Source organism: Aporhodopirellula aestuarii (assembly GCF_023701485.1).
GTDB classification, from domain to species: domain Bacteria; phylum Planctomycetota; class Planctomycetia; order Pirellulales; family Pirellulaceae; genus Rhodopirellula; species Rhodopirellula aestuarii.
In genome coordinates this window covers 1-46296 of sequence record NZ_JAMQBK010000054.1, presented here as the reverse complement: position 1 = coordinate 46296, position 46296 = coordinate 1, and the positions used below count along the sequence as shown (strand labels likewise).

The following is a 46296-nucleotide window of genomic DNA, read 5'->3' as shown; positions in this document are numbered from 1 at the left end:
GAGATTCTCGGTAACGGACGTTTCCGGATGACGGCAACGGCCACGAACGGTCAGGTCACTTTCAACGTGCCTGCGGCAGCGGTCACCGACGATGCTGGTAACGCGAGTTTGGAAGCCACACAATTGGCTTTGAACGTCGATACCGTTGGCATGACACCGACGCTGTCCTCGACCGTGGCGACACTGTCCAATGTGGCGAGTTTCGTCGTGGCGATTGATTTTGCCGAAGCCGTCACTGGATTCACGCTGGCCGATTTGACGGTGCTCAACGGCGTGGCCTCGGACTTGGTGACCGTGAATGCCTCAACGGGCAAGTACAACGCGACGATTACGCCGACGGCTGACGGCAACGTGACGGTCCTGTTACCGGCTAACGCGGTGACCGATGCGGCGGGCAACGGGAACTCCGCGGCCGTTTCGCTGGTACGGACGATTGACCGCACGGCACCGGCGGCGACATTGACCACGAATCAACCGTCGCCGACGAATTTAACAACGTTCGAGATCATCGCGGAGTTTGGCGAGACGGTCACGACGCTGGCGAAGTCTGGGCTGACGATCACCGGTGGCACGGCCAGCGATCCGGTGCTACTCAGCCCCGGTCGTTACGCCTTCACGATCACCGCCACTGGCAGCGATGTGCAGATGCAGTTGCAATCGGCAGCGGTGAAGGACATGGCGGGCAACGATAGCTTGGCCTCGAACACCCTGAATATCGCGGTCGATACCACGGCCCTGGTACCGGTGTTGTCATCAACCAGCGCCCCGACGCTGAACACGAACACGATCCCTGTGAGCGTGAATTTCGGTAAGGCACTGACCCAATTCGGCTTGAATGAGGTGACCGTGCTCGGTGGAACGGCATCGAACTTGACCACGATCGATGCCGCTTCGGGCAGGTACGCGTTTACGGTCACGGGATCCAGTGACGGTCAGGTCTCGGTCCTAATCGCCGGTGGTGTGGTGCAAGACGCCGCGGGTAACCGCAACGCGGCCTCGGGCACACTCGTGCGTACGATCGACCGCGTGGCACCGCGTCCAACGATCACGGCGAACACGTCAGCACTCTCGAATAAGAACGTCTTCGACGTCTCGGTGAACTTCGGTGAAACGGTCAGCGGGTTTACCCTCAGTGACGTCGTTGCCGTGGGCGCGACACTCACGAATCTGCAACCACTCGGCGATGGCTTGTACCGGATGACCGCCACGGCGGGAGAAGGCAATGTGTCGCTGAACATTCCTGCGAGTGCCGCCACCGATGATGCCAATAACGCGAGCCTCGCCGCGACCCCACTGACATTGACGGTGGATTCGGTCGGGGTGACTCCGACACTCTCGTCCACTGTGGCAGGCTTGTCCAATTCAGCGAGCTTCGTCGTGGCGATCGATTTCGCCGAAGCAGTCACGGGCTTCGCTCTGGCCGATCTGACGGTGCTTAACGGCACGGCATCGAACTTGATCACGAACGATGCTGCAACGGGCAAGTACACCGTTACGATTGCTCCCATCGTTGATGGCAGTGTGACTGTGTTGTTACCCGCCAACGCGGTCACGGATGCCGCAGGGAACGGCAACTTGGCAGCAACACCGTTGGTGCGATCGATCGACCGCACCGTTCCGACGGTGGTTTTGACGACCGATCAACCGTCGACGACGAACAAGACGAGTTTCGATGTGATCGCGGAGTTCGGTGAGCCTATTACGGGGCTGGCGAAGTCTGACTTAACGATTACGGGGGCAGTCGCAAGCGATCCGATACTAGTCAGCCCGGGACGCTACAGGTTCACGATCACTGCAGTCCCAGGTGACTTCAGCCTCAGTATCGCGGCTGGCGAGGTGACGGATTTAGCTGGCAACGCAAACACGGCATCCAACACACTGTCGCTGATCGTCGACACCACGGCGATCGTGCCCGTGGTCGTGACCACGGCACCATCGGTCGTGACGAGCGACTCGTTCGATATCAGCATCAGGTTTGGTACTACGGTCACGAGTTTCGATGCGGCCGATATCATCGTGGCTGGCGGCATTGTGGAGGAACTGAAAGAAGTTGTTGCCGAAACGGGTGAATACACCGCAACCATCACGCCGATTGTCGACGGAGCTGTGACGCTATCCATTCCGAGCGGTGCAGCGGTCGATCTTGCTGGTAACGTGAGTGCAACATCCAATGTGATCACTCGTCGGTTTGATCGCAGTGCGCCCTCGGCAATGCTCTCTTTCTTAACGCTCGTTCCGGGGCAAAAATCCCGCGAAGTCGAAATTGTTTTTAGTGAACCGGTAGTAGATTTTAACCCCAGCGATTTGGTCGTTAGTGGCGGCAACGTCGATTCGCTCGTGCGAAACCTCAACGATACGGTCTATAGGGTCTCGGTCACTCCCGCCAGCGATGGTGAACTCTCCGTCGAATTACCCGCTGGTCGGGTCCAAGATGCTGCTGGTTTGGGAAACACGGCGGCAGTTCCGATCACAACTTTGGTCGATATTTCGCAGCCAGTGCCGACGATAACAGGTGCACCGTCGACCACCCCTGGTCAATTCAATATTACCATTGAGTTTTCGGAAGCGATCACGGGATTGACGGCGAACGACTTGCAAATTGGCAATGCGATCTTGTCAGGCCTCACCGGCAACGCCAATCGATACACCGCAACCTTGACCGCGATCAACGAAGGTGACATCACTGTTTCGTTACCCGAAGAGCGAGTCATCGATGCTGCGGGAAATCGGAACGTCGATAGCAACGTACTCACGCTAGTCCATCGCGTTGTCGACTCGATCGTGCTGGAAAGCAATGGTGAGACGATTGACATGACGACGTACGATGAAACCGTGCTGGCGACAGTCACGACAATTGATATTCGTGGTAATGGAATCAACTCGCTCGTAGTCGACGCAAATAAAATTACGCGACTGACGCCAAATCAAACTCTGATCGTCATCTCTGATCGTGGTGACGAGATCACGTTCGATTCTGGTTGGAAATTTGACTCCGTCCAGATTGTCAATGGATTGTTACAGCGGGTGTTCCGCAACGGCACGGCCAAGGTCCGCGTGGTAGGGCCAACGGATTGGACGAACCCAATCCTCAGTCCCGACGTCAGCGGAGACGGTGATGTTTCCGCAGTCGACGCATTGAGGATCATTAATGCATTGAATCAAAAGTTAGTCTCCAACGATGCGGGTGTTTTGGTGGACGCGACCACCGTCGATCCTGGGCTGTATGCGTTCTATGATGTCAATGGCGACTCAATCCTGAGCGCCCTGGACGCCCTCGTGGTGATCAATGAACTGAATCGTCTCGATTCTGAAGCGGCACGTGAACCCGCCGGAGAATTGACGCCCTCCGTCTCTGATAATCTGGCGACGGCTAAATGGTCTGCGGGCGATCTCGCAGCAAACAAAGGAGACTTGGCCGAGAGAATACCAACCGTCGAATTCATCAGCACAAAACTTGCTCACACAGTCGAAGTTGACGGTGACTCCATCACGACAGAACCGAAACCGCTCTCCGCGGATGCGTCCACAGTTCCTCAGGACCAAGACTCATCCGATACACTGGAGTCAATCGATCATGTATTGGGAACGATTCAAGCGTGGCAGGACATCGATCGCTAGCGCCGCCGGAACGAATTTCTCTGGCGTGAAATCCGATCGTGACAGCAACCCAGATCAAGCTTGCCCTGCGGACGAGCGTCGAAGTTGCACCAAGGGTTGGGCCAAATACGCATTGCAGTTAACCCGCAGCATGACGATCAAGGGTGTTGCCGATCTTCTCGGCGTCACCTGGGACGCGATCAAGGAAATCAAGAAAGATGACTTGCGTCGACGTTTCGCCAATCCCTCTCTGAAAGACTTTCGGAAAATCGCGATCGACGAAATTCGTATTGGTAAAGGTCACCGCTGGTGACGCTGGTGATGAACTTGGACAACGGTGCGATAATCTTCGTTGGCGAAGGCAAATCGGCCGAGTCGCTGGCACCTTTCTGGAAGCGACCGGGGCGTCGGCGGCATCGAATCGAAGCGGTTGCTATGGACATGTCCTCGGCCTACATCTCGGCGGTCAAGAACAATCTTCCTTGCGCCGAAATCGTCGGCGATCGTTTTCATATGGTGGAATTGATGAACAAGAAATCGACCACCCTGCGCCGAAAACTCTAACATGACGCGACCAGCGAATAGAAATCGGTGCTCAAGCGTAGTCGCTGGTTATTGCTGAAAAATCCTGAGAACCTGTGTGAGGATCGCGACGAGAAGGCACACTTAGCCGCCGCGTCAGAACTCCTTGAACCGCTGGCCAAAGGAGACTATCTCAAAGAAGAGTTGCGATCGTTTTGGGGGAACACGTTCCGCTGGCCGACCCAGTTATTCTTGCGTTCCTGGTGCAAGCGAGCAATTGCGACGGGGCTGGCCCCGCTAAAACACAATGGCTAGCACGTTGACACGACTTGAGGAGGGAATACTAAACTATGTTGAACATCAAATTTCATCCGGTCCGATGGAAGGAACCAACAACAAAATCAAAACGGTCCAACGGCAATCCTACCGCGTCCACGATCGCGAGTACTTTGAACTCACGCTCTACTCGCTGCATCAAACAAAGTACGCTTCAGTCAGATAAGCCGGCTTTTCCGACCCTGCGGAGAGTCGCGAGGCAGACGCGGCTACTCGCTGTCACTTGCATCCGGTTCGTCCGCCGTGGTCCGTTGTCTAATTCGAAAAACGTACGAACAGGATCCATCACCCTGGGTCACGTTGGTTCCGGAAGCCAGATAAAGGTGGGTGGGACGACCATCTTGAACAAGCAATTGTGGGCGTTCAAACTTTTGGCCGCGGTAGTTCGTTGCCTTCGCTAGTGTTGGCTTTGGAAAGTACCGTGTCATTCGATCGAATCCCAGAATGGGCTTCTCGAAAAGAATTCCGTCGTCGGATCCCCAAAGAAGACCTGCTCCGGCTTCGTTGTCGGTCGTCAGAAGGTAGATCTTTCCATCCTCTACAAAGGCATATCCATCCTCGATCGTTCGCGTATTGCTCGTCAAATAATCTTTGTAGTGTTCATAGGGCCCTTCCAGTTTGTCGGAAATCGCGACCCCCATCCGCCGCAATCCATTTCCCATGGCCTTGTAGTAGAGAAAGTACCGTCCGTCGGGGTGATGCAACAGAGCGGGGTTGTTGACCCCAACATTGCTTTGGAAGCTCCAGATGCCCGGGTCGTCGGGTGGAGAAAGGATCAAGCCATCGTTGCCCACTTTCTTCCAGGGGCCCTCGATCTTGTCGGCAATGAGCATGCCGATACGCTGCGAGGCGGGAAACTTCTTTCCGGTGTTGGCGATGTAAAGGAGGACGTATTGGTTCCCTACCTTGTGAACGGTTGGATTGTGGGGAGCCTGTTTGTCCCACGTATCAATCCCGGTTCCCTTCAACACCGTCTCGCTGAATTGAAACGGCCCTTCCGGTTTATCGGCGACATAACGTGCGATCTCGCAGGTACTCATCCAACCTGCAAAACCGGAGGATACCGGCCAACGTGCCACAAAGAGGTGAGTCTTGCCGCTGGGTCCAATGACAGGAGACGAGCCCCAGACATGATAGCCTGGCTCATCCACCGCAATCCCGACATACTCAAACCGGTTGGCCCAAGTGCTGTCGGAAGCCGTCTCATTGCCCTGCGCCGCTAGTGGCGCAAGCATCACCAGCACCGCAAAAATAACATGTCTGTACATCTAGTTTCTTTTTCGTAATTCGGGCGACTGATGCGAATCAGCGGGCGGCGGGAATTAACATCGATCTCAGGAAAAACCGCATCACCGCCGGTTAATGCATCACTATCTCATGGTTTTGCGATCATTGTAGCGGGAACCCGGTTTCGATGATGGCGCGACGGAGTTCTTTCAGCGGGAGTTCAGAATTGAGTTTGGCGAGTTGAGCCGACGTGATCGGAACATGCTCGAAAACGCTTTCAACGACGGATAAGTCAACGTTCACTTCGTAGTTCTCTTCCAACCAATCACCAAAGTCCTTTGGCGATAGAATCAGATTCGACAGTAGGTCGTTTGAGCCATCGTCGTAGCCGTCGTTTGGATACTCGACATCATCAGTCGACCATCGGTCATCTGAGGCGAGACGCCAGACGACGAATGTAGTGGAATCGACGTCAAAGGCCGGCTCTTCGAGTGATCCTCGTAACTCCTCGGGCACACTCGAAAAGAGTCCTGGCCATGGCTGCGGCGGTTGAGTTCGGTACGGCGACATTGCCGACTCATGGGCGAAGCCGAGGATGCAGCAGCCGCGCGGAGTGAAATGCACAAAGAGCTCGTCGCCCGATCCGGTCTTCACCGCGGCCATCTGTTCGTGCTGATCCCATCGCGGGTGATACTCGAAACGCGGCGTTCCATACTCGATCGCAAAAACGCTTTCGAGAGCCGCCATTTCTTGCATGCGTCTGTTCAGCGCATCGATCAGTGGCAAATCAGTGAGGTCACGTGTTGATATCATCGCAATAACTGTCAAGCAGAATGGTACGAATCACGTGGCGGCCGCGATCGGCTTGCCACTTCAAGGGGCTCAATTCGGAGGCTCACGCGTTTTGGCTGGGTCGCCGCATCCAGATTGTATCATGGCGGGCGATACGGATTCCCATAATCGCGTGCGGGATTCGGACCTTGGTGCTTAAGCTCGTTGCGGTTTGCTCGATGGCGATGCACCCGCATACTGCCGTGAACTCAACCGACCGCGAGGCCCACCGGGAGTTCGAAACTTGCGAACGTAGGCGACGGCGGAGCGGGGATTAGTGGTGCGGGGCCGAACCAGAAAGGCGTGACAACTTCCGCACCGATGTAGATACGACCTATCCATTCGGGGATGAGTTGGCCGTGAATGCGATTGGCTTCGTCGGACCTGCTCTTGAACCGATGAACAACCCGCCCGATTGCCCACAGCGTGACGCCACCGGTCGACACGGTCCGTGACTCGTTAATTGATTGAGGATCAAACAATGCGTGGTCCGCCCCGAAAACGCGATTTGCCCCGATGGACGTCGTCTCCGGACAAGCGTCCAGAGCGATCGCATCTCGTCGTTATCGCGACTAAGAATCGATACGAAACTTAGGCAGGCTTCCGTTACACGTCTTAACGCGTTTGTTGTTGCCATGGAGGTGGCATCTCGGTCCAGCGGGGCTGTTGCGCAGGAGCCTGTTGGTTTGCCCCTGGCGCCGGATAGCTTGGATTGTAGCCACCCGGTGCTGGTTGCGACCCGTACGGTTGGCCGCCGTATCCGTTTTGGTTGTTGTACTGGTTAGGCGCGGGGTAACCTGCGTAGCCAGCGTCTTGAATCGGTGCGGCTTGCGGCGGCCAATTGCCTTGCTCTGCCGGGTATCCCGATTGCTGTTGTTGCTCGCGGGCGAGTCGCTCTTGCTCGCGTTGGTCGAGCAGGTCGCGGCCCTTGTCGATCGCTTGCCGTGTGTCGTTGCGGATTTCGGTCTTATTGATCTCGATCCGCGTCTTGTCACCGTCGCGTTCGATCGTAAACCAACCGGCCATAAATGCGCCGCCGATTGCCAATCCGATTAAAAGCAGAGTCCGCATGGCCCATCCTTGAGTGCGCGATCAATGAAAATGTTCCGACGTACCCAAAAAAGAGCACGCTCCGATCTGAACCGATCATAGAAAATCCACCAAATAGCGAAAGATCAATTCTCTCGCTTCTATCGGCATAACCGGACCTGGTCAATCAGCCAAATCTGACGCTCATTCTGCAGGCACGGCACACGGCGGAGGGGTAACCCGCGAGGCTCAGAAAGCGCGTGGCGATAGCAATTTTTGGTCCCGGGGGACGTTGATTGTATGACCGAAGGATTTCAAATGTAGCGGAATGGTGCGAGCCGTTCGGTGACTCGGGACCGGACGGCTTGCGCCGTTCCGCTAAAAAAAGGCACTAAAACAATCAACGTCCCGAGAGACCGAGCTACCTCAAAAGAGTCGGTCGGGGGCGTGGCACTTGGATACGATGAGAATCAGTCCTGGAAACAAATCACCGTCGCAAACAGCGTCATTTCAAAACGGACGCTTTGGGTTTCGGCTTGAGCGGAACGCGAAACCTCTTGCTCACACATAGGAAGGAGGCTTTGTGGCCAATTCTAGACCTGTAGGTCGACGCGTCCGGGGGTGACCACTTGGCTCCGATTGGGCGATGAGGTGGGTGTGTTAGATTCCTTGGAGGCCGGTCGGTTTCGCGACGAAGCATTGACATCGGACCATCCGCCGCGTCGCCGGCCACCGGTGAGATCGTTTCCACCAGCGAACTGTTGCCCGGCGTGTCCACCGGGATTGTCGCTGGATTGCCGCCCTTCGGTGTCCTGGTTCATGGCGTCCGCGGTCGTTTCGGTTTCGATATCGATCCGCTGTAGCTTGATTCCTTGATTTTCCAGCGCGGCCCTGAGGTCGGGCAACTGCTCTCGAAGCATCTGCGTCGCGGCATCGGACTGCGTCACCATGCGTCCGCTGAGTTCGCCGTTTTTTACGTTGAGTTGCAACTGCACCGAGCCGAGGTGGTCGGGTGCGAGCTTCATCCGAATCTGTCCACCGCCGTTGCCGAGGTGTTGGAACCCACGGCTGACGCGTTGCACCAATTTGGCGCGTTGAACGGCAGCGTTCGTGTCCACACCTGGGCTGCCCTTAGCAGCTACTGCGGATTTGGAATCACGGCCTTCGCGACCGGCTTGGTCGACACCGAAGGCGGAGTCGACGCCGCCTTCACCGGAAATGGTACTTCCCAGTGCGGCAGGCCCGGTCGCCGCTTTCCCGGTAACGCCGGGGGACGCCGCTTGAGTGGCCGCGCGAGTTGCCGCCATGGCCGCAACACCGGCTTCGGATGTTGCTCCCATGACGGTCGACATCATGCTGGAGACTTTGATTTCACCCGAGCGTCCGGGCAAACCTGAGTGCGTCCCGTCGGCCTGACGATCACGCTGTTGATGTCCGCCGCTTGGATCTTGCTGCGAGTTTGTGGACTCGCCGTTGGATTGTGAATCCTGTTGTGTCGCGGCTTGATCAGAGCGGTCTGAATAGCGACGACGTTCCACCCTCGGCTCCGATGATTCCTCACCATCGGAGGCAGATTGTTGGTCGTCATAGTGGTTGGACTCATCGCCGTCTTGCGTTTGATCGGCCTTTACGACCTTGGGACCAACCTCTTCGACGTCAGCGACTTGGACGTCGGTTTGGGCCGTTTCCGCGTTAGCGTCACCGTCTTGCTTGATGCCGTTCTGCTGCGTCGTAGCGACGCCATACTGCAAATCGATCGCGGAATCGTTTTCGATTGTTTCCGATTCAGCGATGACCACGGGAGCGTCCGTATCGCTGTCGTCGTGCTGATTGTCTTGGCTCAACCGTTCGGTGAGCGATTCCGATTCGCCGTTATCTTCATCGGCAACATCCGAATCAGCGTTTTCGTTTTGAGCGACCGTCGCCACTTCGACTTCTTCGGAGCCGTCATGGGACTCAGCGGTGATGATCGTGTCATTTACAGCAACCGCAGTGTGGTCCGTCTCACCGCGAGCGGTATCGTCGGCTTCGCTGTCATCCGTTTCGCTGCGTGTATCGGACTCCACGTCATCCGATGCAATCGGTTCGACAGGCTCCGAAACGGGCGTCGGTTGGGTTTCCGCGGCAGCGATGGATGCAAAGACTTCGGCGAACGGATCGGAGAGGCCGAGTGCGGTCCCGCCGTCATCGCCGGATGCGGCTGCAATTCGCCGACGCAGATTGACGAGGCCGGTGTCGGTCCGTGAGGCCGCTAACGAGTCGGACGTCCGCGTGGCCGATTGGCTCACGCTCCAATTTTGGTTCGATGTCATCACCGGCCCCCCAGCCGTGATCGGATGTCCTGATCGGTTTGCCTCGGACGACGGTGTTGGAATCGTGAAACTGCGAAACCGAGAGACTATTTCCCCTGGGCTTCGTCGATCACCGTAGTCGTGGGCATCCCATCACCGATGCGGCGCAGGATCTCGTGAAGTTTGTCCTGTTCTTCGACAGATGCGAACTCCGCTAAGATATCTTTTCGTTTATCGATTGGCATAGCTTGAATGATATTAACGACATCATCAATTCTTTTATCGTCAAACATTCTCAACAGTAGCTCTTTTGACTGTTCCGCTTCGAGGGCTTGTAACGTCCGTTGGACTTCGCGGAGCCCTTCTTCTTGAGCACCTTTGCGGATTTCCTCAAGTCGACGGTCAAAAGATTCACGGCGTTCGTCGAATCGTTCGCGTTCGGACCGGAGGCTGGCCAACATCACCGATAATTCGTCTTTGAACTCACGCTGACTCCTCAATCGCATGTCGATATCGAGACTTTGACGCTGGCGGGCTTCGAGAATTTCATCGAAATCAGGCTGCTCGCGGTCTTCGCCTTCACGCATGATTTCGCGAAGTTGTTTGCCGGTGATATCGATTCCGTTGACCAGTGCCAATACTTTGGTCGCCGAGGAAGCGTCGAGGGTGCCCTGGACTACAAAATATCCAAATAGGATCAATTGGGTCAGAACCGTGGCGACGCAGAACATGGCGAACATTCGGATTAAGAATTTCATCGCTTACCGACCTCCTTGTCGTTTGATTGCCTGACGTTTGGCGATTGTCAGTCTCGCCGAGGTCAGATCATCGGCTTCGGCCTGCTCGGCTTGCAACTGCAATTGCCGATGCTCGAGCATTTGAGTTTCACGGAGTCTTTCGAGCTGTTTCACTTCCGCTTCGGCTTCGACGAGGAGTCCGCGGCGACGATTGAGTTCGACTTCGAGTTTCGCGCGTGTGTCGCGGAGCGCCGCTTGGTCGGCCGAAAGCTGCAAGTCATACCGTCCTTCAGAAAGGATCCGGTCGACCATGACTTGGGTGGTTCCGCCACCGTTGGACTTCGCAAATCGTTCGGCGGCTTCGGCGCGAACTGCATCGCGTTGGCCTTGCAACATCTCGATCTGTTCGTCGACACGGCGGATCGCTTCGGTCGCCTTGCCCACCTCGCCTCCGACTTCGTCGCGTCGACGGCGGCGAAGCGATAACAAAGATTCGAATCGGAATTGGAAAGGGGGCATGTGTTATTTATCCCGCCGCCTGGGGTGTGGGTGCCGCTGAGTTCGTTGCCGCGGCGGGGTGTGCTGCAGCAGCGTGTGTTGGTGCGGCCGGAGTCGTTTGCGCCGCGGCGATCGTCTTGAGCATTTGATGCGCGTTTTCCATCGGCGTTTGTTCGTCGCTGTGTTGTTGCAACAGCACGTTGATCGGATCCCGCATTGCAATGGCGGCGTCGATCCGTGGATCGCTGCCTTGACGGTACGCGCCGATCGAAATCAGGTCTTCGCTGCTGTCGTACTTGACCATGTGTTCACGGATTTTGAGAACCGCTTGTGAAATCTCTAGGCTGACCAAGTGATTCTGCAGACGGCTGACGCTTTGTGGGATGTCAATCGGTGGGAAATGTCCGCGGTGGGCGAGTTTTCGATTAAGCACGATGTGTCCGTCGAGTAGACCACGGACAGCGTCGGCAATCGGTTCGTTGTTGTCGTCACCTTCGACGAGCACGGTGTAGAAGGCGGTGATGGAGCCTTTCTCAGTTCGCCCCGCCCGTTCGACCAATTGTGGCAACAGGTTGAAAACGCTCGGCGGATAACCGCGGGTTGTCGGTGGTTCACCAGCGGCGAGTCCGAGTTCCCGTTGAGCCATCGCGAATCGTGTAACGCTGTCGACCAGCAACAGCACGTTGTGTCCTTCGTCGCGGAATTGTTCGGCAATGCTGGTGGCGGTATACGCCGCCGACAATCGCTGCGCGGCTGGTTTGTCGCTGGTCGCGACGACGACGACGCTCTTCTTCAAGCCTTCTTCCCCGAGGGTGCGTTGAATGAACTCGCCGACTTCACGGCCCCGCTCGCCGACCATCGCGATCACGACACGGTCGGCGTTGGTCCCCCGGGTGATCATCCCGAGCAGCGTACTTTTGCCGACGCCGGAACCGGCAAAGATGCCGAGTCGTTGTCCGATCCCACAGGTCAGCATCGCATCAATCGCCCGCACGCCGGTTTGCAGCGGCTGGTCGATTGGCGGCCGGGCGAGCGAATCGGGAGATGAATGAGACACATCGACGCGCACCAGATCATCGCTGAGCGGTCGGCCGTCAATCGGTCGGCCGAAAGCGTCGACAATTCGGCCACACAATGATTGCCCGACTCGCAGGGTCAGCGAATGCGAAATTAGCCTCACGCGATCGCCCGCGGCCAAACGGGTGATCGGTTCCATAGGTGCCAGGATTGGCCGTGTGTCATCGAATCCGATCACGCGGGCGAGCGTCGCCGGTGCGCCGGGCGGCTGCAATTCACAGAGCGAGCCCAGCGGTGCGGTCATGCCCTGCACGGTAACGGCATCGCCGGTCACGGAGGCAACACGGCCGCGGACTTGGAACAGGACCGATTTATCGAGCGATTCGGCGGTGGCGTGGGGATCGGGTAGACGCGGCAGATCGAGGGCGGGGATATCGCTCACAAGAGTTCCTCACGCAAGCGACTGAGTTGTGCGTCGAGGCCTGCGGAGATCTCGCCACCATCCTGACGCACGACCACGTCGCCGACCTTCAAAGTTTCGTCAGGGACAACCACGGATTGTTCGGGAAGATCGGGATGAGCGAGCAGTTCGTCAAGAGCTCGGCCGAGTTGGGCGAGCGTGTCGGGATGCACGGCGAGAGTCAGACGGCTAGCCGACCGGGTGCTGTGCAACGCCTCGCGGGCCCAGCGGACGAGCAGGTGTTCGGCCGGTTCGTCGCTCGCTTGGCCCGAGGCATCGGACACAGCGAGTCCGGATTCGGTCGGAACGTATCCTTCCTCGGAATTCGGCAAATGGAGCTGAGACCGCGTCAGTCGCTCGGCAGCGGCGATCGCAGTGACGGTGAGGACTTCAGCATACTGACGCATCCAATCGTCATACTGTTGCTTCATCTGCAGAACCGCTTTGCGAAGCGATTCGACTTGGTTTTTCGCCTTCGCTTCGGCTTCGCGGTTGATCCGCTGTTCGATATCTGAGATGGCCGCTTTGGTGCCTTCGGTGTGCCCTTGTTCGCGGGCAGTTGCCCGTAACTGCTCGGCCTGCTTGCGGGCTGCTGCGAGCATCTCGTCAACTTGTTGTTGACAACGTTTGATCTGTTCGCGGCCTTCAGCGGCGAGGTCCGAGAGATTGAACTCGGCCAAACCGGTTTTGCCTTTCGCGTTGTTACCAAGAGTTGCATTGGAGATCCTCCCGGATACTCCTCGCTCCGTCTTCGGTGACCCTGCGTCGGCGACCGGGCCGGCTTTGGGTGCGGTCGCCTGGGCAGGAGCGACCGTTTTGATAATGCGTCCTGTTCTTGACGTTGTCACCGGTGTGACACCTGGCTCCGCCGATGGTGGTGATTGCGCGGAGTGCTCAGCGGCGGGCGTCGTTGGAGCCGACGTGGCGCCGGGTTTGACAATGGTAGCCATGGAGCGGTTGATAAGGAAAGGACTGGCAGAGAATGTAGATCACGTTGGGATGTCGGTTCGGTTCACGCCACGGAAACAGGCGACGCAAGCAAATGTCCACGTTGAGTGAATAGGCATGTCAAACGCTTGGCGTTTTACATCGCGACGGCAACGCGTGGTTGGGAATTCACGGGTACAGACGCGGCGGCGCTAGGTGCACTGATTTGCCCACCGACACGCGTGGCCGCGACGATGGCTTCTTTGGCTCGGTCGATGTCGCGAATTTCCAGGGAGCCGACGGACATCAGTCGTTGTCGGACTTGGTTGGCCTGGGCTCGCGGCAAGCAACTGATCGCCGCATCGGCAGTTTTATTTGGCAACCCACATAGGGCGAGGATCGCGGTCCGGGTGTCGACCCGACCGAGTGCTTCGCATAACTTGCGTGGCGGAAGACGCACGAGTTCTTGATGAACGTCATCCGTCGACAGCCCCAAATTCACATTCGATTTTTGCTGGGGTGCGTGCCCCGGCTCCGGTGCAGGTGACTGGCGACTGTCGTCGCGAGTGATCCGTCGCAATCGATCGGCGGCCGACTCTTCGGCGGTCGTCGTTGACGCAGCCGGGCTCACGGTCGTATTCGCTGGGCCGGAATTGTGTGCGGTTTGTGAGGTCGCTGGCATCTCAGCCAGAATCGCTTGCAATCGAGGAGACACGGCAGCGGCCGCCGTCGGCACGTGCTTGGCCGCAGTGGCAGGATCAGCGGGTTGGCCGCCACCATACGCATCAATCAGACTTTGCAGCGGGTTGGGATTGCGGGCGGCCATCAATCGGTCCACGCGGGTGCGGAAACTACTTGCGATGTCCGACAGCATGTCTTCGGGGAGCGTGTGCAGACGACCAATCCGGGTCAACAGATCTTGGCGTTGAGCACCGCCGAGTCGGGGCAACAACGCGGCTGCTCGGGCGGGTGCGATCTGTGCGAGCACGACGGCTTTGGTTTGTGGGTGTTCGTCGTTGAGCAGGCTCAACAAATCGTCATCGCTGACTTGGCCAAGAAATTCGAGCGAGGGGGAAAGCTGCTGGTCAGGTTGCGCCACCGCGCCGGGTGGTTGCAAATTGCTTCTGTTCGGCTGAGTCTTCGAGCGATACTGGCTGGTTGAATGATTTCCCGCCGAAGCAAGGTGGGCTGAATGGGAAAGGGTGATTTCGTCGGTATAGTTTTCAGTCGCTGTCGAAGTGTCTTGTTCGCGAGCGGCCCCTCGGCGGAGCGAACCGGTAAAGGATTCGAGGGCACGTCGTCGCTCCATCGGATCGACATCGACGAGGCTCGCCATTTCGCGTCGAACCCGCGAACGGGCTTCGGGGGCGAGCTCGGCGAGCAGTTTTCTCGCGACCGATTCTGGTAAATCCCGCAGCACGATCGCGATTCTCCTCAACGACGCGGCGCGTCGAGATTCGTTTTCGGCGGTGGATACGTTCGAATTCACGACGGTCGGACCGGCAAAGGAGGCGAGCGGGCGAAGCGGAACGACGTTTTTCCGATTCTTTTCTAACTTCTACTAAAGTCCTGGCCACGGCGCGAAGGCTGAATTAATGGTTCGTTTTTTGGAGCAACGGCGTCGTGTAAGGCTGAATCAGAGTTGCGAGCACGTCGAAGGGATTGCTACATAGGACTTCGTATCTGACCCAAGAGATCGTTTGACAGGAGTTCCGATCCATGACCACCGTGATTTACTCCGCCGACAGCGCATCGCCCGCCCCGCTTTCACTCGCCCAAATTGTCGAGATGACGGGCGGGGAATTGCTCCCATTGACCGGCAGCGGGTCGAATGCCAGCACCGTTTCGCTGAAGGGTGCGGCGCCCCCTGCTGAAGCGAAACAAGGTGAAGCCACGATGGTGGATCAGGTGCAACACGCCAAAGCGATCCGCAATTGTCGCGCCGACGTTTTGATCACGCCGCAACCGTTGACTGCCGAAGCGATCGAAAACGAGGGTCCCGCGTGGCAGATCGTCGTGGACAATCCGCATCAGGCATTCGCTGAGATCATTCTGTATTTCCGCCCGCCGGTCGGCCAGGACGTTCCGGGCACAGGGGTCGACTCGACCGCGATCATTCATCCTTCCGCACAAGTTAGCGCCGCTGCGTCGATCGGTGCCGGAGTGGTGATCGGACCGGGCACCAAAGTTCACGCCGGTGTCAGCATCGCCGCCGGGTGCACGATCGGCGCCGAGTGCGTGCTGTATCCCAACGTGACACTGTATTCGTATTGTCGCATCGGCGATCGTGTCGTGATCCATGCCGGATCGACTCTCGGCGCACACGGTTTCGGTTATCGCAACGTCGCCGGCAAACACGTACCGACCAGCCAACTCGGATACGTACAAATCGATAACGACGTCGAACTTGGCGCCTCAGTCACGATCGATCGTGGCACATACGGTGCAACGCGAATCGGCGAAGGCACTAAGATCGACAACCAAGTCATGATCGGACATAACTGTCGCATCGGAAAACACAATCTGTTGTGCAGCCAGGTAGGCATCGCGGGAAGTTGCACGACGGGCGATTATGTCGTACTCGCCGGACAAGTCGGACTTCGCGATCACATTCATTTGGGCGATCACGTGACGATCGGCGCCCAGGCGGGCGTGATGGACAATCTGACCAAAGGCGTTTACTTCGGTTCGCCAGCGACACCGCAACCGGATCAACTTCGGATGCTCGCCGTTCAGCGTAAACTTCCTGACTTGCGTCGCGAGTTGAAGGAACTGCAAAGCCAAGTCCGCAAGATGATGAAGCAGAACGAAGGCAACGCCAACGAATCTTCATCGAAAGCCGCATAGCTCGACGGCCTCATGGAAAACGCTCCTCACCGCATCGCATCTTCGACGATCGATGACGATGTTTTGAACCAAGACGTCGTCAGTCACGATGTCGACGTGTCGTTGAAACCGGGTGAACCGGTCGGACTGATTGCGGGATGGGGCCGGTTTCCGATCTCGGTTGCCAATCGCATCCGTGAAAACGGAAACCCCGTCGTCTGTGTCGCGATCAGCGGACACGCGGGTCCCGAAATCGAAGCCGTCTGCGATCACGTGCTGTGGTCTGGCGTCGGCCGATTCGGACGCCACTTGCGATTTTTCAAAAAGAAACGGGTTACGAAAGTGACCATGGCGGGCAAGTTGTTTAAGTCTGATTTGCTGTACGGCGGATCCCTGTGGCTGCGTCACTTCCCCGACCTCACCTGTCTGCGGACGTTTGGTCCGCTCTTGATGGGCCGAGGCCGCGACGCTCGCGATGATCGATTGCTATCGGCGGTCATCAACACTTATCATCGCAATTCAATCGAAGTCTGTTCGGCTACACGTCTGGCACCGGAGTTACTCGTGAAGGAAGGCTTGTTAACGCGGAAATCATTGTCGACCGCGGCGATGCGTGACGCTGAGTTCGGATGGTCGATCGCCAAAACGATGGGTGGACTGGATATCGGGCAAGCCGTTGCGATCAAAGACGCGACCGTGATCGCCGTCGAAGCGATCGAAGGCACCGATGCATGCATCCGACGCAGCGGTGAACTCTGCCGACGAGGCGGTTGGACGTTGGTGAAGGTCAGCAAGCCAAATCAAGACATGCGTTTCGACGTACCGACGATCGGCACTCAGACGATTCAAAATGTTGCCAACGCTGGCGGTGTCGCGATCGCCATCGAAGCCGACCGCACGATCCTGCTCGACCAAGAAGAAACGATCGCATTGGCAGATCGATTGGGCGTCGCGATCATCGCGTTCAATGGAGCAAAATCGGCGAGCGTCGCGGCGTAGGCTTACGACCGCTCGACACGTGGCGGCACCGGATGCGATTGAAAAAATAGAGTAAGATTCCTGTCACGCTCGCGTCGACAGGAGCGTTGGGATCGAAACACCCTTTGTTTCATTCAGTCAACACGGATTCGCAGCCATTTCTGTCACCGCCGCTAAGTCCTACCGCACCTCGCCCCCGGCGAAACTCAATCTTTTTCTTGAAATCCTCGGTCGACGCGAAGATGGATTTCATGAGCTCGATACCGTCATGGTTGCGATTGATTGGCGGGACGAGCTGCATCTCCAACCGACGACCACGCCCGGGATCGAACTGGCAGTGGATTGGTTGCCAGACCGCGATACGGTCGCCGAGCAACTTGGTGTCGCTCCCGACGACGCGTTGTTGGACGTTCCAACCGACGAGCGGAACCTCGTCTATCGGGCTCTTCAGTTGATCGGAGAAGCCACGGGTTTTGAGGGCGGATGGAAGGCCGAATTGGGCAAACGCATCCCCAGCGGCGCGGGAATGGGCGGTGCCAGCAGCGACGCGGCGGCGACACTACGACTCGCCAAATCGGCCCTCGCCGATTGCCGCCCCAATCTCGCCGGCGTGTTGACGGATGAGAAAATGGCGGAAATCGCCGCGTGTCTCGGCAGCGACGTGCCGTTCTTTTTGGGAAACACTGACGATTCTTCGACCAGCGACGATGCGTCACGTCACGCGGACAAACGCACAGGTGTCCTCGCCCGAGCCCTCGGCCGCGGCGAAAAACTGACGTATTACGATTTGCCCCGCGATCACCTGTTCCTCGTTGTTTTTCCGGCCACTGCGTTATCCACGGCGGCGGTTTACTCGCGTGCCAAGGTCTCTGACAGCCCCAAAAGTGGCCTCGATGCGATTAACGCATTTATTCGGCCCAGTCCCAACGGAAACGCCGGGATTCTCTATAATGCCCTCGCCGAGCCCGCTAGCGGGCTATCACCCCGCGTCGCAGAGGCGCTAGAATACTTGAGGGAGTCCAAAGCAAACTGGAAACCAGAATCGCCGTTTGAATTGGAATGTCAAATGACCGGCAGCGGTTCGGCGTGCTTCGCGTGGTTGACTTCTGATGGCTCATTGCCGGAGACTGTATCAAGCGCGGCGACGATAGCGGCAACGTTGAGAACAACCGACGTAGCGAAAGCAAGAGAATTGATCGCGAGTATTCGCGAGCAGTTGCCGGGGGGCGCGTTAATCCAACTCGTCGCGACCTGCCCGGCAGCACCCGAGATCCATATCGCATAGGGGATGGTGGTGGAAATTACCGAGATCCGCATCAAATTGATGGAAGGTTCGGAAGACCGTTTGAGAGCTTTCTGCTCGATCACGATTGACCAAAGCTTTGTTGTTCGTGATCTAAAGATTATCGACGGCACCCACGGTCCCTTCGTCGCCATGCCCTCCCGGAAGCTGACCGGTCATTGCAATCGGTGCGGTAGCAAAAACCACCTCAGGGCATCGTTTTGCAACCAATGCGGTGCAAAGCTGGTGGGCAGCGGTACGATCGACTCGCCGCAAAAACTCTACGCCGATGTCGCCCATCCGATTAACAGCGAATGCCGCGAGATGATCCAAAACGCGGTCATCGAAGAATTCAACGCCGAACTGCAACGATCTGCTCAACCAAACTACCGAAGTCGCTACGACGATGACTTCGATGCAGGCGATTATGACGAAGCCGACTACTTAGATACGCAACCTTCCGCCTCAACAAGTAACGCCAACGTGCAACGCACCTCCAAAGACACGACCGTTGTGGCGAGAGCCAACAGAACGTCCGCTGTCCAATCGACGATCCCTCCCCAAGATGAATCCGAACCCTCGATCAATGATTCGTTCGGTGCCGGTTTGTTTGATACCGAACCGGAAGAGGCAACCGACGAGACTGAAGTCTCCGAAACCGATGTTCCTGAGAACGTGGTTGCCGCAGACGAAACTCCCGCCGAAGGAGTGACGTCATCGGACGAACCGATGAGTGCACGCGCTGACGAACCGCAAACTTTACAGACGCCTCACTTTGCGTCCGATTCCAAAGCCGACCGACAAGAATCCGGGCAAGCCTCGAATGAGCGAACCGATAACGCCGAGAGCGACCCGAAAATGATGCGTGCCGAAGTCGGCGTCCGCAACACGATCCCGCGTCCCCATTTTAGTGATCGCCAGGGCGGCCCAAGTCGTCAAACGATTGCCAGCGGTCCATCGAGCGGAGACACCGGATCGGCTGAACCGATCAGCGAACCGGATGGTCCCGACGAACCTCTGAACCCAGGCTTTGGTGCCGGTATCCTCGATGACTGATCGCCCCGTCGGTTCGTCGTCGACTCCATTTCGATCCGAGGCGCCGGGTCGTTCGCCGCGGGGTGACTCGGCGTCTGGCAGTGCACCTCCCCACAACGCGATGCCATCCCATGCCGCGGTCGCTAAATCGTCCGGCGGCGGTTCGACATCTTACCGCCCGACTACTCAACCGATGCAAATCGGTATCGGCGTGATGCTGATTTTGGTGATCGTCTGCGCTGTGATCTCTGCCGGATTAGTTTACGCGGCAAGGATTCCCGAAATTCAGGAAGAGCTGTCCGTGCTGTTTGGCACCCCAGTCACCGCTGATCGCAGCCGCCGTGGGCCACAGATTCTATTCATCTTGTTCACCGTAACGGCCCCATTGCAATTAGCCATGGCGTTGTCATTGACGACGTCATTGTGGAGTAAATTTTCGAACCGGTGAGCGCCAAGAAGAAGCAAAAATCGAAATCCGGTTCCAAACGTCCACCGAAGCGAAGTTCAAGACGTTCGGGGAAGCCAGAGCCGGTCAGCCGCGAGGGGGTTGAGCAATCACTGCATAGTCAGCGGAATGGAGAAATCCGTCTGCCTGATGAGGAACTCACGATTCTCTGTGATGCGATTGTTGCCCGTCACGAAAACGTGCTGCGACTTCGCCGCGACGCGATTGACTCGGTCGGCGAGAGGCTCGGCGACGAAACACCGCCGGATCCGGTTCCGTGGTACCCGCTCGCGATACATCCGCCGGAGAACATCGCGCGACCATCGCGTTCAATCGACTACGCAAGCGGCGAGTATTACTTGCAGGACGCCGGCTCTTTGCTCGCACTTGCCGCCGCGGAAGCCGACACAGATCAACTGCGGGGGAAACTCATTTGCGATCTCTGCGCCGCTCCCGGCGGGAAAGCCAGTGCGTTGCTCGAAGCGATCGACGAACCGTATCGTCCCGGCCCGGACATTCCTCCGCGAGGCTTCCTGCTGGCCAACGAACCGATCCGAAGCCGCGTGGCGCCGCTCGCCTACAATCTTGCCCGCACAGGTTCAGACCAATACGCGGTCACGAGCGAAAATCCTGAAGCCCTCGCGGACAAGTTTCCTGAGCTGTTTGATTTCGTACTCGTCGACGCTCCCTGCAGCGGTCAGGCGATGATGGCACGTGGGAAGCAGTCGCCGTCGGCGGTGCAAGCCAGCCACATTGCGCTGAATGCGGACCGTCAGAATCGAATCCTCACCGCAGCGGAACGATTGCTTCGTCCCGGCGGAACGATCGTTTACAGCACGTGTACCTTCGCGATCGACGAGAACGAGGGGCAAGTCCGATTCATGATCGAACAACTCGGCCTGAACGCGTCTCCGATGCAACGTTTGGAACCCTTTTTGACCGAGTTGTCGGATTGCCCCGCCCCCGACGCCCTCCGGTGCAGCTACCGGCTGTGGCCTCATCGAAATCCGTGTGCGGGCAGTTTCGCCGCGCGGCTTAGCAAGCCCGTTTCTACAAGCAATGATCCGATCGATGGTGATGTTTCCGACCACGATGATCCCGAAAACGACCGCGATCGCATTGACGCGTCATGGCGACGGAGCACGACGTCGCGATCACGTGACGACGCGATGGTGCCACGTGATGCCGTTGAGCAATTGCCGTTTTTGATCCGCGTTGACGATGAACGCTATCGTTTCGTCCTGCGTGATTGGATCATCGAAGGGAATCCGCCCGACGCGCCCGATTGGGTTAGCGAACCATGTGTATTCGGTCCCGAAGTCGCCCACCGTACCGGCACGACATGGAAACCGTCGCACGCGGCGGCGCTGCGGCGAACGTCGGCGATTGCGGACGTCGAATGCATTGAAGTCGATGATGAAACTGCGCTGAAATATCTTGCAGGTGAAACGATCCCAGCGACGGAGCAAACCGGATGGCTGGTCGTCCGTCACCGCGGTCGCCCGTTGGGTTGGATCAAGAGCGATGGGCGGATCGGGAAGAATCATTTGGCTCGTTTTGCCCGCCTCGACTGACTCACGCGAAGGCGCGACATGCTAAACTGTGTCCAATCGTTCACGTACTGATGAGCAACGATGGGGTGACGAGAACGCATGAATACCGACAATCTCGAAACGGTTGCCGACTTGATCGCGCGGCTGGGCACGCCGCCGTCTGATATCGCCGAAGGTTGGCTCGCCGACGCCCGGTCCCAGATCGATTCGTTCTCCGCAACATCGTTCGACGAATCCGACCGCGTCTGGGAACGATTCCACGTCAACGAGCACGGGCGTTTGTTGCTGCTAAGTGATCCGGAAGACATTGAGGCCGAAACGCCGGACGTTGCGTTCGTTCCCGACTTTGATACGTCGAGCGATGCGAAAGCAAACGTTGACGAACAAACCGCCGCGTCGAACTCTGGCAAGCGGTTCGCCATGCGCGCGATCGCGGTCGGAGGGATTTTGGCGATCGGTGTTGCCGCCTACATGATGCGTGGTGATGATTCCACGTTGTCAGATTCGAACACGATCGCGATGCCATCTACGGCGTCGCAGTCACCACGCGACCGATCCTCGGATGCTAATACGGACGATGGATCGCTCATCCTTTCTACCCAAACACTCCAATCCGATGGCTCGGCCGACACACTCGAAACAGTGATGGAGTCGCACGAAATGTCCAGCTCAGACGTGCTATCGGGCGAACGATCAATCGACACATCGCTCCTTGGCGTTTCACTCGATTCATTCTTGCCGTCGACCACACTCGACTCCTCGGTCGAATCGGCGCCATCAATTGAAACGGACCGTCCCAACACATCCGAACCGACCGCTGCGACAGAGGAAGGAGAAAGTCATCCGGTTGCATCGATCGACATCGAAGCCCGAGACGGTGATGACGACGAGATGCTCGAGGACGCCGAGGAACAAGCAACTGAAACGATCCCTTCGAGTGAACCACAAACAATCGCCATCGCGATTCCTCAACCGCCCGCAACGCCTGAATCAGAACTGCCACCACCAACGCTGTTGCTGGCACGAGACTCCGCCCCACAAGACATCGAACTCGAGTTCCCCGATGACGTGCCACTGCGTTTGCGGCGCGTCGAGAACACCGACCGATGGGTTGTCACCGAGGACCAATCGGAAACACCGCTGGCGATGATTACAAGCGGATTGGACGACGAAGCGGGCCTCTCTTTTCGATGGCTCGCCGAAGCGGCGACGTCGCGTCGTTGCGAAGCACTAGCGAACGGACGATTGCGCACCGACGACGGTGCGACCGTTCATCTACGTTCACATCTCGACGCCGATCCGATATTGCTGAACCTTCGCAAACGCGACGAAAAATTGAAATGGAATCTCGGCGGCCCGATCGTCGCCGGCGCAACGAGACTGACTGTTTCGATCCACGTTCCCGATGATGTGTCGATTCAGTGGATCGAACCTTTCGACGAAACGTCTCCTCGCAACACGCGTGGGATCGCGGTGTTGACATTAAAGGACTCGCCTGATGCAAGCGCATTGGCGGTACGAATCGATGTTCGCACGACGGCTTCGCTCACGATACGTGTCCGTTTCGGCGGTCGACTCGGACCGGCGATGCCGTGGCAGTGGACGGATGCCAAAACGATCCGATCCACGCTCGATGCGGTGACGGGTCAGTTGCAACTCGCCGACGAGCAATTACTGATGCTCGACACTGCGATCTCGCGGGCCACCAAACTTCGAGCGAGACGACAAGAACTCACGTGGGAGATGCAACGTGACCAAATCGAAGAAGCGGTGCGTGGCGGCACCGCGATGGCGAAGCGACTGGCAGAGCTCGACCAGCTCGTGGCGTTACTTGACGCCGATGGCCGCATCACGTCGGAGCTCAATGTTCATTGGCCCGACGGAGCGGTTCAGACGTTGCTGAGTCTTCGTTAAGACTTTGCCTTCGCTTTCGTTTGTCCAGGCCAGAATCGTTTCCAACGGCTTTCGTTTGCTGCCCCGGCATCGGATTCTTGCGGGTCGGGTTGAGCCTGACCGCCGTGGTCGCCACCGATGCGGGTCGCCATGTCGCGGAACGCCTGCGTCAATGCCGCTTTCGGTGCCTGCGTGATCAAAGGCACGCCGTTGTTACGCACTTCGACCATCGTTCGGTAGTCGTTTGGCAACAACGCAAAGATATCGCGACCGAGCGTTTCTTTGGCTTTCTTCAAACTGATTTGCCCGGCGTCGAGTCCAGCACGGTTAACGATGATATCAACCTTGTCTTGCAAACCTTCGGTCTCATCGAAACTCATCATCAGACGAACGACATTTCGCAGACAGGGCAGGTCGAGTTGCGTGATCAGCATCACCCGAGAGGCGGCTTGAATGGCAACCATATCAAGTTCGTTGTAGGTCTTCGAAAGGTCAATGATCAGGTGCGTGAACGACGCCTTGAGCAACCCGATGACCTTGCGCAAGCTCTCGGCGTCGATGCCGGCGACGTCGTGCAATTCGACTGGACGCGGGAGAAGGTACAAGCCCGACGAGTGTTTCGTGAGCGAACGCTTAAGCAATTGGATGTCGAGTCGGCTGATATTTTGCACAACATCTGCGAGCGTATAATCTGGAATCGCGTCGAGAAACACATCCGCATCACCGAGCGCAATATCGAGGTCAACCAGGGCAACACTGTTTCGAGGCTCCTCAGCAAGAACACAACCTAAATTTACCGCCGTGCTGGTCGAACCGACACCGCCGGTTGCTCCGGCAATGGCGAGGACTTCACACGCACGATTACGAGAATCACCGCCACCGAATTTTGCCATGCTGATTCGATCGAGTGCTTCGGAAAGCTCTTGATCATTCAGCGGCAGAGTCAAGAACTCTCGCGCACCGGCTCGGATGGCTTTCAAGATCTGAGGACCATCACTGCTCTCACTTGCAGCGAGCAACGCCGTTCCCGGGCATTCAGCCGTGATCCGGGTAATCAGGTTGATTGCGGAAACGGGATTGCTGTCGAGTGACACGACGCCAACGTCCGGCGTCGTCTGCTCGACGATATCCGGAAAAAACTCGTAGCGTGAACAATCCGCTTCGAGCCAAATGGAATCCATGCCCAAGAGCATCGCCTTGAGCTGTTCGCGAGAAGAGTCATTGGGATCGACCAGGGCCAATCGAAGGACATTGCTCATCGTAGATCATCATGCACTAAGGAAAGGGGCTTGGATCTCGGCGTGGGGGCCGAGCCCTGAGACACCACACCATGATTGGTGTGGGGTCTTGAGGTTGTGGACACGCTGTCGAAACAGAGTGCCCGTCGTTTTGCGGCGAGCCGAGGCAACGCCGCGTGGTGGAACAGGGTGATCGTTATCGGTAAACGGGTGTGGAAACTGAAACGCCTTGTCCAACCGACTTGGGTTCCGACGAAGGAGTGACCGCACCGGCTGGCAACAGTGCTCCGCTCTCGAACCTGGATGCCCCCGTTGGTTGCGTGTAGGATGCCGGGACGCTGCCTCGAGGTGCCGCGGCGATCGTTGCCGCAGGCTCGATCAGGCTGGGCCCTTGATATCCGCCCATTTCCGAGCGAACTTGTTGTGGCATTTGGTGGGTTGGCGTTGATTGGGTCAGGCGAGGGGCGGGCTTGTCCTGCTTGGTAGCCGGACCACCGCCGTTATTGTTCATCGAGAAACCATCCTGAATGATGACGCCACCTTGTTGGTAAGCGGCCTCACTCGGAGGGCATCCCCCACCTTCCTGGAAGCATTGGTCGCTCTTCAGGTTAGGCACTTCGATGTGTCCGTTGATATAGAATTCATAGTCGTCAGGAATGTCGGAATTGAGCCCCGGTCCACCTGGTGGTACCTCATGCGGTGCCATCGCAGCGACGAGTTCGGGGGTGACCATGATCAGCAATTCGATTTCGTTATGTTTGTTTTGGGTGTTGCGGAACAACGCACCGAGCAACGGGATATGGCCGAGGTAAGGCGTCCGTTTGACAACGCTCTCGACGCGAGACTGCAACAAACCTGCAATCGCGAACGTTTCACCGGCTTGCATTTCGACAGCCGTTTCGACATATCGGGTGGTGAACGCGGCAACGTTGGTGCTGCCGATCGTCACGGCATTCGTCGGATCGGGCTCACTGACTTCCGGTCGAACTTCCAGCCGGATGCGGCCTGGTCCGATCACGAATGGCAGGAAGTCAATGCTCGTACCGTAATCTTCGTACTCAACCTGCAGCTGACCATTGTTACCTGGAACCACGTTTGGCACGCGACCACCGACGATGAATCGAGCAGGCCGGCCATGCGTGGCGACCACGGTCGGTTCCGCGAGCAACTTGACCAGTTTTTGTTCGTCGAGAGCTTCGACGAACGCTTCGAAGTCGCCGTTGACGTTCAATCGCAAGTTGGTTGCACTGCCGAAGGGTGTAAATCCGAGTATTCCCGAGTCGCCTTCAACAAGTCCCGCCGGAACATTCAGCAGTTCACCAGGACCGTTGAGCAACGTGAAATTCCCCGGAGCGAGCGACCAGTCGATACCGAGCTGACGCAGCTTCGTGCGGCTGACTTCCATAATCCGTGTGTGTAACAAGACTTGCTGCACACCGACCACTTCGATGTTATTAATCACGACTTTGTAGAACTGCTCGATTATCGAGATCGCCCGTTCCACATCGTCAACGCTGGTTACAAATCCCGACACGATCGCGCTTTCGTTGATCGGCATGACGCGAAGCGATGCGAGCGGCAACTGCGAATTAAGAATTCCCTCGACCTCCCGAGCGTCTGCAACGATCGTCACATCGATCGTGTAGAGTTTGTCCTCGGTGTCCCAAAGATTGACCTGGGTGGTGCCGGGATTCTTAGCAAAAATCTGGATCTGATTTTCGCTGACCGGCGTGGCCCCCAAGACTTCTTCGTTGTGAACTTGGAATCGCGGAATGCGATCGCCCAAGGACAAAATCCGGCTGGTCTTGACGATCAGTTCCATCCGCTCGACTGTATTGGCGATCTTGTGATCACCCGATACAGAGGCGAGCGTCGACTGGGCGCATGCGGGCCGCAGCGCTGGCATGGCCATGGATCCGTAGGCAACCATCGCGGTGAACGCGACGAGAGAACGGAGAGATAATATCGAGTAACACGCTCGCATCGTTGGCATCCTTGCCGGTCGGGTCGAGTAAAAAGGCCCCTCTATTATTTGGCTTACACCACGATAGAGGTACTGATTAATTCATCGGCAGTAACGCTGCTGCCTGATGATGCGACTTGTTTGGAAAGTGACTTCTATGAGGATTATCTCGCGAGGCGGACTTTCCAGGTTCCTAATTAGCGACAACACGTCGTTCCCAGTTATGGGCGGTTACGATCGTCTTGGTTGCTAGGTGGTTGGTAAAACGGGCTTTCGGCCCCGTTGAGATAGCTGTAATCGCTCGGGGCGGCTGGGCGATCAGCCCCCTGTCGCGTTGGATTGCTGTCTAACTCTTCATCTTTTTCTTTAATCCCGTCGGGGCCGGATTCGTTCAAGATCACTGGGACTTGCTTCCCTTCTTCGATCCAGTATTCGGTGAGTACTCCGCCGGACATCTTGAGCATTTTAAAGCCCTTTTTCTTTTCCTTTACCGGTGCCGAGACAGGCGTCCTGGCAGCAGGCTTGGGTGCGGGACGTTTGCCTTCCTCGAGTCGAGCCGCCTGAGCCGCTTGGTAGTCGGACAACCATGTGAGAAACTCTTGTCCTGCTCCGCTGCCTTCTCCGTTGGCGGTATCTGTAATGTCAGTCGGGTTACCAAGCGTCAAGCGAATCTTGCCCAGTTCGCTGGCGTAGGTCCACGCCGGTGTGTCTTTCTTGTTAATCAACAGAGAAATCGATCGGGCCGGTTTGGCTTCTTTCTCTTCGTCGTTGTTTTCCCGTTCGGTACGCCCGTCGACTGCGAACACTCGGACACCCGTCAACACGGTCTTGGCCATGGTTTCGGGAATCAGTTCGCTTTTGGTGAAGTAAGCGACGACGTCAACGCGGTCACCAGGGCGAACAAGGGTCGCGACGCTGCTTTCGGGATCAGCTCGCATCGACACCACGCTGAATCCGAGCGGAATCGTTTGCGAGGAACCGTTGGAGTCGTCCATCAACTTGACGGGCATGATCGGTTCGCCTTCGTAGAAACGTTGGCGAGCATACTTGCCTTCGAGATCGGCGAGTTTGCCGCTGGCACCTTTGGGCACGCGGTCGGCAGGCCATTGCTCCAAGCGGATTTTGTCGGCCGTGATTTGTTCGGCGATATCGATGGTTTTCGCGGTAACGAAAATCTCGACGGAGGCAACGCTCGATTCGCCAGTCGACTGAGCTTGCATCCATTGGCTCAGCCCGATCGCGGCGATCGTGCCGCAAACACACGCTATCAGCAAAGGAACGGTTTTATTTCTCATGACAGGCTAACTATGGGTGTCGAGGTGGTCAGGGGCGAAGGCATCCACGTAGGCGACCGTCGACGGGTGACTCCCCCCTACAATCGGAGAATCGTTGCGTTCGACTCAAACCTACTCCGGGCATCTGAAACAGACGCCCTATCTTTACTAGATTGACTTTAGGCCATCATGCCGGATGCGGCGAAATACATGATGGTTCCGATTGCCATGGGGATCCCGTATGGCAACAGGTACATGGTCGGCTTCCGCTCACGAGCAATCGCAGCGAGTTTTTCTGGGTCGCGAACCGTTTTCCACTCGTTGAGAATGGTCAGGGCTTGAGCGTAGTGTTTGACCCAATCGCCGCTCTTCCAGATCATGAACGCGGCCATCACGCCGCCGACGATGGCGGTTGCGGCGAACGCTTTGAGGGTGACCATGAGACCGCACCAGGCACCGATGCCCGCGAGCAGTTTCACGTCGCCGGCGCCCATTCCGCCGACATTTCGCAGCGGCAACAGCATCATCATGCCGCCGAATGTCGCCAACAGGCTCCAACCCAAACCGGGCATTCCGCCTTCGATGGTGCAGTGAACCCAGCCGGCGATGATGAAAGGAAAGGTCAACCAGTTCGGAACCTTCAAGATCATCCCGTCGATCACGGCAGCGACGATCAAGACGATCGTGACGAACCAGATGGCCCAATTTTCCGTGATGGCTTGCAGTAAAGTGGACATGTCTAAAATCCCCGTGTGAGTCCGCCGGCGCGGGCTCGGCGTGTATAGCGTGTATGGTGAATTGTGTTTATCGAGGGCCGATCACGAAACTAATCATCGCGAAAATAAGCGTGAATCCGCAGCAGGCCAGTTGCCAGGCATACGCGGCGGTGTCGGCGGGAAGCAGCGGGTAGTTCATGAGGTTACTCAGGTTCGGAAGAAGGTTTTCTCAAGACGCAGGCGACCGAGGAAAGCGATCGGGAGGCCAACCATCGGTTGAACTTCCGTACGCTTCCTCGGAGCGAGCGTCGCGATGAGTCATTGGCAAAAGGCTGCCCCCGCGAAACACGAGAAGGGCGCGTTCGCGGGGGGCCTCGTTAGCTGCCAAGAATGACTAGGCGAGGATGTCGGCAGTTTCTTGGAACTTAGCCGATGCGTTGTCGCCGACGCTTTGAACGGCGATCAAGCAAGTCACGATGATCAGAGCCAACATAACGGCGTACTCAACCGCGGTCGGTCCGTCTTCTTCTTTCAGGAATGCAACAACGTTTTCTGCGAACTTCTTCATGTCTATCTCCAGACGATTCGTGGGCAGTGCCTTCAAAAGGCGAACGACCCGGCGACGATAAATGAGACGACCCACAGTGAGCCGACTCGATCGTAAAGCAGCCATATCAAGTACGAATTAATCGTCTGACAAGCCTCGGTTCAACGTCTGATGGACTCTCGCCGCAACGTTCCATTTCGAAACGTTTCGGATCCAATCCATCAACCGTCTGTGCCAGGCAACTCGGCTATCCTGAAGCCAAGCCCGACCGCGAACAAATGTCGCCGTCAAGCCGACTCACGGACCCGTGGTTTTGCGCCCCGCCCTCTCGAACGGTTTGCCTTTGTCAGGGAACTTCGGCTGACCAAAACTCACTCCCGAGATCGGCAACACACCAATCAAGAGTTCGTTTCAGCAGCAAGACCCACCCAAGGGTCTCGCTCTCTCACTACAGAAAACTACGCCAGGAAATCCCTGAGTCAAAAAAGATGAATGAGTCCAACCTCAATGGTTAGTGAAAAGCCCCAGATGTAAGGGTCGTCCGGGTTAGGAGAGAGCTATCGACGCTTCTCACCCTCGCGAGCGGCCTGCCATTCATTTTGAACCCGTGTTCAACATCCACTCTTTAACCCACTTTTTTCCCGTTGCGCGTCCCGACAAACAACACGTTAAGATGCTCGGTTCCAACAACCTTCACGGAGACAAACGCCCCCATGGCAAAATGCGACCAAGGCTATCTATGCGAAGTATGCGGCGAAGAGGTCACGTCGATCGTTGAAAGCGACCTCTATCTGCGATACGTGCTCGGTCAACTCGATGCAGAAAAACTACACGTGTCCCCTGAACGCCACCTCGCGTGCAACCCCGTGCTCGCGCAGTACATCGACGATGATCGATTCGAGCCGGTAACGGTCGATGGAGAATTCGACAAACGGCTGCTCGATCCGGAATACGTCGCCAGGCACACGCTGCGGGTCAGCCGAGCGTATCGGCGGCTTCGAGAAATCGCCGCATCGGAATCACCGATCAGCCTGCTCGAATACCCACTCAAAAATTGAACGGGGAAATAATGGATATCCCACGAATGGTTGCCACTCCGGTGGCCATGACAATCGCGTCCTCACCTCATTACTGCGACGCTTCGTCCTCTTCTTTCTTGTACTGATCCAAGCGACGGTACAAGGTGCGGGCTCCGATGCCGAGCATATCGGCGGCCTGCTCACGGTTATTGCCGGTGAGTTTGAGCGTCTCTTCGATCGCCCACTTCTCGATCATCGCGAGCGGTTTGCCGATCAACGCCGATGGACCTTCGATCAAACCGACCGGCGCTTCTGAATCGCCTTCGACCGGCTCGACATCATCCATCAACTCAGGCGGCAGATCGTCTTCGCCGAGCACCCCGTCGGTATCGAGCACGACCATCGTCTCAACAAAATTCCGCAACTGCCGGATGTTGCCGGGCCAATCGTACGCGTAGAACTTTTTCGTCACCGAGGGGGCGAAGTGCGCGGTCGCTTTGCCGTGACGACGTAGAAACATCTTGCGAAAGTGATCCATCAATGCGATCACGTCATCGCGACGCTCACGCAGCGGGGGCAACTCGATCGTGACGACCTTTAAACGAAAATACAAATCGTTTCGGAACGTCCCCGCTTCGATCATCTCTTCGAGTGGACGGTTGGTTGCCGAAATCAATCGCACGTTGACTTTGATCGACTTGTTACCACCAACCCGGGTGATCTGGTTTTCTTCGAGCACACGCAGCAGTTTGATCTGCGTGCTCATCGGCATGTCACCGACTTCATCGAGGAATAACGAACCACCGTTGGCGTACTCGAACGCTCCCTCACGATCGGCGACCGCGTCGGTAAACGAACCTTTTACGTGTCCGAACAGTTCACTTTCGACCAAGTTTTCGGACACCGCGCGAGTGTTCAACGCGACGATCCGTTTGTTACGTCGCGGGCTGTTTTGATGGATGGCTTGAGCGACCATCTCCTTGCCTGTCCCGCTCTCACCGGTAATCAACACGGTCGCGTCAGTGGCGGCGATTCGGCGCAACCGGTCGATGACCGTTTGCATCTTCTTGCTCGTATAAACGATGCCTTCAAAACCGAATCGCTCATCGAGCCGCTGCATCAACTCGGTGTTTTGGCGACGCAGCGCGACTTTCTCGGCGGCCTTTTCGGCGATCGCCCGGAGTCCCGACGGCGTGATCGGTTTTTCGAGAAAACTGAACGCGCCCTTCTGCATCGCTTCCACCGCGATCGGCACGGTGGCGTGTCCGGTCACCATCACGACTTCACATTCGGGCAGCCGTTGGCGCGCGAGCTTGAGCACTTTCATGCCATCGATATCGTTCATGACCATGTCGGTGATGACGATATCGAACGTTTCTCGTTGGATCAGATCGGCCGCCTGTGGCCCACTGATGGCGACTTCACAACGATAGCCCACCTTCTCGAGGCTTTCGGTCATCGCACGGGCATGTGCGGATTCGTTGTCGACGACGAGCACGCGGAAATCACTGTGGACCAGCGCGGGCGGTTCATCGGTGTCCGGATTCATCAAACTTCCAAAACGTCTTGCGTGAAGAGGTCGAGCCAGGGAATGTGGCAAACTTAACGTAAGGCGTCAAAGGTGAACAGACAGCCCGCTACTTGAGCTCTTCCTTGATCTTGTCCCCAAACGTGCGATTGAACTTCCGCACCTTATCGGCCACGACCCGCTGGCAATAACCTGCGTTGGGATTGCGCCGGAAATAATCTTGGTGATACTCTTCGGCCGGATAAAACTTACCCGCCCGTTCGAGTTTGGTCACAATCGGGTTGCGAAATTCGCCGTGCTCGTCGAGTTCCTTGATGTAATCCGCGGCGATCTTTTTCTGCTCCTCGTCGAGATAAAAGACGCTGCTGCGATACTGTGTTCCCGTATCCACGCCTTGACGGTTGAGCGTGGTCGGGTCATGGGTCTTGAAAAAGACCTTCAAAATTTCCTGATACGACGTTTTCGACGGGTCATAAAAAACTTGTACCGCTTCGGCGTGTCCGGTCTTGCCCGTGCACACTTGTTGGTACGTCGGGTTCGCGTTCCTGCCACCGATGTACCCTGAAACGACGTCGGTGACCCCTTCCATCCGCTCGAAAACAGCCTCGGTACACCAGAAACAACCGCCCGCGAGGATCGCGAGTGACTCCTTCGCCTCGCCGGACTCCGATCCGCCTGCGGCTTCGCGATCCGCACCGCGGACCAAACCGGTCACCACAAAGATCGACGTCAACGCAAAAAGAATGGCAAACGAGATGCCCGCCTGGGCAACCAGAGAACGACGATCTACCGCCACCGCGAGCGATCTCGATTTGGCATTGAGAGCGGATGCGGGACGAGAATACCGTAGAGAACGAGACATCATTTAACTCCGATGAGGCGGGAGAGTTATCGAGGAGATTTCGTCGATCGACGAAATCCTGCGGTCAGGCAATTGGCCGATCAGCAAATCGGCCCGTCAGGAACACGGCGGGTTGCAACCCCAGCCGACGCCCACGCGCACATGAGCTATCGTACGCCCCAGGCGTCCGGTTGGGTCGTTCCACCCCGAGCGAAATCCGTCATTTCCAATTAATTCGAGCTTCGACAACAACACGATATCATCATGGGAAGCGACTATTTCGACCTGCACCACACCGTCACCGACGATGAAGTGGACGCGCAGGCCCACGTTCACAATCTGCGATACCTGCAATGGACACTGTGGGCGGCCCGCGATCACAACGCCGCAGCGGGCTGGAACGCGGGAGCCGCCCTAACCAATGGACTGGGCTGGGTCGTACGCGACCATGAGATCACCTACCGTGCCGCGGCTTTCGGCGGCGACGAAATCGTCGTCCGGACGTGGGTCAGCGAAGCACGACGGTACGCCTGCACCCGCCGGTTTATGATCTGCCGCCCGGCCGACCAATCCGTTCTGTGTCGCGGCAGCACACGTTGGGTCTACGTCGACTTGCGAGCACACAAGGCCCTCGAAATTCCCCAAGCAGCCGTCGCCGCTCTCACGATCCGCCCCACCCCGCCACCGCATCCTTGGTAGCCACCACAAACCCACGCACCCACATGTCCCCCCTTGTTATCTACCTCCGCGTGATCGGCGGCGCCGCGATCCTGGCATTCGCCGCCGCGGTGATGCCGAGTAGCTGGATGATCGCCATCGCAGCTCACTTGGGGATCGAACCGTTCCCCGATTCGCCGCTAACGTTTTATCTGGCCCGCAATCTGTCGCTTCTTTATGGATACGTCGGCGCTTTCCTGTTATTAGTCGCGGCCGACCTCGCGCGGTACCGTCCGCTCGTGTGGTGGGCAGCGGTGGGAACGATTTCATTCGGCGTGCTGCAATGGATCGCTGACGCGATGGCCGGAATGCCGTCGTGGTGGACGTACGGCGAGAGCGGATCGACCTTTTTCGGCGGCGTTTTGCTGTGGTGGCTCGATGCCCGGACTTCAAAAAACGCCGCCACTTGAGTATTTTCCCCCGCTCAGTTTAGTAACTCACGTCAAACACCTTTTGACTCCCAAAACCGTCCCCCGAAAAAAGATCCATGCAACGTTCCCTGATCCTGCTCAAACCTGACTGTGTCCAACGCCGCCTGATTGGCGAAGTGCTGTCCCGCTTCGAAGCCAAAGGTTTGCAAATCGTCGGCCTCAAAATGCTCCAGGTCACCCCCGAACTGTCGCGTCAACACTACGCCGAGCACGTCGAAAAACCGTTCTACCAATCACTCGAAGATTTCATCACCTCGGCCCCCGTCGTGGCGATTGCACTCGAAGGTCTCGACGCGATCTCGGTCGTGCGTGAAATGCTCGGCGCGACCAACGGGCTCAAAGCGGCACCGGGAACGCTCCGCGGCGATTACAGTAGCAGCCGCCAAATGAACCTCGTCCACGCTAGCGATTCGGAAGAATCCGCCAAACGCGAACTCGCGCTGTACTTCAAACCGGAAGAGTTCTGCAGTTACTCGCTCACGCTGACCCCGTTCATGCGGACCGACGACGAGTAAGAAAACTCGCCGAGCGAAGTTCGTCGAGCCTTCAACAAAGGCTCATTGACCTCAGGTCCGACGCAACCTCGGACGCGAACACACGATACGCCGCCAGCCGCCGAATCGACGGCGGCCATCGATCGAACAGACACTCGTGGAATCGGGTCGAGTAGAATGCGGGGAGCCCTCCCCCACCTCCCTCGATAGGTTCACCACCTCATGACTGATCGAATCCTCTCCCGCGGCGTTTTCATTCTTGGACCCACTCAGCAGACAGCGGTCACACGACGCATGCCCCGCCGCGCCCTACTCACCGGCTGCACGTTGCTTTGCTTGGTGATGATATGTGGCTCCGCCACGACTTCTGCCGCGCCACCTGATGGCAGTGGCTTCGGAGGCGGCGGAACCGGTGCATTGGCAAATGAAGTGACCGTCTTTGATGGCACCCTCAAAGACGCGCGCGGCAACATCATCACGGTGACTCGCGAGGACGGCACTGAGTGCACGGTCCAATTCCCCGACGAGATCACCTCACTCGAGTTCGTCGGCAAAGCATTGCCCGCGTACCTTCGCCGCGGAACTCCGATCCGGTTCGCAACCGTGCTCGGTCCGACCGGCATGCCAATGGCCCCGGTTAACCAACTCCAAATCTTCGCACCGCTCAGCCCCCAACTCGTCCCCCACAACCAAGCCGAGCGTTTCACACCGGGTGTCCACTCCGCGGATAAGAAGAAGCCGCAGCGAGGCATGCCGCTGACCGGAAAAGTGATTGTCGTGGGAAACCTCATGATGCTCACCGCTCAAGGCGGGCTGGCTGTCCAGGCCGGTTCGACACCAGTGCAAACCATGGTCTCCCCGGATGCCACCCTTGAGATCCGCGTAAACAACCTGTCGCTCGCACAGCCGGGCGACGCCGTTTCGGTGGAAGGCTTCTACCAACCGCCTGACGAGACGAAGGTCAAAGCGAACAAGATCACGATCACGACCGACCGGGTCTTCGGCGAGATGCCGGCCAAACCAACCCGCCAACGCCCGACCAAGAAAAGCAAAGTCGTCGAGCCGACAGTCGAGCCTGAAAAAATGCCGGGCGAGGAATCTGTGGAAGCGGAAGCCGAAGAAAAAGACGCCGCCGCTGACGCTGAAGACTGAAGCCCGAAACCAATGACGACCGGCAAGCGGAGGGTCACGCGAAATGGCGCCGGTGATTTCAGCGAAAGAACTTCTGACAAGTCTCACGACCCAACCAGAAGCAGACCTTCCGGCCGGCCCTTACTTTTTGGACTTCACTTTGACCTTTTGAAGTGTGATTTGTGGCCCCGGCCGACGCCCGCGACGCTTGCCTGACTCCAGCGGCGTGAACCGGGCGTTGGCAGGCTGCAACAACTTGGTCACGCAGTACGCGTTGATGCTGAGCTCGAGCTCGTTGGCTTCGCGGATCGTCGCCTCGTGCATGCTACGGGGAATTCGGATCGTGATCACGCGAGTCGGCTCGTGCGTCCCGGCACTCGATTCATCTTGGCTCCGCATCGCCGTGAGCATCTCGAGCAACTCGGCGAACTCAGGCGTCGTCTCGAAATAACGCCGCGACTCGGCATCTTCATACAGCTGATCGACGACACCGCCGGGCGCGAGCATGGTGCGGTAGAATACCACCCAGCTCCCCGTCTTGGCGAACGCCTCCTCGGCAAGCTTGAGGACCTGCGCGGGACGATGCTGGATCGGCAAATCGGCCTCGATCGGCGAGAGCTGCAACTCGTCCTGCTGCGGGCCACCGAGCACCTCAGGCAACACCGACGCCTCTTTCTTGCCGGACTCCTCAACGGACTTGGCCACCACCACATCACTGGCGTAAACCGGAGGCCCCTCCACCTGCTGCTTCTTCTTCTTTCCGGCCGCCCGTGTCTTCCTCGCCGTCGCAGCGGCAACCCGAGCGGACGGCGTCTTCCTGCGACTGGTGGTGTTTCTGGTGTTCGATTCGCGACCGGTTTTTGATGCCGTCGACTTGCCTGATTCGGCCTTGGAATTCATTTCGGATCCGAGATGCGATTGTCAATTCGCCGGTGATATCAGTCATCGCTCCGGCCTGCGTGATTAGGTGCATCTTGGGACCACCGACAAACAACCTCCCGCAAACATTGCTAGCAAAAGCACTTACGTTCGCGAGCAGGCACCGCCCTTTTTTTACGCAGCCCGCCAGCGAGAGGGGCCTCGCCAGACTGCACGCTTTTTAAGCACGGCCAAATCGCTCGTCGGCCAAGTGTCCACTTTGAAAGAGTCAAGGAATTCACTCAACTTTTTTCTGCAAACTCGGCGGGCCGTCTGACCTACGGGCGTGGGCCCCATGGCGGTATGCTGGAACGCAACAGCCGATCGGAGTGACGGCCTCTTTTGATTCAGACAGCGTGGGTGAGATTGATGCGTTTTGGTGATGTGGTGTTGGCGGGGATCGGCGTGACCATCCCGGATGAAGTCTGGTCGAGCGACGCGATCGAACAGCAACTCGAACCTCTGTACTCGCGACTGAAACTCCCAGAAGGAAGACTGTCTTTAATGAGCGGTATCGACGAGCGACGGGTTTGGCTCGCCGGAACGATGCCGAGCGGCCCGAGTATCCGCAGCGGCCTCGCCGCCATCGAAGCGGGGGCGATCGACCGCAGCGAAGTCGGCGCCCTGATCCACGCGAGCGTCTGCCGCGACTTCCTCGAACCCGCCACCGCATCGCGAGTCCACCATGAAATGGGACTCCGCAACGACTGCTGGGTCTACGACGTTTCCAACGCGTGCCTCGGCGTGCTCAACGGCGCCATCCAGATCGCGGGGATGATTTCGGCGGGCATGATCCGCGCCGGTGTCGTGGTCGGTACCGAAAACAGCCGGCCGCTGCTCGAAGCTACGATTGAGTCCCTCAACGCCGACGAGTCGCTGACCCGCAAAAGCGTCAAACCAGCGTTCGCTTCCCTGACGATCGGCTCGGGGAGCTGTGCTTGGCTGGTCTGCCACCGCGAACTTTGCCCCGACGGCACCCCGATCGAATTCGCGATCGCCGAAGCGAACACAGCATTCAATCACCTCTGCCGGAGCAACCAAGACACCGCGGGGGCCGACATGCGACCGCTGATGGACACCGACTCCGAAACGTTGATGGCGGAAGGTATCGCAACGGGCGTTTCGGCGTTGGACCGATTGCTTGCCGAATCGACCTGGAACCGCGACTCGTTCGACCGAACGGTCTGCCATCAAGTCGGAACGCGGCACCGGGCGGCGATGCTGGAGGCGATGGGCCTACCCACCGAGAACGACTCGATCACTTATCCCGTACTTGGTAACACCGGATCGGTTGCATTGCCACTGACGGTCGCTGCGGCGATCGCCCGGGGCGAACTCGAAGCGGGCGATCGCACCGCGTTGCTGGGCATCGGCTCGGGTATCAACAGCGTCATGATCGCCACGACCTGGGGACGCACTGCGGTCTCGGGCCAATGGTCGGGACTGCTCGAAGCACGCGAGGATTGTCGTTCCGGCGCCCCGGCGCTAAGGTGACCAAAGAGGACGACCGCCCGGAACCTCCCCCCCAAATTCGAATCCACCACTCAATCACCCTACTGAAGATGAATCATTCACACCGGAACCCAATCGTGGCCAAACGCCTCAAGACAATCGCGTGGATCATCGGCGCTCTCTTGCTGATGGTCTGGCAACTGGCATTCGCCCGACCGGGCTCCGCCCAAGAGGTCGCCGAACCGCCAACCCAGCAAGCTGAGGAAAAAACCGAAACCGAAGAGGGCTCCGACGATTCCGCCGAAGCCCTCTACGTTCGGATCCACCGCGACGAAGACAACACGCCGCAGTCGATGCAAACGGCGACGGTTCGTTACGTCGGAAAACCGGGAACCAAGTACGCAGGTAAAATCGTCGACTTAGTCGGCGTCGTCCACATCGGCCAAGCCGAATATTACGAAGCACTCAAGAATCAACTCAGCGGCTACGACAAAGTCCTCTATGAACTCGTCGCTCCCGACGGCACCCGCATCCGCCCTGAAGACCTACAGCAACGCCGATCGCTGTTGGCGTCGATGCAAACCGGCATGAAGGACATGCTCAACCTCGAGTATCAACTCGAGAAGATCGACTACATGGCCGATAATTTCCGCCACGCCGACATGAGCCCCGATGAGTTCGTCGAAGATCTCGAACGCCGAGGCGACAGTGTCTGGAAAATGGTCGCGCGGATGATGGGCGCGGGACTCGCCAGCCAAGCCGGCAACGGGGGTGAGGCCGGACTGCTGATGGCCCTCTTCAGCAAAGATCGATCGATGATGATGAAACGCGCGATGGCCGGACAACTGATCGACATCGAAATGGTTTCCGCCGGCATCGACGACGTCAACGGTGAAAACACCTTGATCAAAGGTCGCAACCGCAAAGCGTTCGAAATCCTCCGCGAGGAACTTGACGGAGAAACGCAAACAGCCGCCGTGTTCTACGGCGCCGGTCACCTGCCCGATATGGCCGAGCGTCTCGTCACCGAATTCGAAATGGAACCAACCCAAACGACCTGGTTGGACGCTTGGGATCTGACGCGAAACTAACCCTCGCCTCTCCGACGCGCACTCGGCGGCGAATCACGTCGCCGCCATTCTTCCTCGACAGACCGCGAGATCCGGAATGGAATCCTTCTTGAAAACACGGCGACGGACCGCCGGCCGCGCGACGATTCTCCCTAGGATCGAACGGCTCGAACATCGACGGCTGCTCGCCGTGATGACGCACTCGGCCCTATCGCTTGAATCGATGCGCGATGAAATCGCTGGCCAGTTCTCGTCCGCGACCGTCATCACGCACGGCTTCCAACTCGATGGCGGGGGTGATTCACTGATGCCGCTCGCCGATGCGATCGTCGAACGCAATGGCGGACTGCTGGTCGATTTCGATGTCGATACCGGGGGCGGCCAGGGCACGTTCGATCTGTTTGAAAGCGAGGCGCGAGCGGGTTCGGAGCTCGTCCTTTCGTTTGATTGGGGAGACGCCTCCAACAACGACAGCGCCGGATGGGGCGAAGCCGCGGGTGACGCCCTGTTCAGCATTGCGGTGGGCCTGGGTCTATTCGACCCGAGCCAAGGTTCCGAAAATTCGATCGATCGGCATTTCATCGGTCACAGTTTCGGCACCGCCGTGACGAGCGAAGCGGTGGAACGACTCGCCGCCTTCGACATTCCGGTCGGCCATTTGACCTATCTCGACCCACACGACTTCGACCAATCCCGCCTTCCGATCGACGGCTCACAAGACCTCGACACGCTCGGATTGCCACTGTTGAACGAAACTCCTGTTTACGGCGCAACCGTTTGGGATAACGTCATTTTTGCCGACGCCTACTATCAAACCAATCCGCTGGGCTTCTTCTCCACCAACCCCGGCGGCCGACCAATCCCCGGGGCCTACAACACATCCGTGACCACGGAAACTTCCAACGCCTCGTTCCCACACAGTGCCGTGTGGAACGAGTACTACCTCGCGACGATCACCGACCCGTCCTCCACGACCGGCTATGCGTTTAGCTCACGCAACACAAACAGCATCGTTCGCCCCACGCCGCGATTCTACGGCAGCAACCAAAACCACGATCACACGCCCGAGGCTCTCGTGAACCGCACGACAGGTTTGCCCAATGACGCTGGCCTTGAATCCAACGGACTCACCGCCGCACAGATCACCACGGGCAGATGGGAACCGGTGTGGACTCCACAGATCAACAACGGTGACTTCACATTTACCGGCAACGGCGGCAGCGAGGTTCCAGGTTGGGCTTTTCACGGTGGCGGTGGCAACGCAGAAATTCCATCCGCGGCCGACGCCGTCCTGCCACTACAAAACAAGACCAACTCGCGGACGCACAATTGGACCTACATCCCCAACGATGCGGCATTCCTGGATTACGACGTCACGATTCCCGCTGGCACCAACGCGGCAACGCTCGAAGTGCTGATCGGCGACAACGTGATCGAAACGCTCGCGGTCGATCAACTCTCATCCCTTGAACGCGGGCTCGCCGCGAACGGCGGGCTCACGATCAGCTCTCCGATCGGTTCGCTCGCGAACTCCGTGAACACAATCACCTATCGTGTTTCGGGCTTGCCGACTGACAATTCGAAACTCAATATCGACGACATCCGATTCGCGAACTCGCTACCGGTGCCGACTCACCCACGAATCGTGATTCCCGAAATCATCACGAGCGAGCACGTTTTTGCCAGCGATGCATCCGACGCCCGAGCGGGAACAGCAATTATTTTCGCGGCTCTGACCAACACGACACTGACCGCCACCACGAGCGAATCGACGTCGTTTGGCCGAAACATGCAGATCGTCAACGCGGATCTGCAACCGATCGGCAGCCGACAAGGCAACTCCATCTTTGCCAGCCTCATCGACGGCGAAATCTATGCTGTCGTCGCGCAGTCACACCCCTCGGATCAAACGATCACCCTGCAATCTGCGGTCGGCGAAGCTTCATTGACGCGTTTGGCAGCGACCAACATCTTTGCCCCCAGGGACACCAACGCCAACGGACAAACGACCGCGGTGGATGCTTTGCGGGTGATCAACGAACTGAACGCGACCTCAAACAGCAACGGCAATCCCAACCGACCCCCCGAACCGTTCCTCGACGTCGACGGCAGCGGTTTCATTTCGGCGCTCGACGCGCTGCGAGTGATCAACTATCTCAACAAGCATGAAGCCTCAGGCGGCGAACCCACAATCGATGCCATTCCGATGATCGCCCCATTGTCGACGAACAACATCACGGACAGCGAACGCGATCGAACACAAACGGCGTCAACACTCAACCGGGGCCTCGCATCCCTGAACGGCGTGGCCAACAGCGCGTCGGCGGATGCCTCAACTGATCAACCGAGAACATTCGTCAAACCGCATGCCGCCGACGATTCAATGGAGACAGTGCTCAACGAGGACTCTACATCGCCGCTTTTAGATTTTGAATACTCTCTCGCGCCAACGTTTCCGCACCCGGCGAATAATCAAACACTTCAACGCTAACCCATCCGTCGTAGCCGACATCGCGAATCGCCTGCATGATCGGCTCGAACTTAACGCTCCCCATCCCAGGCCCGAGACGGTTGGGATCGTTGGCGTGAAAGTGGATCATCCGATCGGCATGTCGGCGAATGATCTGATCGATCGGTTCGTCTTCGGTGCTCATCGCTTTGACGTCCAAATGCAAACCGATGTGATCATCACCAATCGCGTCAATCAGATCACAACCTTCATCGGCCGTGTTGAGGAAGTCACCTTCTTCGGGACCGAGTGGCTCGATCGCGATTCGAACATTCCGCTCGTGCAGCGCCGGTAAGGCTTCCCGCAGAACGCTCGCGGCGTTGGCAAGTGCTTCTTCCGTCGACTGTCCTTCGGTGCGATTGCGCTGCAGCGGTGAGCCGAGCACCATCAGGCTGCCACCGAGATCGCCACAAAGATGCGTCAGCTTTGTGAAGTATTCGCTCGTTCGTTTCCGCATCGCTTCATCACGTGTCGTCAGGTGCAACCCTTCGGTGCCCGCGAGCAACCAGTGCAATCCGATGATTTCCAACCCCGCGTCCTCGACGACTCGCCGATATTGCACACGGTTGTCAGGCGAAATTTTGTCGACGTGATCGGCCAACATGAACGGGGCAACTTCCCATCCGGTGTAGCCCAAGTCGGCGGTCAGACGCACCGCATCGGCAAGTGCTGTCTCGCGAAACGTTTCGTTACAAAGTGCAAATCGCATTGGGATCGGTTCAATTCGTCACGGGAATTCACGCCAATCGCGTGATAAAAATAGGGATCGATAGGCGGAAGATGTTAAAGGCATGCCGACGCGCACGCAAATCCCCGATGCAAACGTTTTTCCCCCGATCTCAACACCAACGACCACACACTGGTTCAGCGATTCTGGCAACACGCGACGACGACACGAATTTCTTCGTAAGAGATATCTTCCTCGACTTCCTCGTTCGCTTCGAGAGCCTCACGGATGGGCTTCAATCGTCCATCTTGGCTGGCCGAAAGCGCTGCCTCGATGTGCCGGACTTTCTCGACCGTCACCCACGGCGACGGGTCCGTGACTTTCGCTTCGCTGATGTAATGATTCAGATACCCTCGCACCGTCGACGTGGCCCGTCCCATCGCGTCGGCCACCTCAGCGACAGACTTCCCTTGCTTGAACATCGCAAACGCTTCCTGCTGGACTGCTACACCTTTCAAACTTTTGGGCTTGGCCGCCGCAACCGCCGGCCGCGATTCCGCCGGGACACCCACAACATCCCGCGTCAGCGATCCGTCTTCGCAGTGTGTATTGATCTCGCTCAAAAACAATTCACCGAACTCAGCGAGCTTGCGTTCGCCGATCCCTTTGATCCTTCCCAATCCCGCCAGCGAACTGGGACGGACACGCGCCAAATCCCGCAGCACCGCGTCGCCAAAAATCACATAGGCCGGAACCTTTCGCTCCGCCGCCAACTCACTCCGCCGCGCCCGCAATCGATCGAATAACGCGCGGTCGACGCCTTCCCAAGACTCGGTGACCGGCGAGCGGGACGAACGGCCACCCGACGCTGACACCTTCGACCGCGTTAACGTGACTGTCCCCTTACGCTGCAACAAGTCACGCCCCTCCGACGTCAATCTCAATACGTTGTATTCACCGTACCGTTCCAGAAACCCTTGCGAGACCAATTGCTCAACCCACATTCGCACCGCCGCAGCAGATTCGTTGCCTAACAAGTTATAGGTACTCAGTTGGTCGTGCCCCGCTTCGGCAATCTTGGGTTCACGCGATCCCGTCAGCACCTTCACCGTGTACGCGACACCGTAGCGTTCCTTGAGACGAACCACGCAGGAAAGAATCTTCTGAGACAACGTGATCGGGTCTTCGACGGTATCGAGTTCCCCGAGGCAAACGTCACAGGCGTTGCAATTATCGACGTCGAACTCTTGACCGAAGTAGTTCACGATCGCGGCGTGGCGACATTTGACACCCGAGCACAGGTCCGACATCGCGTTCACGTTCTGCATTGCCTCGTCGAAATTGGATCGGTCGCCCATTTCGAGGATGCGTTTCCACGTCATCAGGTCGCCACCGCTATAGAGCAATACGCACTGCGACGCCAAACCGTCGCGACCGGCCCGCCCGCTCTCTTGCTGATAGTGCTCTATCGATTTCGGCATCCCCGCATGAATCACAAACCGCACGTTCGACTTATCAATCCCCATACCAAACGCGACCGTGGCGACGATCACATCAACCTTCTCGCGGATAAACGCATCTTGGTTGTTTTGTCTCGTTTCATCATCGAGTCCCGCGTGATACGGCAGCGCCGAGATGCCTTCAGCGGTCAGTGCCGCCGCGGTCTGCTCGACCTCTTTGCGGGTGATGCAGTACACAACCCCGGATTCTCCGCGATGCTGATCGATGACGCGCATGATCTGCCGGAGTGCATTATCGCGACGAATCATACGATAAGTTAAATTCGGCCGGTCAAAACTGCCTACGAGCACGTTCGGTGAGTCTAACTGCAGCTGGTCGGCGATGTCGTCTCGCACCCGTTCTGACGCCGTTGCGGTAAAAGCATGTACGGACGCATCCGGGAAACGATTCTTCAGCACCCGTAACCCGCGATACTCGGGTCGAAAATCGTGGCCCCAGTTACTAACACAGTGAGCTTCGTCGATCGCGAAAAACGAGATCGGGATGGTGGTCAAAAAATCCAGCGTCCGATTGGTCAACAGCCGCTCGGGCGCGAGATACAGCAGATCGATCTCACCATTTCGTATCTTCGCAGCCGTCTCGCGTTTTTGCTCATCCGATTGCGTGCTGTTAACTAGCGCTGCGGCGACACCGTTGCTCACCAGCGAATCGACTTGATCCTTCATCAACGAAATCAATGGCGAGACGACAACCGCCATGCCTTCTCGCACCAACGCGGGCACCTGATAACACAATGATTTGCCGCCACCGGTAGGCAATACGACGACGCTGTCGCGACCTTCGATGACGTCACGAACGGCCTCTTCCTGCATCGGACGGAACTCGTCGAAGCCCCAAACTCGAGCGAGAACTTCGCGGGCGGAGTCAATCACATTATTTTTTTCGCGTTCTAAGCCCCCGCATTCACTCACACGGGTCCGTTTTACGCTAATCTGTGAGGTCGAGCCTGCATTGTCGAGGCTCGCGTGCGATTGAACCGTGGTGTTTTTCAATGGGTTCTCTTTCGGGTTCGGGCCAGAGTTCACGGCAGTCTCCTTCGCTCGCGAGTCAATTTCGGTCCTGCAGGACACAATTGTACGGGGAAGAGTGGCTGACGCGAAGCGAGCAACATGAGCCCCCGAAACCAGTGCTCCTTTTCTTCTCTCTTGCACAAACTTTATCGCTGTTAAATCATGGCCAAGAAAAAAAGCTCCTCGTCAACGAAACGTAAATCGAAACAGCCGGTGACCGCGAAGACTGCCAAAAAGAAAGCCGTCAAGAAGACATCATCAAAGAGCAACGTCAAGAAATCAAAAGCTGGCAAGAAGTCAAAAGCCGTTAAGAAATCGAAATCCGTCAAGAAAGCAAAAGCCGTAAAGAAGAAAAAAGCTGCCAAACGAAGTGCTGGAAAAGGAACAGCCGCGGTTCGCAGCAAGAAAGCAAAAAAGAAAACGAAAGGCGCCGTCAAGCAATCGGCTAAGAAGTCGAGCCGGTCGAACGCGGCTCCGTTGCCGCGAGGCGTGTTGTCAGCCCTCGGCAAGAAGAGCGACCAACAACTCGCCGACGACTTCGACGTGCCGGTGGCATCCGTCCGCGCCGAACGTCAACGGCGTGCCATCAAACCGCTCCACTGGAACAATTGGACCGAAGAGGCCGACGCGCTACTGGGTACCATGCCCGATGCCGACGTCGCCAAAATCGTCGGACTGACCGTCAACGCAGTGAGCGCCCGACGACGACGCAATGGGATCGAATCCTACACCCCTTCGACCAAACTCAATCCCCATCAATGGACGGCGAAAGAGCTCAAATGGCTCGGCAAACTATCCGATGTCGAAGTCGCTCGTCGTGTCGGCCTGGATTCGTCCACCGTCGGTGCCAAACGCACCTCGTTGGGGATCTCGCCGCATCGCAAAGGCCGTCAAAGCAGAACGTGGAGTAAGAAAGAACTTTCGCTACTGGGCAAAATACCTGACACCCAGATCGCAAAAAAATACGGCATCCCACGTCGCAAAGTCATCGCGATGCGACAATCGCTCGGCATTCAATCACCGGTCGTCGTTGCCAACGAAGCCCGTTGGACGCCAAAAGTGATCGCGATGCTGGGCAAACTTTCCGATACCGAAGTCAGCAAACGGACGGGCATCTCCGTCGCATCGGTGCGAGGTTATCGCGTCCGTCATGGAATCCCATCGCGAACGACTCAGTTCCGCTGGACCGATGATGCCGTCAGCCGTCTCGGGCATGAGCCCGATCAAGACATCGCCGACTCGCTCGGGATCGAAGTCATCAAAGTTGCCAGCAAACGGCAATACCTAAAGATCCCAGCGTATCGCGGCGAGTGAGGCTTCCCTCCGTCACAATTGCGGTGCGTCATGCGCCGCAGTCGAGGAAATCAAAACTGCCCACCAGCCGGGCCCGTCGGTTTGCAGCAACACGCTCGCGCTGACCGACGTGAAAGCTACCAGTTTGATGATTCATCCAATCGCGCGAACCGGTTGACAAGCAGGTATGCAGGAATCATCTGGCGCAACTGCCGCGAACTGTAGGCCGGACCGAGGCTTTGCGAGCTCCGGCATTCTCTTGCTCAGTCGTGCCGGAACTGCGTCGCTCAGGCTCCTTGGTCCGGCCTACGCCTGCCAACGGACTGCACCGGAGAGGCGTCGTCTGGACAGCGCCACTTTTCCCGTAGCTCGCAATTTCGGGAGCTCGATTTAATTACTGCGGGATTTCAATCTTAGCGGAACGGCGCAAGCCGTCCGGTCCCGCGTTACCGGACGGTTTGCGCCGTACCGCT

39 protein-coding genes, 1 pseudogene and 1 riboswitch are annotated in these 46296 nt (G+C 57.6%); of the genes and pseudogenes, 20 read left to right on the top strand and 20 right to left on the bottom strand.

The window, feature by feature from the left end:
* From NB063_RS19580 to NB063_RS32645, 4 genes and pseudogenes are all read left to right on the top strand, one after another.
* The coding region (locus tag NB063_RS19580) for an Ig-like domain-containing protein (RefSeq protein WP_250930455.1) at positions 1-3618 on the top strand (3618 nt) is incomplete at its 5' end.
* A 25-nt stretch (positions 3619-3643) separates the two neighbouring features.
* Entirely contained in the window at positions 3644-3910 is a 267-nt protein-coding gene (locus NB063_RS19575; RefSeq protein ID WP_250930454.1) for a helix-turn-helix domain-containing protein, read from the top strand.
* Positions 3911-3918: 8 nt separating this feature from the next.
* A pseudogene (locus NB063_RS19570) lies at positions 3919-4434 on the top strand (ISL3 family transposase).
* Positions 4427-4621 carry a transposase gene (locus NB063_RS32645; protein ID WP_407652666.1) on the top strand — a complete coding sequence of 65 codons (195 nt, stop codon included), beginning with the start codon at positions 4427-4429 and terminating at the stop codon, positions 4619-4621. Before NB063_RS19570 ends, NB063_RS32645 begins: the two are co-directional and overlap by 8 nt.
* 43 nt (positions 4622-4664) lie before the next feature.
* Here NB063_RS32645 and NB063_RS19565 read toward each other — a convergent pair whose 3' ends face one another.
* The 9 genes from NB063_RS19565 to NB063_RS19525 form a co-directional block, all read right to left on the bottom strand.
* Positions 4665-5723: a glycoside hydrolase family protein gene (locus NB063_RS19565; protein WP_250930453.1), complete on the bottom strand. Its 1059-nt coding sequence runs from the start codon at positions 5721-5723 to the stop codon at positions 4665-4667.
* Positions 5724-5844: 121 nt separating this feature from the next.
* Complete coding sequence (locus NB063_RS19560) at positions 5845-6495, bottom strand: hypothetical protein (protein ID WP_250930452.1); 651 nt, start codon at positions 6493-6495, stop codon at positions 5845-5847.
* A gap of 633 nt (positions 6496-7128) precedes the next feature.
* Positions 7129-7584 (bottom strand): hypothetical protein, encoded by a 456-nt coding sequence (locus NB063_RS19555; RefSeq protein ID WP_250930451.1) that lies wholly within the window; start codon positions 7582-7584, stop codon positions 7129-7131.
* A gap of 551 nt (positions 7585-8135) precedes the next feature.
* Positions 8136-9854 (bottom strand): flagellar hook-length control protein FliK, encoded by a 1719-nt coding sequence (locus NB063_RS19550; protein ID WP_250930450.1) that lies wholly within the window; start codon positions 9852-9854, stop codon positions 8136-8138.
* 86 nt (positions 9855-9940) lie between these two features.
* A complete protein-coding gene (locus tag NB063_RS19545) occupies positions 9941-10591 on the bottom strand; it encodes a hypothetical protein (RefSeq protein ID WP_250930449.1) in 651 nt (216 codons plus the stop codon).
* Between the two features lie 3 nt (positions 10592-10594).
* On the bottom strand, positions 10595-11089 hold the full coding sequence (fliJ, locus tag NB063_RS19540) for a flagellar export protein FliJ (protein ID WP_250930448.1): 495 nt from the start codon (positions 11087-11089) through the stop codon (positions 10595-10597).
* Positions 11090-11096: 7 nt separating this feature from the next.
* Positions 11097-12527 carry a FliI/YscN family ATPase gene (locus NB063_RS19535; protein WP_250930447.1) on the bottom strand — a complete coding sequence of 477 codons (1431 nt, stop codon included), beginning with the start codon at positions 12525-12527 and terminating at the stop codon, positions 11097-11099.
* Entirely contained in the window at positions 12524-13495 is a 972-nt protein-coding gene (locus NB063_RS19530) for a FliH/SctL family protein (protein WP_250930446.1), read from the bottom strand. The genes NB063_RS19535 and NB063_RS19530 overlap by 4 nt, the downstream gene beginning before the upstream one ends.
* A gap of 134 nt (positions 13496-13629) precedes the next feature.
* Positions 13630-14961: a FliG C-terminal domain-containing protein gene (locus tag NB063_RS19525; RefSeq protein WP_250930445.1), complete on the bottom strand. Its 1332-nt coding sequence runs from the start codon at positions 14959-14961 to the stop codon at positions 13630-13632.
* Between the two features lie 230 nt (positions 14962-15191).
* Between NB063_RS19525 and lpxD the strand changes: the two genes are divergently transcribed.
* On the top strand, positions 15192-16319 hold the full coding sequence (lpxD, locus tag NB063_RS19520; RefSeq protein ID WP_250930444.1) for a UDP-3-O-(3-hydroxymyristoyl)glucosamine N-acyltransferase: 1128 nt from the start codon (positions 15192-15194) through the stop codon (positions 16317-16319).
* 12 nt (positions 16320-16331) lie between these two features.
* Positions 16332-17297 (top strand): LpxI family protein, encoded by a 966-nt coding sequence (locus NB063_RS19515; protein ID WP_250930443.1) that lies wholly within the window; start codon positions 16332-16334, stop codon positions 17295-17297.
* Between the two features lie 109 nt (positions 17298-17406).
* Here the strand turns inward: NB063_RS19515 and NB063_RS32295 are convergent, their stop codons facing one another.
* The gene (locus tag NB063_RS32295) at positions 17407-17529 is read right to left on the bottom strand and encodes a hypothetical protein (protein WP_261367471.1); all 123 of its coding nucleotides are present in this window, start codon (positions 17527-17529) and stop codon (positions 17407-17409) included.
* A 15-nt stretch (positions 17530-17544) separates the two neighbouring features.
* Here NB063_RS32295 and NB063_RS19510 point away from each other — a divergent pair, with 15 nt between their 5' ends.
* From NB063_RS19510 to NB063_RS19490, 5 genes are all read left to right on the top strand, one after another.
* Complete coding sequence (locus NB063_RS19510) at positions 17545-18561, top strand: 4-(cytidine 5'-diphospho)-2-C-methyl-D-erythritol kinase (protein WP_250930442.1); 1017 nt, start codon at positions 17545-17547, stop codon at positions 18559-18561.
* A 3-nt stretch (positions 18562-18564) separates the two neighbouring features.
* A complete protein-coding gene (locus NB063_RS19505; protein ID WP_250930441.1) occupies positions 18565-19614 on the top strand; it encodes a septation protein SpoVG family protein in 1050 nt (349 codons plus the stop codon).
* Entirely contained in the window at positions 19607-20041 is a 435-nt protein-coding gene (locus NB063_RS19500; protein ID WP_250930440.1) for a hypothetical protein, read from the top strand. Before NB063_RS19505 ends, NB063_RS19500 begins: the two co-directional genes overlap by 8 nt.
* Positions 20038-21612, top strand: coding sequence for a methyltransferase RsmF C-terminal domain-like protein (locus NB063_RS19495; protein WP_250930439.1), 1575 nt, complete (start codon positions 20038-20040; stop codon positions 21610-21612). Before NB063_RS19500 ends, NB063_RS19495 begins: the two co-directional genes overlap by 4 nt.
* A gap of 78 nt (positions 21613-21690) precedes the next feature.
* Entirely contained in the window at positions 21691-23505 is a 1815-nt protein-coding gene (locus NB063_RS19490; RefSeq protein WP_250930438.1) for a hypothetical protein, read from the top strand.
* On the opposite strand, the gene NB063_RS19485 is transcribed toward NB063_RS19490, so the two are convergent.
* From NB063_RS19485 to NB063_RS19465, 5 genes are all read right to left on the bottom strand, one after another.
* Entirely contained in the window at positions 23502-24743 is a 1242-nt protein-coding gene (locus NB063_RS19485) for an AAA family ATPase (RefSeq protein WP_250930437.1), read from the bottom strand. The two genes, NB063_RS19490 and NB063_RS19485, sit on opposite strands and share 4 nt — an antisense overlap.
* A gap of 175 nt (positions 24744-24918) precedes the next feature.
* The gene (locus NB063_RS19480) at positions 24919-26706 is read right to left on the bottom strand and encodes a type II and III secretion system protein family protein (protein ID WP_250930436.1); all 1788 of its coding nucleotides are present in this window, start codon (positions 26704-26706) and stop codon (positions 24919-24921) included.
* A gap of 200 nt (positions 26707-26906) precedes the next feature.
* A complete protein-coding gene (gene cpaB / locus NB063_RS19475; protein ID WP_250930435.1) occupies positions 26907-27980 on the bottom strand; it encodes a Flp pilus assembly protein CpaB in 1074 nt (357 codons plus the stop codon).
* Between the two features lie 158 nt (positions 27981-28138).
* Positions 28139-28696 (bottom strand): A24 family peptidase, encoded by a 558-nt coding sequence (locus NB063_RS19470; RefSeq protein WP_250930434.1) that lies wholly within the window; start codon positions 28694-28696, stop codon positions 28139-28141.
* A gap of 373 nt (positions 28697-29069) precedes the next feature.
* Positions 29070-29243 carry a Flp family type IVb pilin gene (locus tag NB063_RS19465; RefSeq protein WP_009100165.1) on the bottom strand — a complete coding sequence of 58 codons (174 nt, stop codon included), beginning with the start codon at positions 29241-29243 and terminating at the stop codon, positions 29070-29072.
* Between the two features lie 213 nt (positions 29244-29456).
* Positions 29457-29574: riboswitch (cyclic di-GMP riboswitch) on the bottom strand.
* 361 nt (positions 29575-29935) lie between these two features.
* On the opposite strand from NB063_RS19465, the gene NB063_RS19460 reads away from it, so the two are divergent.
* On the top strand, positions 29936-30280 hold the full coding sequence (locus NB063_RS19460) for a hypothetical protein (protein ID WP_250930433.1): 345 nt from the start codon (positions 29936-29938) through the stop codon (positions 30278-30280).
* 70 nt (positions 30281-30350) lie between these two features.
* Here NB063_RS19460 and NB063_RS19455 read toward each other — a convergent pair whose 3' ends face one another.
* The gene (locus NB063_RS19455; RefSeq protein WP_250930432.1) at positions 30351-31790 is read right to left on the bottom strand and encodes a sigma-54-dependent transcriptional regulator; all 1440 of its coding nucleotides are present in this window, start codon (positions 31788-31790) and stop codon (positions 30351-30353) included.
* Between the two features lie 88 nt (positions 31791-31878).
* Positions 31879-32631 carry a peptide-methionine (S)-S-oxide reductase MsrA gene (msrA, locus tag NB063_RS19450; protein ID WP_250930431.1) on the bottom strand — a complete coding sequence of 251 codons (753 nt, stop codon included), beginning with the start codon at positions 32629-32631 and terminating at the stop codon, positions 31879-31881.
* Between the two features lie 243 nt (positions 32632-32874).
* Here msrA and NB063_RS19445 point away from each other — a divergent pair, with 243 nt between their 5' ends.
* The 4 genes from NB063_RS19445 (at position 32875) to NB063_RS19430 (ending at position 35404) form a co-directional block, all read left to right on the top strand.
* Positions 32875-33309, top strand: a complete 435-nt coding sequence (locus tag NB063_RS19445) for an acyl-CoA thioesterase (RefSeq protein ID WP_250930430.1) — start codon at positions 32875-32877, stop codon at positions 33307-33309.
* A gap of 23 nt (positions 33310-33332) precedes the next feature.
* The gene (locus NB063_RS19440; RefSeq protein ID WP_250930429.1) at positions 33333-33737 is read left to right on the top strand and encodes a hypothetical protein; all 405 of its coding nucleotides are present in this window, start codon (positions 33333-33335) and stop codon (positions 33735-33737) included.
* A 77-nt stretch (positions 33738-33814) separates the two neighbouring features.
* Positions 33815-34273: a nucleoside-diphosphate kinase gene (ndk, locus tag NB063_RS19435; protein WP_250930428.1), complete on the top strand. Its 459-nt coding sequence runs from the start codon at positions 33815-33817 to the stop codon at positions 34271-34273.
* Between the two features lie 201 nt (positions 34274-34474).
* Positions 34475-35404, top strand: a complete 930-nt coding sequence (locus NB063_RS19430; RefSeq protein WP_250930427.1) for a hypothetical protein — start codon at positions 34475-34477, stop codon at positions 35402-35404.
* Positions 35405-35524: 120 nt separating this feature from the next.
* Here NB063_RS19430 and NB063_RS19425 read toward each other — a convergent pair whose 3' ends face one another.
* The gene (locus NB063_RS19425) at positions 35525-36283 is read right to left on the bottom strand and encodes a hypothetical protein (RefSeq protein WP_250930426.1); all 759 of its coding nucleotides are present in this window, start codon (positions 36281-36283) and stop codon (positions 35525-35527) included.
* Between the two features lie 387 nt (positions 36284-36670).
* On the opposite strand from NB063_RS19425, the gene NB063_RS19420 reads away from it, so the two are divergent.
* From NB063_RS19420 to NB063_RS19410, 3 genes are all read left to right on the top strand, one after another.
* Positions 36671-37795, top strand: a complete 1125-nt coding sequence (locus NB063_RS19420) for a 3-oxoacyl-ACP synthase III (RefSeq protein WP_250930425.1) — start codon at positions 36671-36673, stop codon at positions 37793-37795.
* Between the two features lie 68 nt (positions 37796-37863).
* On the top strand, positions 37864-38844 hold the full coding sequence (locus tag NB063_RS19415; protein ID WP_250930424.1) for a hypothetical protein: 981 nt from the start codon (positions 37864-37866) through the stop codon (positions 38842-38844).
* 88 nt (positions 38845-38932) lie between these two features.
* Entirely contained in the window at positions 38933-41314 is a 2382-nt protein-coding gene (locus NB063_RS19410) for a dockerin type I domain-containing protein (RefSeq protein WP_250930423.1), read from the top strand.
* On the opposite strand, the gene NB063_RS19405 is transcribed toward NB063_RS19410, so the two are convergent.
* Complete coding sequence (locus tag NB063_RS19405; protein WP_250930457.1) at positions 41232-42047, bottom strand: sugar phosphate isomerase/epimerase family protein; 816 nt, start codon at positions 42045-42047, stop codon at positions 41232-41234. The two genes, NB063_RS19410 and NB063_RS19405, sit on opposite strands and share 83 nt — an antisense overlap.
* Positions 42048-42196: 149 nt before the next feature.
* Complete coding sequence (recQ, locus tag NB063_RS19400) at positions 42197-44332, bottom strand: DNA helicase RecQ (RefSeq protein ID WP_250930456.1); 2136 nt, start codon at positions 44330-44332, stop codon at positions 42197-42199.
* 360 nt (positions 44333-44692) lie between these two features.
* Here recQ and NB063_RS19395 point away from each other — a divergent pair, with 360 nt between their 5' ends.
* Entirely contained in the window at positions 44693-45844 is a 1152-nt protein-coding gene (locus NB063_RS19395) for a DNA-binding protein (protein WP_250930422.1), read from the top strand.
* Positions 45845-46296: the final 452 nt, after the last annotated feature.

What these genes read in the sequence shown, in the direction of transcription:
- NB063_RS19430 (WP_250930427.1), top strand. Translation starts at nt 34,475, where the DNA reads ATGACTGATCGAATCCTCTCCCGCGGCGTTTTCATTCTTGGACCCACT.
- NB063_RS19555 (WP_250930451.1), bottom strand. Translation starts at nt 7,584, where the DNA reads ATGCGGACTCTGCTTTTAATCGGATTGGCAATCGGCGGCGCATTTATG.
- NB063_RS32645 (WP_407652666.1), top strand. Translation starts at nt 4,427, where the DNA reads ATGGCTAGCACGTTGACACGACTTGAGGAGGGAATACTAAACTATGTT.
- NB063_RS19420 (WP_250930425.1), top strand. Translation starts at nt 36,671, where the DNA reads ATGCGTTTTGGTGATGTGGTGTTGGCGGGGATCGGCGTGACCATCCCG.
- lpxD (WP_250930444.1), top strand. Translation starts at nt 15,192, where the DNA reads ATGACCACCGTGATTTACTCCGCCGACAGCGCATCGCCCGCCCCGCTT.
- NB063_RS19455 (WP_250930432.1), bottom strand. Translation starts at nt 31,790, where the DNA reads ATGAATCCGGACACCGATGAACCGCCCGCGCTGGTCCACAGTGATTTC.
- NB063_RS19560 (WP_250930452.1), bottom strand. Translation starts at nt 6,495, where the DNA reads ATGATATCAACACGTGACCTCACTGATTTGCCACTGATCGATGCGCTG.
- ndk (WP_250930428.1), top strand. Translation starts at nt 33,815, where the DNA reads ATGCAACGTTCCCTGATCCTGCTCAAACCTGACTGTGTCCAACGCCGC.
- NB063_RS19500 (WP_250930440.1), top strand. Translation starts at nt 19,607, where the DNA reads ATGACTGATCGCCCCGTCGGTTCGTCGTCGACTCCATTTCGATCCGAG.
- NB063_RS19470 (WP_250930434.1), bottom strand. Translation starts at nt 28,696, where the DNA reads ATGTCCACTTTACTGCAAGCCATCACGGAAAATTGGGCCATCTGGTTC.
- NB063_RS19440 (WP_250930429.1), top strand. Translation starts at nt 33,333, where the DNA reads ATGTCCCCCCTTGTTATCTACCTCCGCGTGATCGGCGGCGCCGCGATC.
- NB063_RS19505 (WP_250930441.1), top strand. Translation starts at nt 18,565, where the DNA reads ATGGTGGTGGAAATTACCGAGATCCGCATCAAATTGATGGAAGGTTCG.
- NB063_RS19480 (WP_250930436.1), bottom strand. Translation starts at nt 26,706, where the DNA reads ATGCGAGCGTGTTACTCGATATTATCTCTCCGTTCTCTCGTCGCGTTC.
- NB063_RS19415 (WP_250930424.1), top strand. Translation starts at nt 37,864, where the DNA reads ATGAATCATTCACACCGGAACCCAATCGTGGCCAAACGCCTCAAGACA.
- NB063_RS19510 (WP_250930442.1), top strand. Translation starts at nt 17,545, where the DNA reads ATGGTTGCGATTGATTGGCGGGACGAGCTGCATCTCCAACCGACGACC.
- NB063_RS32295 (WP_261367471.1), bottom strand. Translation starts at nt 17,529, where the DNA reads ATGAAATCCATCTTCGCGTCGACCGAGGATTTCAAGAAAAAGATTGAG.
- NB063_RS19550 (WP_250930450.1), bottom strand. Translation starts at nt 9,854, where the DNA reads ATGACATCGAACCAAAATTGGAGCGTGAGCCAATCGGCCACGCGGACG.
- NB063_RS19395 (WP_250930422.1), top strand. Translation starts at nt 44,693, where the DNA reads ATGGCCAAGAAAAAAAGCTCCTCGTCAACGAAACGTAAATCGAAACAG.
- NB063_RS19490 (WP_250930438.1), top strand. Translation starts at nt 21,691, where the DNA reads ATGAATACCGACAATCTCGAAACGGTTGCCGACTTGATCGCGCGGCTG.
- NB063_RS19565 (WP_250930453.1), bottom strand. Translation starts at nt 5,723, where the DNA reads ATGTACAGACATGTTATTTTTGCGGTGCTGGTGATGCTTGCGCCACTA.
- cpaB (WP_250930435.1), bottom strand. Translation starts at nt 27,980, where the DNA reads ATGAGAAATAAAACCGTTCCTTTGCTGATAGCGTGTGTTTGCGGCACG.
- NB063_RS19545 (WP_250930449.1), bottom strand. Translation starts at nt 10,591, where the DNA reads ATGAAATTCTTAATCCGAATGTTCGCCATGTTCTGCGTCGCCACGGTT.
- NB063_RS19460 (WP_250930433.1), top strand. Translation starts at nt 29,936, where the DNA reads ATGGCAAAATGCGACCAAGGCTATCTATGCGAAGTATGCGGCGAAGAG.
- NB063_RS19530 (WP_250930446.1), bottom strand. Translation starts at nt 13,495, where the DNA reads ATGGCTACCATTGTCAAACCCGGCGCCACGTCGGCTCCAACGACGCCC.
- NB063_RS19515 (WP_250930443.1), top strand. Translation starts at nt 16,332, where the DNA reads ATGGAAAACGCTCCTCACCGCATCGCATCTTCGACGATCGATGACGAT.
- NB063_RS19465 (WP_009100165.1), bottom strand. Translation starts at nt 29,243, where the DNA reads ATGAAGAAGTTCGCAGAAAACGTTGTTGCATTCCTGAAAGAAGAAGAC.
- NB063_RS19425 (WP_250930426.1), bottom strand. Translation starts at nt 36,283, where the DNA reads ATGAATTCCAAGGCCGAATCAGGCAAGTCGACGGCATCAAAAACCGGT.
- recQ (WP_250930456.1), bottom strand. Translation starts at nt 44,332, where the DNA reads ATGCAGGAAGAGGCCGTTCGTGACGTCATCGAAGGTCGCGACAGCGTC.
- fliJ (WP_250930448.1), bottom strand. Translation starts at nt 11,089, where the DNA reads ATGCCCCCTTTCCAATTCCGATTCGAATCTTTGTTATCGCTTCGCCGC.
- msrA (WP_250930431.1), bottom strand. Translation starts at nt 32,631, where the DNA reads ATGTCTCGTTCTCTACGGTATTCTCGTCCCGCATCCGCTCTCAATGCC.
- NB063_RS19485 (WP_250930437.1), bottom strand. Translation starts at nt 24,743, where the DNA reads ATGAGCAATGTCCTTCGATTGGCCCTGGTCGATCCCAATGACTCTTCT.
- NB063_RS19445 (WP_250930430.1), top strand. Translation starts at nt 32,875, where the DNA reads ATGGGAAGCGACTATTTCGACCTGCACCACACCGTCACCGACGATGAA.